Consider the following 57,671-nt stretch of genomic DNA (forward strand, 5'->3'; position numbering starts at 1 on the left):
CACGATCTGCTTTTCTGATTCCATCCCTTTAGCTTGTGCAAATTTTTTAAAAACGTCACAAAGATGCGAAATGGGGAGCCGTGAGATTTCAGCAATATCTTTCCCGTCAAAACGGACAGTTAAGGATTCTTTTCGGAGCCGCTTTCCATTGCATTCGGGGCATTTACTGCTGACCATAAACCGGCTTACCCTTTTTTTCATCAGTTCGGACTGAGTTGAACTGAATGTTTTGAGTACATAAGGTTTGGCTCCGATGAAAGTTCCCATGTAATCAGGACTCTTCTTGTTTTTTATGGCTTTTGCGGTTTCTTCGGGAGAATATCCAGGATAAACCGGAACAGTTGGGGTTTCGTTCGTGAAAAGGATCCAGTCCCGCTGATCTTTGGGTAAATCCCTCCAGGGAATATCTACGTTGATACCCATTGAAACCAATATGTCCCGTTGGTTCTGCCCCTGCCAGGCCAGGGGCCAGGAAGCTACTGCCCGTTCCCGGATGGTCAGACGGTCATCGGGGACCATTGTTTTTTCTGTAACTTCAAATACGCTTCCCAAACCGTGGCATTCCGGACATGCACCTTGTGGGGTATTGGGCGAAAAGCCCTCAGCATAAATAATGGGCTGTCCTTTGGGGTAGTCCCCAGCCCTGGAATAGAGCATGCGCAATAGGTTGGACAGCGTGGTCACACTTCCCACCGATGAACGGGTGCTGCTTCCGCCTCTCTGCTGTTGCAGGGCGATGGCTGGTGGCAGGCCTTCTATAGATTCCACTTCAGGAACACTCATCTGATGGAAAAGTCTACGGGCGTATGGGGAAACTGATTCCAAATAACGCCGTTGGGCTTCGGCGTATAAAGTTCCGAATGCAAGTGAGGATTTACCGGATCCGGAGACACCGGTAAATACCACAAGTTTATCCCTTGGGATATCGATGTCAATATCTTTAAGATTGTGCTCACGCGCACCTCTGACCCTGATCATATCCTTGTTTTCCTGCATATTATTTTTCTTGTCCCCTTATTGTAACTGAAATGGCCAACTTCTTTTGATATTTATAACCGGCAATCCAAAAAAGGGATAAAAGATGAACTAAAAAAACAGGCCGGATCTTCTGGCCTGTTCTTATTCAAGCTCCGCTTTACTGTCCGGACTAGCTGTTTTTTTTGATATATTCAGCTATCTTTTCTCTCGACGAGCTGCCCGAAGCTTTTGCCAGTTCTTTGTACTTTGATGGAGTAACCCCTGCCTGTTTCGCAGCATAAGCTACTTCGCTGGCATCATTGAGATCCACTTTGGAATCTTCCCTGCCGTCCTGTTTACTTTTGTTATCGCTCATAGTATCAATGTTTTCTTCATTTAACAATTTCTCTGACCTGATTGTTTAGCTGGCGATAAACTGAATTTCGCCAGTTTCCAGAAGGCATAGACTTTTTCTCTGGGAGCCTGAACGGTTACCTTTTCAATAATGGTAATGGCGTTATTGGATTTATTGCTGGTTGCGCTTTTTCCAGCTGATGCGTACGGTTTCATTCCCCATTATAAAGGCTTCCAGATCCTGGTTTCTGTCCTTGGATGGTGTTAATCTGACTGACGGCGATTTGTAAGTTTAAATAACCGGAGCAGTGCTCCGGCAGCAAACGCAGTATTGTTGGCCTGGTACATGATCTTGTAGCCAACGTCCCCCAGTTTTTTTGCGGCGGTCTCCGCTTCCTTCAGGTATTTTTTATCCCCAGTAAATTCAAAGGCCCGCAGCAAAAGTTCAATTTCTGCATCCCTGTCTTTTGTTTTCCTATAAGAATTAGCAGTCTGGAAACCGCATCGATATGGATGGGATTGCGCTTTCATATCTTTCTCCTTCCTGGATCCTGGCTGGCATGGTAATTTTTTTCACGGACTGAAATTTTTTAGAGAGTTCTGTCGATCAGTTTGGACAGCTCCGGCCAAATGTTTTCTGCTGCAATCTGATATCCTGCCGCAAGTGGGTGCACTCCGTCATGCATGTTTAGCCCAGGTTTCCCTGCTACTCCTTTTAAAAAGGATGGCACAAGTGAAATTTTGTTTTCTGCCGCCATGTCTTTGTAGATGTTCTGGTAGGCCTGACTTTGCGTACCATGCACTCCATGGGCCCATTCCGGCAATGCCAATCCCAAAAGCAGGATGGCTGCCTGCGGATAATAAGTTATTACCTTTGATATTATGGCCTGTAGGTTATGGGATACGTCAAGTGGGCTTATTCCCCGTAAAAAGTCGTTGGCACCGAGTTCGATAACAAAAATGTCGATATTTCCGCTTAAATGCCTGTCGAGCCTATCAAGGGCAGAAGCGGTTGTGTCCCCACTGATTCCTGTATTGATGACCCCGTAATCCAGGTTGGCAGATCTAAGTTTTCCGGCAATCAGGGCTGGTATGGATTCAACTGAAGGATTATTTAATCCATATCCTGCGATAAGGCTATTGCCAAAAAAAACAATTCTTTTCATATACCTTAAAGTTTTTTTCTGATCAAGAGTGCGGAAATAAATACAAGTGCACCAATTGCAATGTATTTTCTATGCGCTTTTGGCCGCCCAGGTATTCCCCATCCGCCATATACAGAATTTCCAAAATCTACCGGATTGAATAAATTTCCACTCGTCGGTTCTATCGACTTTGCCTGTTTTAGATAGGTAGTGATGATGCTCCCCGAAATCCTGTCTGTGAGCTCAGGAAAAATTACCCGCGAAATCCGCAACAGTGATGAAAAGCTGCCTACCATTTTCTCTTTTTTGGGATTTAGGGAAAGTTTAATGATCTCCTGTGCCAAACGGTTGGGGTCATATACTATTGGACCTGGTTTAAGCACTTTTCCGGTATAATTTGCGGCATGCTGCATCCCCGGCGTATCCAAAAAACCGGGAAATACATCGCAGACGAATATTTTCGGATATTTTACAAGTTCTGATTTTAGTGCTGATGAAAATCCCCTCAGTCCGAATTTGGCAGCCGAATAGCTTGCTCCAAATGGAACCGGAAGAAATCCTCCGATTGAAATGTTGTTGATCAGTATGCCGTTTCCCTGAGCTTTAAAATAGGGAAGGGCGGCGTGCGCCCCATGCATATAGCCCAGTAGATTTGTCCGTATGACCTGCTCGCTTACCTCCATTGGTGTAATGTCGAATTCGCCAATGGCCAGCACACCAGCATTATTTACCCAAACGTCTATAGATCCATAGGTTTCTGAAGCAGTAGCGGCCAAATTGATAACTGAATGGTAATCGGCCACATCGGTTTCGACGCATTTCACGCTAACTCCATGCAGGGAACATTCCTCGGCCAGTTCTTTTAGGGCAGAAAGATTTCTGGAACCAATGGTTAGATTGTCACCATTACTGGCGAATGCTAGTGCAATTGCCCTTCCTGCACCGCTTGACGCTCCGGTAACGACGATATTTCTTTTTTTATTTTCAATTTTATTGATCTGTCCCATTATCTACTAACCCGATAACAAATGCGAATGTTTTTGATCAGTTCTTATTATTTTGATCTTAAAGTATGATCTCATTTCCACTTGCAGTTCCTATCTTCGTTGTTTATTTATTATATGGGCGAGCGTATTGGGGAAATTTACGGGAATATTGACATCTATTTATTGGACCAACTGTTAAAAAATACCTATTCGGATTGTAAGGTGGTCCTCGATGCAGGATGTGGCACAGGAAGGAACCTTACCTACTTTTTAAGTCAAGGGCTTGATGTCTATGGTGTCGATAGAGATTCTAATGCAATTTCCCAGATTCAGGATTTAGCTGCTCGTCTTTCAAAAAAAAGCTCCAAGGATAATTTTTCAACATTGCCTATAGAGGAACTACCCTTTGAGGATGGAAAATTTGATCTGGTGATCAGTAGCGCAGTTCTGCATTTTGCAGAAAATCTTGAGCATTTTGAAGTGATGCTGAATTCAATATGGAGGGTTCTTAAACCAGGAGGGTACTTTTTTTGCCGTCTGGCATCAGATATTGGTATCGAGTCGTTGGTAAGGTTTATTGGAAACGGCAGATACATACTTCCCGATGAATCAGAACGCTTTCTGGTAAATCAGGAGATGCTGCTTAGATTGACTAAAAAGCTTTCCGGGAAACTTCACGAACCGATCAAAACTACAAATGTCCAAAATATGCGTAGCATGACAACCTGGTGCGTGAGGAAAAACTTTTTATAACTTCATCATTTGAAATGCCCCTAAATACTATAGGTTTTAATTGCTAATAATTGCGAGCTCCAGGCTTTGTTTGGAGGAGCACTTCTAATTTCCACTTCTTGATTGCAATTTTTCTGGGGCGCCTTTTTTTGCGAATCATTGTTTTTTATCGTGGATCATGGTGTTGCCTTTAAGTATTTATCCTGTCTTCCATTATCACGCCGCCCCTGTCAAATTCCGGAACCGTAGACGTTAAATATCCAATTCCACGCAAGCCATAAAAGTCGGCAATCCAGTCAAGAATCCCACAACAAGCTTAGAAACACTAAAAATAAGCCAAGTGCACACTTTAAGGCCTAACCAGGCCATAATTTAATGCGGAATAAGTGACTACTCTGTCCATAAAGTAGTGGCACTTTTGCAAAAATCCCCAGTATAAGAATTTGAAACGGTCGCAGGATGACCTGAAGTTGAAATTTGGCTTTTCTTTAATGCAAGTTCTTAAAGATTGTAGATCGGGATTGAGCAATGAAGTATCGCTGGAATAATATTTAATCAGCACATTTGTATTTAAGTTAGCAAAAATCAGATATACCATGGTATTGGACAAATTTTCAGAAGTACTCAACGATGCAATAAATTATTTTATTTTAGGCGATATTCAGCTCTTGAGTGCATATAAAACTGATCTTGGTCTGCCTGATGATCTGGCCAGGGAGTTGACAACGAGTAGTACCGGTGATGATATTGTGGAGAACGGGATTATTATTCCCATGGTAGGGATTGAAAACTGTCCTTACACGATCATTTTTCATTCACAGCGCAGTTCGGTAGAACTGTTGAAAGATGACAGCCAGTTGCAAGTGCGCCAGGACGGTTATGTTCTGAAAGTTGAAAATGGAACAGTCTTTTTATTTACCTGGCGGATTCTGGAAAATTTTACTGATGCCAGCGTTGCCGGATTGATCGAGCGTTACCGGCTTCAGCATAGGCCTTTGGTTGCGCTGGAAAACGGTTGGTACACGGTGGAGATTTTCGGCGGGCTTACCATGCAGGAAGTCGAAACCAGGATGGATAACGGAAAGATCATCAGCGATAAGGAATTTGAGCCGACGCTGGAATTTGTTTTTACTGCGGTTGCAGAGCAGAGGGAATTTACCGCGGACATCAACTATGCTTTCAAGCTTACAGACACGGGCTATTGATCAAAAATTAAAAAGGGGAAAAGGGGATTGGCTATCCGGAAGATGAATGTGAAGGGCAGGAAGGATAAACAGAGAGGGAATGTGCTGAAGAAATTTTAAATTGGTCTGGGTATTCGATAAAACAATTTATGCTTTGATTGAGTTATTTATAAAAGTAGACATTGGAAAGAATCGGTTTTGGTGGGAGCTGCCATTGGTGTACAGAAGCCATATTTCAATCGCTGATTGGGGTTGAAAAGGTTGAGCAAGGCTGGATCTCGTCTGCTGATGAGCACCTTGAGTTTTCAGAAGCCGTAGTTGTCAGTTATGAACCTATTGCGGTCAGTTTGGAAACATTGATTGAAGTTCACCTGTATACACACAGCTGTACTTCCAGGCACAGTATGCGTACCAAATATCGCTCTGCTGTGTATTTTACCTCAGATGGGCAAGGGCGTGAATCGGCTGCTGTGATAGGGGATCTACAGATCCACTTTTCCGATACGATCATTACACAGGTACTGCCACTCATCGCATTTAAGCTTAACAGTAACGAATATTTGAATTACTATTATGATAATCCTCAAAAACCCTTTTGTAAGAATATTGTGCATCCTAAATTAAAAGTGTTACTCGCAAAGTTTTCCAGTTTTGTCGATAGAAACAAGCTGCAGGATTAACTAAGGTGGCGAAGTTTTAATTTAGGCATCAGCTAATCTTCATTAATGAAAGTGCCAGTCTACTTGGATTTTTAACATGTTATTATTTACCTGTGAGCTGTCTTAAAATGGTTCATTTTGCTTGCTTAGGTGCAATATAAACGTTGAAGCAGTGCCAATTAAGCTGATAAACACAAAACCATGAGATGGTACGAAAGATTTTCATTTCCGCGTGAGTAATGCTGAGTTCACAGGGTTAATGCCATTGCTGCCAACAATAGGATCAAAAGGGGAAGAATGACAAAAAGCATACTCAACAGGACCAGTTTTTTTATTATCCGCCTGCATTTTATTTCGTCTCTGACCATCTTTTCCCGCCATTTATCAAAGCTGTTATCATGCGGTTGGGCTGAGGAAACTGTTGATGCTCCGATAAGAAAATCAGGCGATTTTTTTTCTGGGGCTTCATTCCGGCCCTTTCCGGTTTTAGGGGCATTGAAGAACCCCGGGCGGGTCTGCCTCCGGTGATGAATGTGGGTTTTTGTCTGATAAAGGGTGGTTTTACAGCTGCTCTTTTTTCTGGTTAGATTTTCTTTCATATCTGTAAAACTTATGGTTGACTTAATGCTGAGCTATACCTGCGTATAGCATAAATGCCTGTTATGGCAGTGAGAAAGAATAGGAATAGGGAATTTTCATCTAAGGGGCATGCGATATTGGTGAAATCATATAAGTAGTTATTTGCGGCGCAGTCTGTTCCTATACAGCATAATGTTGTTGGGTTGTGTATTGCCGCGCTGGTGAAACGGGGACATACGGACGTGTTTGAAGTTAACGTTGAAAATGCCCCTTCGTACTTTGGCTTAAGAAAATTGAGGCCGCTTCCGAAGCCATTTTGCTGATAATAAATCGTTACAGTCCCCGCTTTACCACATCCGGTCAGTGGTTGGGCCAGGACACTGGCTGAAAATAATCCCCATACCAGTAAAGTCAATGTTGGATATTTCTTTTTCATGAGCAATTTCTTTAAGCAGTTACCGATCTTATTCTGTTCAATTGATGTTGGATTCGGTGCCTCTTTTGGGCGCTTGATCAAACTAAAGTCTGATCCCATCAGAAACTGTTCCTTCATCACGCGATTTGCGGTAATGAATGAAACGAACACCTTAATCTGCTTCTGAGCTGCTTAGATCAATGAAAAGGTCATGACCCCGGTTTTAGTTGTATGTGGGTTCCAACTGCAATGAACAGCGCTAGCTGGATATTGTGTAGCCGATTATTCAATGATGGAGACATTGTTTCTTTCTGACCGAAAACTTTATCAGGATCTTGTTCGCGGTAGGAACCGGTTTTATGAGCTCTTTGCTGAATACCACTCCGCTTAAAACCTTTTGAATTTTACACATGTTCTGAGCTAGGGCGGATTTAATTTAGGCCTTTTTTATTTATGGACGCATTCAGAACTTTTGATTTTCACAGGATATTTTTTGGTGATCTTCCTTATGGTTTTTTACTGGAGATCGTTTTCCGTACGGCAGTGATGTACGGCTATACGATCATTTTGCTCCGGCTGCTGGGTAAACGGAGCATGGGGCAGTTGAGTACGCTTGAGCTTGCCATCATTATCTGTTTCGGTTCAGCGGTCGGTGATCCGATGATGGGCAAGGATATTCCCATTGTGCACGGGATGGTAGTGATCACCACGGTGGCTATCCTGCAGAGCGCTGCTGAATGGATCATCAACCGCAATAAGAAACTGGAGGCTTTTATGGAAGGGCGGCCGGACTGTCTGGTCAAGGATGGGATGATCATTAATACCTCACTGAACAAAAACAGCCTGAGCCATGAGGATCTTTACCGGTTTCTGCGCAGTAAGGATATTGAGCATTTGGGCCAGGTAAAAAATGCTTTTTTTGAAACTTCGGGGCTGGTGTCGGTATGGTGCTTTCCAAAATCAGAAATGGTTCCCGGACTGGGCATAATCCCCGAGGAACATGTCGCTGAAGAACGGATCAGGAGTGCTGGCACATCAGTTTCCTCCGCAGGACATTTTAGCTGTACCCACTGTGGTTATACTCGGTATATTACCTCAGGCAGGGATTTTCCGGTCTGCCCGAAATGCAGTGGAGAGGAGTGGGTCAGCGCGGTTGAATCCTAACTGTTGAGGCAGTTATTTATAAGAATTGCTTTTGATGTTTTTTATTGTAGATTTTGTATGGCTTGTCAAATTCGCGGTATGCTTTCAGCAGATTGTGCACAAATAAAATAACTCTCTTTTTCAAACGGTTAGCTTCATCCCGTTTGTAGATGGCGGTGAGATGGTAATTTTGTCTGATGAAGATTTGTGTAGCCGCTGTTTTGGAGACAGAATTTCTTCGGGAGCCAGCACTGGCAAAGATCATGGACAATAGACTGCTCAGGGCGGCTAGGGAACCTCAGGATTTCCACCTGATCACTCTTTTGGGAAAAAGATCTGCAGTTGACGTGCTAAAGGTTCAGCTGAGTTATAACCAGAAGTATAAGATCCGTTACCGGATTGTAAACAATATGCCGATGGATATTGAGCTGCTGGTAGGGGAAAGATGTGGTAGGCTGGGCTATATACCCTATAAGCATGCAGCAAGTGAAAAGAAAGGGCGCTATGGTAAATAAGCGGATATTTATACGGTTTTGGTTTTCAGGGATATATTTGGGTGCTAAAGGTTTACTGTTCTTGCAGCTGAAACACCCAGCTCAAAATTTCTTTTTGGAGTTCTGCCCCTGATCTTTCATGTTTTTTGTTTTGGAGGCGGCCTTTTCCGGCCCCGGTCTGTTTGCCGCTGAGCTTTTGGCGGCATTTGTTATTAACCGTTTTTCCAGCGCGGCGAGACGGCGTTTCCATTTTTGCAGGATTTCATGCGCATAAAAGGGGAGCTCGTCCGGACCGAGCATGCCTAGCATTTTTGCCAGTGGACGGGAGTCCTCGGCGATTTTTTTATGCTCACTGATCCATTCGCGCTGCGATTCGGCGTTATGGTTTTCATGGGCGCTGAGGGAATCTTTTAAAAGGGTGATTTCCGCCTGGATATTTTTTTCCTTTCGGTATAAGATCAGCAGTCTCGAGGTAGTGGCAGTATGCAAGGGATTTTTTTTAAGTACCAGATGGTAGGCTTTAATGGCCTGAAGGTTTTCTCCGGCAGCTTCAAGGCTTCTTGCGCTTTCAAACTTTTCAGCTTCCAGGATCCTGCTTTTTCTGCTCATATCATCTGTCCGTTTATTGGTGATCGCTAACGGCACTTGCCTTTATTAAAGCGCATATCTCCGGCCAAATGTTTCTGAGGCGATCTGATATCCAGGGGCAAGGGGATGAACACCATCAGGCATGTTCAGTGCACGCTTACCGGACACGTTTTTTAGAAATGAAGGTACGATGGCAGTATTGTTCTCTCTTGCCAGCTTTTCATATATCCCGCCATATCCCCTGCCGTGGGACATGTGTGCCCATTGTGGCAGCGCAATGCCCGGGATGAGTATTGATGCCCTGGGGCATTCCGATTTTACGCGGGATATGATGGACTGCAGATTATCATAGATGAGACTGGGGGCTATGCCCCTTAAGAAGTCATTGGCCCCCAGTTCAATGATAAAAATGGCGATGCCGCCTTGAAGCGAGCGCGCTATCCATGATAACGCGGAAGCAGTCGTATCTCCGCTGATCCCGGCATTGACCACCTGGAAATTCATCCCGTGCTGTTTTAGTTTCTGATCGATCAATGCCGGGAGCGATTCGCTTGCAGGATCTTTCAAACCGTAACCAGCTACCAGACTGTTGCCAAAAAAGACAATTTTCTCCATTTCTTATGCGCTCTTTTTATCCGCTAAAATCTATTTGGACTTTTATCGGTAAATCCGCTCTCCATTATAATTTATTTCTGATCCGGGTCGATAAAAGCCGCCCCAAATTCAGGATCCAGTTTTTTGTACAGGGCGGTCGGTTCTGTGGTAACGGTGAGTTCCAGGGTAGGGCCGATGATCAGCTCCAGCAGGTGGCCGCCATGCACAATGCCATCAGCGGTTGCTGCGCTGAAATGGGTGTGTGCAACTGGCTTTCCGTTGTATATTGCGATATCTCCTATGAAGGAGGTCACCTCTGCGGTGTCGATTGGGATAATTTTAAATTCTTTTCTTTTGTAATCGTACCATCCTGCTTTGGCGGATAGCGCATCACCGATAGCAGTATAGTGGGCGCTTTTAACCTGATACTGTTTCGCAAAATCGGTCAGGCCGGATACCACCTCGTCGCCTTTTGAAAATACGATGAGATAGGTGGAGCTTTTGCCGTTAACACTTAAAAGTTTGACTTTCATTTTTGGGGCTTTCCCGGATTCGACTGCTTTCGTTGGCGATACGTATTGCTGGGCGGTTAGCTGCCGGGTGGACATACACATCATCACACCCAGACAGATTTTAAAAAGGTTCATTTTCATATCTTGTCTTTTCATTAAAAACCGCAAATCCTAACCGATTGTTTGAATCTTCAGGTTTAACGCTTTCCGTTTCTGACGATCATGGGATTGAGCATATCCGGTAATTTGACTGCTATGCAGCTATGATCTTTATATCAGTTCATCGAAATGGATGGGCAAACTGTTGATGCGTTTCCCCGTTGCATGGAAGATCGCATTGGAAATGGCAGCGGGCATGCCTACCAGCCCGATTTCCCCGACGCCCTTAACGCCCAGTTCATTGATAAGTTCATCTTTTTCATCGGCAAAAATGACTTCCATTTCTTTGATATCTGCGTGCACCGGAATATGGTATTCGCCAAGGTTTGCATTGATATATTTTCCAAGGTTTTTATCCATAATGGTTTCTTCATGTAGCGCTTTGCTGATGCCCCAGACCATAGAGCCATAGATCTGGCTCTTGGCTGTTTTCGGGTTAATGATCTTTCCGGCTGCTACGGCGGTAACCACCCTGGTGACTGTCACTGTACCCAGCTCCCTGTCTACCTCAACCTCTACGAAAGATGCACTATGAGTGGCTTTGCCGTATTTCCTGAGTTTTAGCATATGGGGTTTTCCCATATTGGTGGTCTTGATAGTCCTACCTTTATTGAAAGCAATAATCTCGCTAAAGGATACAGCTGTTGTTTGATCAGCTTTTAACTGTATAGTCCCTGCATTAAAGGTAATTTCCCTGTCCCCAGTTTTGGCAAATGGGGAGTTATCCATTTTTCTGGCTACTTTGAGTATTTTCTTCTTGAGTTCTTTTGCCGCCACTACGATCGCAACCCCGGTGGAAGAGGTCATCGCCGAACCGCCCTGGAACATGGAGAACGGTTTTTTGCTGTCCCCGTACCGGAAATCCACATCCTGGATAGCTAAACCAAGTTCATCAGCTGCAATCTGGGTCATTACGGTGAACGTGCCGGTGCCGATATCGGTTACAGCATTATTGAGTATCATTTTTCCTTCTGCGGTAATCATAGCTTCTACGCGTGAGGGAAACTGGAAAGCATCCCAGATCCCCGTAGCCATGCCGTAGCCGATGAGTTTATTTCCACGGCTCATACTCCCTGGCTCCGGGTTACGGTCTTTCCATCCGAAGCGCTCAGCGGCCTGCAGGTAACATTCCCTTAACGCTTTACTGGTATATGGCTTTTTGCTCGAGGGATCCACATCCGAATAATTCAGCAGCCTGAGATCCAGCGGATCGATTTTGAGCTTATAGGCCAGTTCATCCATCGTACATTCGATCGCATGCAGGGATGTGCTGCCGCCTGGTGCCCGCATGTCCATAGGGGTACAGACATCCAACGGGACAACCTTTTGTTCAAAAAGTGTGTTGGGTGCCGGGTAAAGGCGGTGGCTCCATGAGGCAACAGGTTCGGTGTAATCCTCATAAGACGAGGTTTCACTCACCGAACTGTGGCTCATAGCGGTAAGCCTGCCATTGATGTCGGTGGCGAACCTGAGCTTTTGCGAGGTCTGCGGCCTATGGCTGAAAGAAAACATCTGTTTACGGTCGAGTACAACCCGCACATTGCGTTTGAGATGGAGGGCTGCCATGGCGCATAAAAGCAGCTGGTATTGCGGCCTCAGGCCGGAACCGAATGCGCCGCCCACAAAAGGTGCGAGCACCCTCACGTCTTTATATTTGAGGCCGAATACATTGGCAACGAAAAGCTGGTTATTGATCGTGCCCTGTGTTTTATCATAAATGGTAAGCTTGCCTTCACCTTCATATTTAGTGGTGGTAGCAAAAAGCTCCATTGGGTTGTGGTGCTCGGTGCCATGGCTGAAATCACTTTCGACCTTGACAGCGGCGTTTTCAAAGGCTTCTTCAAAATCACCTGTCGGCGGGGGAGGAGGAGGTTTGAGCGCGGTTGCAAGCCCGGTTTTAGGCGCTCTTGCCTGCCCTTTTTGATCATCCAGACAAGCCTCGAAAGGTTTTTCTTCAAAGTCGAATTCTACCAGTGTGGCTGCATAACGGGCAGTTTCAAAATCTTCGGCCACAACCAGCGCGATGGGCTGGCCGTTATATAGGATCTGCTCATCAAAAAACGGTTTGAACACGGTTCCCGGTGGGGCATCCATATCGGCATACTGGAGATCAAACCAGGCCAGTTTGGGCCTGTTCTGGTGCGAAAGGACCGATATTACGCCTGGAATGGTCATTGCCTTTCTGGCATTTATGCTGACAATGCTGCCCTTTGTAATGGAACTGTTCACCACATAGCCGTGGAGCAGGTTTTCTACATCATATTCCGCCGCATATTTAGCCGCTCCGGTTACTTTAAGTCTGCCTTCTAATCGGCTGATGGGTTTCCCAACGGTTTTATCTGTATGCATTTTTCCCTAGTTGATGGTATGGTTTATACTGAAGGTTGCGCCCCGGGCTGCTGAGAAGATGGATCCAGCGCCATCAGGCAGTTTCTGATGATGGCCTTTTTGGCCAGGGGGATTTTGAAATCATTATTGCCGGAGCCTTTTGCTCCCTTTAGTATCAGTCCGGCCGCTGCTGAAAAGTTTTCGCGGGTAGCCGCTTTGTTCACTAAGAAGTCTTCCGCCTCCTTCACCCGCCATGGTTTGTGGGCAACGCCGCCCAGGGCAATGCGTGCTTCCCTGATGATGTTTTCTTCGAGGGTCATGACGGTCGCGACCGATACCAGGGCAAAGGCATAGGAATGCCGGTCGCGGAGTTTTAAGTATGAATAATTTTCCTTAAAGCCTTTTTCGGGAAGGTCTATTGAGGTGATAAGTTCCCCGGCTTTTAAGTTGTTGTCCAGTTCGGGCCTGTCGCCGGGAAGCCGGTGGAAACCGGTAAAATCGATGCTCCGTTCTCCTTCAGGGCCTGACAGGTTAACCCTGGCGTCTAGCGCAGCGAGCGCGACGCACATGTCTGAGGGAAACACGGCAATACAGGAGTCACTTGTGCCCAAAATTGCGTGCATCCTGTTGTAACCTGTTTTTGCCGGGCAGCCTGATCCCGGAATGCGTTTATTGCAGGGGACCTGATGGTCATAAAAATAATAGCAGCGTGTTCGCTGCAAAAGATTTCCCCCGTTACTGGCCATGTTCCTGATCTGCGCCGATGCCCCTGCGAGAATGGCTTTGGAGAGCAGCGGATATCTTTCTTCAACCAGCGGATGATAGGCTGTGTCTGCATTCCGTGCCGCTGCGCCTAGCCTGATGCCTCCATCCAGGTTTATTGTTATTTTCTGGTTTGTACTGATATGGTTGATATCAATCAGTGTGGAAGGGTTTGATACATTGTATTTCCAAAGGTCAATCAAATTGGTCCCGCCAGCGATGAAAAAGGCGTTTTCTTCTTTTTGCTGCAGATCGATTGCGGTTACAGTATCCTTGGCCTGGAGGTATTCAAAATTATTCATTCCACCCTCCCTGCTTTACCTGCATGATCGCATCAATGATTCCCTTATTTGCCCCGCATCTGCAAAGATTGCCACTCATCAGTTCGGCAACTTCTTCGCGGGTTGAGGCGCGGTTCTCTTTGAGCATCCCCACTGCACTGCAGATCTGACCGGGGGTGCAATAACCGCACTGAAAGGCGTCATGCTCAATAAAGGCCTCTTGCAGGGGATGGAGGTCATCACCGCTTGAAAGGCCTTCGATCGTCGTGATTGCTGAGCCGTCTTTCATCACCGCCAGGCTCAAACAGCTCAATATCCTTTTGTCATCACAGATGACCGTACATGCCCCGCACTGTCCATGGTCACAGCCTTTTTTTGTGCCGGTAAGTTTGATGCGGTCCCGCAGCGCGTCGAGCAGGGAAACCCATGGCCTTAAGTTCAGCTCATGCCGGATCCCGTTGACTGTAAGTATTGTTTTGCCCATCTGATTATGTTTTGAGTTGTATGCCTGTTTCTAAAACTGGCCAGTGGGCAAAAAAGTTTTAAACCTCGAAGATAAATGCCGCCTACCTGCAATAAAGTTGAGGAGGGTTTGACCGAAGTAGGATTTAGAAACTCGCCTTCCTGACGTGATTTTAGGGGTTGTCAGGTGAGGATGTCATCTATTTTCAGAGGTTTCCGGCAACCGGAATGATCCTGCTGTGTATGCCTGCGAAAAGGCTTTGGATGTAGGCAGCTAGCGATATTGCGGAACAGTGGCCTGAAATTTGATTAATTTTTGAAATGTCAACTAGCCTTTCCCAATTATTACCTTCATACTCCTGTGTGATTATAGATGATGATGCAACAGCCTTAGAGGTGCTTAAAAATTACATCAACCGGCTGCCGGAACTTCAGCTTTTTGGTTCCTATCAGGACGCGTCGGTAGCGCTTGATGAAATGTCTGATATAAGAATGGATTTTCTTTTTCTGGATATCCGCATGCCTGTTTCGGGGATTGATTTTGCCAGAAAAATCCGTGATAAAGTAGACTATATTATCTTTATCACCGCTTATACAGATTATGCTCTTGACGCATTCAGCGTCCACGCCGATCATTATATGATCAAGCCTTTGTATTTCGATGATTTTCTGACCGCTATAAACCGCGTGCTATCTAAAGACGGGCATTATCAGATCGCAGCCCGCGGATGATCTGGTGTTTCCTCTATAGCTGATGATCTGTATGTCTGAAGTTTAGGGTTTATACCGAGAATTTTTTAAAGCTTAAGCCAACAGGGAAAAACAGATGTCAAATCAGCAGGATCCACCAAAATTGAAAATTTACTCTTTAAAAAGAAATCGGTTTTAGTTTTGATCTGTTGATGTCATTTGAGTTTTTGAAGAGGAGTGGGCGGTAATTTTAAGTTTGTAATATTGTTTGGAGCGCTGATTTGAAGTAGAGATCATTTGAGGTTGTTAGCTTGATTTTGTCATTGAGCGCGACAGGCAGCAGTGAATAATATCCTACTTTTGGCCATTTGCTCCTTTTTGTTTTATCGAAATTAAAGTTGGCTGCCGGGTTGGCTGGAGATGTAACTTTTTTATTGAATTTGATGAAAAATCGTCTGCCAGTGCTTGATTGCTGTTTTCATAATTCCTGATTCTGATATTTTTCTTATATTTCCCTGTAAAGGTTTCACCTGCCCGGATCAAATGTTACTGGACTCCTAGCGGAAAAAGCTGTCTTATGAAAATTCTTATTGTTGAAAACGAACCCACAAATCTTGAAGTAATGGCCTTGGCCATGGAAATGGAAGGAATGGAAGTCTTTCCGTTAATCAGTGCAAAGGGGTTTATCCCTAAGGTAACTGCAATCAGGCCGGATCTGGTCCTGCTGGATATTGAACTTGATGGCTTTGATGGAAGGGAACTCTGCAGATTACTAAAACGGACTGATGGAATAAACCATATCCCTGTAATAATCGTTTCTGCCTGTATCGGTGCCAAAACGCAATCATCCTTTGGATATGGTGCGGATAGGGTGATAACCAAGCCTTTCGACCTGGTGGAGCTGATAAGAGAGGTAAAAAGCCTGGTCAGAAAATAATTGATCGCTCCGGGTGAACTGGTTGGTGTAATCATTTGATTCCTTTGTTACCGCCTAAAAAAAAAGCCGGTCATACGGGACCGGCAGTACATTTCAAATAATTGTTTAATGTGAGCTGATTTTCTAGCGGTATAATTTTAATTTTTTCTTTAGTTCTAACCTCGCCTGGTGGATATGGGTTTTAACTGTTCCAAGAGGGATTTCAAGCTCATCAGCAATTTCATGGTATTTGTATCCTTCCACATAGCGCACAAATGGCATCCGGTGAGCCTCAGGTAGTCCGTTCAATGCGTTCTGGATATCCTGCATCGCAAATTTGTGTTCTGCACTGTTTTTTGATGCACTTCCGGTGAGGTGCGCACTGCTGATTTCTTCCTCTGTGGTAACGACTGCATTTTTCCTTGCATTTTTACGGTAATCGTTGATAAAGGTGTTCCGCATGATCACAAATAACCACCCTTTAAAATTGGAGCCTTCCTGAAAGCCTTCCTTGAACCTTAGGGCTTTGATCAGGGTATCCTGAACCAGGTCGTTTGCATCCTCAGTATCCCTTGTGAAATTTAGGGCATGGGCATGAAGTTGATCTGCATGGGCTGTAACCATATTACTGAATGTTGCTGTTTTCATAGACATTAGGATTTTAGGTTTCTATATAACCATACTTTTTCCAAAATGGTTTGTCTTTATTTCCATTTGATGAATCTTTTTGATTTCACCCTACAAATTGCTATGGCCGCAGTCGTGTTCGTTTTTCTTCTGAAATCCAATTGTTCCCCAAGGGATTTCCGGGAGCTTTTTTTATATCTGGTAGCGGGGAACAGGCGATATAAGCCAGACTGGTTTTTGTTTTTTTGTTGATAGACTTGCCGATAATGAAGTTAAGGCATGTTTTGACCGTTATCGGTCAACTTCTGAATACTGACGGTTAGATCGGATAGTCAATATCGGTAACAGGCCTGTATTTATGGTTCTTTTCATACATTCTATTGTTTGTTACACAGGAATATACCCTCGCAGCGATTTTGAACCGGATTGCATTGAGTACCGACATCTTGTGTTTTCCCTCTATATCCAGTTTACGGTGATAGTAAGCCTTGATATCCGGGACGAACCTTTTGGCCAGAACGGCAGAGCTGTGTAAAAGCGCTTTCATTTTTTTATTCGCAATCTTTGACACCCGGGTTTTCTTACTCACTGTGGTCCCCGACTTATAGGGAAAGGGCGCTACGCCGGCATAAGAGGCAAACTGTTTGATGGTCCTTATACTTCTAAATTCATTGGTGCAGATCAGGATCTGCATGGCAATCACCGGCCCCACGCAAGGCACCGACTGGATCAGCGTCATCAGCCGGTTGGTTTCCCCATCAGATTTCCACGTCGCCTCTATTGAATCCTCAACATCCTGTATGTCCAGTCTGAGTGCATCGATACTCCTGGAGCAGAGCCTGTTGCTCTGTTCGATCAGCCCTTTTTTGACAAAACCTGCGTTCTCTTTCAAAGGGACCCTCATGGCGATATGCAGGGACTGCAGCCGCTTTCTCAAAGTGGAAAGCATGGCCAGCTGTTCGATGATCGGCCGTTTTGGTACCCGTAACCTTAATACATCCCTGGATTTGTAGAGGTATAGGGCGATTCTTTCCGCATCTTTTTTATCAGTTTTGCCCCTTGTGGTGCCCAGGGAATTTTTAATATGGAGCGGCGGGTCAACGACGGTATCAATTTTAAGCGACTTGAGTTTGTTGATCAGGTGGTTGCCATAAATGCCGGTACTTTCCATCCCGGCAACAGCATTCCTGGTGGTAAATTTTAATGATGCTTTCAGCTGCGCCATATGGTCGCCGATCGGTTTTGGTTCATTGGGGATGGTGTTGTGGATCAGGATAGATCCACGGACCATGACGGCGATATCCAGGGTTTCTTTTGATATGTCAATCCCGATGAAATAGACATACTTTTTTGTTTTGTTTAATGCATCCATAATAGATGTTTTTATAACCCCATCTCAAACGGTCAGGCGTTTACTTGAATTTAGGTCTTACCTGAGCAATGACATGACTCACCTGACCGTCCTTTTAATTTCATTGATCGTTTTCTTGCCGGGCCTCTTACTTAAGCATTGGTCTTGCCTATAGTTGATCTTAAGTCTGCTCCCAATAATCATAAGATCAATCAGTTAAAAGTTTGATGGGGATTAATTCATATGAGGATTGTTTAATATTGAGTTTTCCGTTCGCTTTAAACAAATTTATACATCGTAGGTGATTTTATCAATAGTTTTCCTTCCGGTGCTGCGTTTTGATAAGCGGTCAGTAGGAAGCATAGCGGGAAGGCTAACGGTCTACTGAGGTGCTATTCGGGGTGTTTTAGCCGACCCCTGCGGGCCGGGCCATTTGCTGTATCTTTTGTTCCAAAAGGATGCCGCGTCTGTCCCTGGCGGAAGAAAAACACACTTGTAACAGTTTGTTTATGAGCGGTTCAGTTTGCTAATGGGGGGCATTAAAAGCCGTTTTGTACAACAAAAGTTGGCAAAAGGGGGGTATCCATTCAATTCGGGTACAAATTTAGGTTTGATGCCCGGCACGCAAAAAGAAATTCCGGCATAAACCCACCTGTGGCATTTTCGCACTTTGCCATTTATTCCGTTGCTTCTTTTGCTTTGGCGGCCATAAAACCACCTGGGGCACCATAATTAAATTAAATGTTATGGAAAACGTAAATTATCAGGTTGCAGAAATTGAACTTAGCTACCGTCCAAAATTCAAACCCGCAGAAAGGCCACAGATTGATTGCTCGGCCAAAGCTTACCAGGTGCTCATGGGCAGTTGGAGCCTGGATAAAATAGAACTGGTGGAAGAGTTCAAAATCATTCTGCTTAACAGGGGGAACAGGGTACTGGGGATTGTCAATATCTCTCAGGGCGGGATGTCCGGAACGGTAGCCGATCCAAAAATTATCTTCGCCATCGCTTTAAAAGCCTGTGCCAACGGGATTATTCTTTCCCATAACCATCCCTCAGGGGAATCCAGGCCGAGTGATGCCGATATCAAGCTGACCCAAAAGCTATCGGAAGCAGGTAAGCTGCTTGATATAAAGGTCTTCGATCACATCATTGTATGCACCGATAGATACTTCAGTTTTTTAGATGGGGAGATGTTATAAGATCCGAGCTCCTATGATCCTTTCATAGGAGCTTATTTTTTGTTCATTTCGCTTAAGAAAACTTGTTGTGCATTCGGGTTTTTCACTCTAATTCTGAACCACATAGTTCCTACGAGGGTTTCCCGACCCGGATTTCCATTTTTTTGATTGAAATAAAGCGCATAAAGTACCTGTAGGCATTTTGAGTAGCAAATTTCTGAACAATCCGTCTGCCGGAAAGACCAGGCCCTAAAGGGTTTGCTGAAAAAAAATCTTCCTCCTGCGGAGCGTATTTTTTGTTCGCAAAGTCTTGCCTCGCAGGCCGCATTGTATCAAGGTGAGGTGGCTTAACAAAAAGCCGGGAGGCTCCCGCCGACTGACTTTGAACAAAAAATAATTAAGCCATGAACCCATTAACAGGAAGAAGCCCGCCGATCCCGTATCTCCGCAAAGCGGAGCATGTCGGAAACATTGCCCCAATTGGGCAGATTATCAAACAGTTTTTTATCAATCATTTAAAATCAAAAATCATGAAAAATCAAAGTATCAGTACAGCAAACGGAAAAGCAGACTTTTTAGACATCAAAGGCGCTAAAAACCCTATCTATCAGCCAATGGCAGGAAAGGTAATAAATGCTGAAAATAAAACATCGAGGAAGGATGAACCTCAAAAACAGGAAACCCCATTGGCCCTAAAAACCGAAACCATCGGGGAAAATGCAGAGGCACCAAAATCGCTTGGTGCGGTTGTTCAGCCTGAAGAATTTAAAGCGGAAAAATCCGAAGCTCAAAAAGTGGAAAGCAAAACCGAAAAACCCACCATGAATTTGGAAGGTACCCTGAAACTTGTGGAAGAACTACACCGCCGGATGGTACAAAGAGGAAGACTGGTCTATACCATTGATAACCTTGACAGGTTCGAGGTCGAGCAGAAAGAAGAGGCAGAGGACACAACCTCCAATTATTACCAGGGCTGTGAACTGGAGATCACAGACGATAAACGCAATAAGTTTTCTACCAAAAACCCTGTAATTATCAAGGCCGTAGCCATGTTCGTACGTGATCTATGTATCAGCCGTTTAGCTGAAATTGAGGCAGAAATTACCATTCCTGCTTAAAGCCCATCTTTTATCCTGCCCCTTTGGGGCGGGATTAACCTAAATCTAATCCCCATGAAAACAGAAGAAATATTTTTTATAGTCCGCATACAGGTAAAGACCTCCCACGGAAATATCAACGAAACACTGCAGGAAATGGAAAAGTCCTCCCGGTTCTTCATTACCAATACCCCAAAAGTAAAAGTGATAAACTCTGAAATCCTAAGTACCCACACCCGTAACCTAAAAAATAGAAACCATGGCGCATAACTTATATTATAATCAGAAGAGCAAAGAACACAGTTTTTTTACCGTCAGGGAAAAAGCATGGCATGGACTGGGTAAGGTTGTTGAAGATTACCCCACCAGTGCCGGGGCCATCAAACATACAGGCTTGGACTATACCGTCGAAAAGAGGCCATTGTTCACCCTTGACAACACAAATTTTGATCTGCTGAATGCCCTCGCAGATGGAATTGAACCGCAGGTATCGGTGCCGAATTATTTTGCGACGCTCCGAACAGATACCGAAGAGATATTGGGTGTGGTCGGCAAGGATTACCAGATCGTACAGAATACCGATGCATTTTCATTTTTCGATAGCATCGTAGGCAATGATACGGATATACGCTATGAAACCGCGGGTGCATTAGGGAAAGGGGAGCGCATTTTTATTACCGCAAAACTTCCCGATTATATTAGAGTGGGGAAGGATGACCTGATCGAAAAATATGTTTTTCTGACGACCTCACATGATGGGTATGGAAGTATCACAGCAGGTTTTACGCCAATTAGGATAATTTGCCAGAATACCTTAAACGCCGCCATCCCGTCCGGACAGAACAGCATTAAAATACGACATACCGCAAGTGCTGTTGAAAGATTAAAGCAGGCGCACCAGTTGATGGGAATCTCCAATAGCCTCGCCAGTGAAATGGAACAACTTTTTAATCATTGGTCAAAGGTGCGTATTACCGATAAGGAGCTTAAAAAACTGATAAGAATTGCAATGGCACCCAGCAAAGAAGTGCTCAACAGTTTACAGGAAGAAAAATTCCATCACCTTTCCAGCCATTATCTAAATATTGCCGACAGCGTTTTTGATTATGCCCTTGCCGCACCTTCGCAACAGGAGATTACCGCAAAAGGAACTTTGTTCGGCGCTTACAATGCCGTTACAGGCTATTTTCAGAATGTGAGAAACTTTGGGAGTGAAGAGCATAAACTCAAAAGCATCATGTGGGGCACTGGTCTCCAGCGTGCACAGACAACATTTAACCTATGCGAAATGTTTTCCCATAGTGGTAGCCTTCAGCTAAATTGATGATGTGGCCGTAAGGCCATTTCATTTCTGAAATTCCCGGGGCGCGCTACGCGCACCAAGCTCCGCAGGGTCACTGAAACTCTTTCTCGATCTGAAGCGATTTCTACATGAAATGATAACGATTCCCTTAATCATGGTGCAAAAATGGTTCCTTGGTTTTATGGGGTTAGTAATTTTAAAAAGGTGAAACAAATCAAGTATACCCCGCATCAAAAGAAAAGTATTTAATTACGAGCACTGTTGGCAATCTGTCAAAGCTAAATAAGTTAATAATAAAAGACTATTTTAAAAAACATACCTGGTATGAAGGCTGGTTGAAGGCAAGCTCCCACAAAGACCGAAAAACTTCAGCAGAGATCATATCGCCTTTGACGGTATGATCAATATTAAAATTGCAACAAGATTATTTTTTGAATTCCTGATCCAAGACTCCGTAGGTAGCGCCTTCACTCTGGTTTTTATAAATATTGATGACCACCAATTGGGTTCCGTACAATACAAAAAGCCGATGTGAAAGCAACGATTTAACGCCACTTGGCCCATACCACCTGTAACCTGCCATGTTGCCAAATAAGGTATAATCATTAAAAGTAACAGCTTTCCTATTCTCATCAGATACACCGAATTTATCAGCGATAAAATGGTATGTAGTACGGATTGTTTCTTTTGATTTAAGGTTATACAAAATGCCGGTGTAACGGTTACCTTTTAGTAAATTGCCGTTAACTTTTTTTACAAGCAGGGCAGAAGTGTTTTTACCACGGGCAATAACCCGATCACCTCTAATCTGATAATTTTCTTCCCCGCCACCAAAGTCAAACCTGATGCTTCCCTTTGCAACGGTATACTTTCCCTGCCTTATTTTCCCTTCCACATCTAAATGTTCGAAAGTATTGTTTTCTCCAAAGCTGTATATAAAAGGGGTTTTAAAGTTTGTATTCGCCGGGTTGGCATAAGCAACAATACAATAATCCTTTAGGTTGGTTTCCTGACTGTTTGCTTTGAAGGAAGCAATCAAGATCAATAAGAACAAAGCGCCAGATTTTAAATCAATGATTAATTTTTTCATAGAGTAATAAGCTAATAAGGAATAGTTAAAAAGTATACTTTACACCGATACCGCCGTTCTCAGCAGAAAAACCGCTGCCGGGACTAATAATATAGGCGGGTTGCCAATCGGCACTCAGGGCTAACGGAAGCTTCGCGAATTTGTATTCTAAACCTAAAACACCCACTACGCCATAGCTCGCTACCCCATCTATATCGCTATCATCCCAACTGAAATAATTTACATGGCCACCACCACCCACGTACCAACGTAGGCCACTAACCCCCTTTATTGGCAAATGGTATTCGTACAATGCGCTAAAGGCAATATTACTGCCCAGGCCACCCGCACCATTATATCTCAAAATACCTTCCAGTGCTGAATTTTCGCTGATAAAAAATTTACCGGTAAGCGAAATGCCATAGATAAATTTTAGACCGATCGCAGCTTTGTAACTGGTATTGGCATCATTTACTCTAGCCTGCTTAACCAGTTGCACGGACGGTTTAACAACAGCTTTTTCTTCTGGCTCTACTGTTTCTTTCGTCGGTGCTACGGTTTTTGTAGATGCAGTCTTAGTTGCTGTGGTCTTAGTGGTGGCAGTTTTCTTTTTTACCGGTTTTTTGGTTTGGGCCTTTGCCATGAAACCAATGCTTAAAAAGCACAGGGTGATCATAATTAATTTTTTCATGATGGATTGGTTTTTAGTCTGATTGAATATTTACGGTTAAAATCTTTTGCCTACTGAAATACCTATTCTCGGGTATAGATTAAGGCTTTTGTGCCTGAGGTTTTCGTTAACGTTGAGCTGCTTGCCCAGGCCGGCATAGCCTTCAGCCAGATAGCCTTTTTTATTAAATACTTTTATGCCGATAGCTGCTCCCAAACCAAAATATGGCTTAAATTTTTCCTGCGTTTTTGCATCATCTGCAAGGTCCTTTTTAGCGGAGATTATTGAGGCATGCCCTTCAAGGAAAAATCCACCGGCATGTTTATGCCCAAAATAATACCTGTAATACGGAAAAAGCACATAACGGTAATGGTCCTGGTAATGACTTCTGTTTTTTAAACCCATTCCTAATGAAAGGCCAAGGCCCGTTTTATCATTTAAAATGCGTTCATAACTCATATCAGGTAAACCGGTAAGCAGACCAAGCAAATTCACTTTAACTTCATTTTCAGTTTCCTGGGCAGTTGCCGGTACAAAACTGGCCGCAAACAGCAAACCGGATAACAGGAGCTTTTTCATAGGTTCTGTAGGTTTATTGGCAGGTCCGCTTTGCGGTATTTTTGATCGAGTTTGCATCATCTACTGCTATAGCCTTACCAGAGCCCGCTAGCCCGCTATATAGGCCATTATTGGTCATGCTTAACTGATTATTGGCTCCAGGATTATTGTTAAAACCCCACCACCAGGCTATGTAACCAAATTCATTTTCTTTGCACAATTTCATCAGTAACCGGTAATTGATGTTATAAGCAAGTCCGTTCTGGATATCGGCAATAGCCAGTTCACCAATTACGATAGGTAAGTTTTCTTGTTTCATGGCGGCGAAATCTGCCGTAATTTTAGCATCCGAATAATTACCGAACGGCCCATTGGTGGGCCAGTAAGCATGCACGCTGAACAATAAATTATGTAAAGGGTCGGCATCCATTAACGCCTGCCCTTTATACAGGAAAAATACATGGTCTTTACCCCAATTGGGAGCATCAATCATTATTGGACAAGTGTAGCCCGCATCTCTTAATACTTTAAGTGCATTAGTGTTTGCATCTGCATAGCTTGCATCGGAAGCTGCACCATTATCTGGCTCGTTGGCGATATTGATAATAATTGATTTCTGATATTTTTGAAGCATAGACTTTATTCCGGCACCCGTCCACCATTGTGTAGCTTTAGGCAGGTCTGCAGCTACGTTCGCACTTCCTGTAAAATCATGCAATTCTAAAACGGGGATCATCCCTTTGGCCAGACAAGAAGTGATTACAGGCTCTATTTTAGCTTCAGTTAAGGGGGTGAGCGCACCACCATTGCTCCAATCTTTGTAATGTCGCTCAAGCACGATCCTAACCGTATTGGCACCGGTTTTTTCAATTTCTTCAAGCTCTTTTAAACCGAAATTTACCGCATAAACGCTGCCTATGTTTACCCCACGCAATACCACTTTATTGCCGCATTTATCGGCCAGGTATTTACCATCCTGAACATGCAGTCCTGTTGTAATATCGCCATCTGGATCAGTATTTGTCTTTTTACAACTTACCAATGCCAATGAAACGAGCATCAGTATGAATAGAAATTTAGAATTTTTCATGATGTAAGGGTTTTAGTGATGTTTTGATGTTTCTCCAAAAGAACAGCTATTAAACAGGAGATTTTCTGACAATGAGCAAGATGACAGTTTTAATGAGTGGGAAAGGGTATGGATTAGCGAAGCTGTTTTTAGGTTTATTATTTTTCTGCTTTTTTAGCTTTTCGATAGGTTTACCTGAGTATGGTTCGTTAGAGAACACAGAAATACCGTGCAAATTAGGTTTGCCCGGCGTTTACCTCTACAGCGATTAAGGTGATTTACTTTTAATTCCAATTGCTTTTTTACCTGTATATGGTGGAATAGGTTGTGGATTGAGTATAATTTTATCTATTATCTGTATTTTCTCTGGAGCTGGTTTTTGGTCAGGCACCTGTTGAATGGTCAAGTTACTTCTTTTGATTTCCGCGTTCCAGGAGTTAGAGCGCTCCCCGTTGTATTGCTGATAAATAAATAGGCTATAGAAAGTTTTACCAGGAACCATTTTTTTGCCTGGTATACGATATGGCGGCGCCTCGATACTCATATTCGGCATTCTCCAACTGCCACCAGTTCTGATATTAACAGACATTTTCCTTGAAGCGCTGTACTTCGTTGCATCTCCTTCCATGTAGTAAGACATATATAATTCTGCCATAACATGGGCATTGGGGTTCCAAACGCTACCGGGAATTTGAGAAAATGGTACACCTGTAATATCGAACGGAAAACTTACGTTCATCCTTGTGCCTGTCTGTGTGCCGGCAACTTCTGGTGTACTTGGTTTTTGGGCCATTCCTGAATGGCTAAGAACGATCAATAAAATTGTGGTTAAAACTTTTAAATTTTTCATGGTATAGTTTTTATAAAAATGGATTCATAAACATTTTACTCCCTCATAAAAGTGCCCCAGAAGGTATTTGGACTTTTATAACGGCCTCCTTCCAGTTTATCATTCATCAGTATAAAAACGGTTAGGTTATTGCCCTCCGTTTTTTTTACCGCAAGGTTATTGATCAGTGTATAATCTACTATCGATTGCTGGTTATTGGTAGTTTCTATGTACTCTGCACCGGTAAATTTTAATTGGGTTAAAGAACCTGAATTGTTCCATGTGCCTTTAAAGTTTTTACCTGCCAACTGATTGGTTGATGGTATTTTTACCAGATCGTAGGTATTTAGAATTACCGGGCCTTTGTATGATTTGATCCCTCCATTTTCTACAACGAAAGCACAAATCACTTCATCGTTAAAATTTAAGTTTAGAACGCCGTCTGTGAAGCTGTATTTCCCAGAGGTAGCACTATAATGTGTTAAAACCGCTTTGTCACTTTCTATGGTAATGATGTAAGGATATCCATTAGACAGCTTCCCTACAATACTATATTTGGTAATGTTAAAGCCCTCTGGCTTAAGTTCTTTCTTTTTACAGCTCACCAATACCATTAACAACAGTATGGGTAGCATTTTTAATATTCTTTTCATGATAATCAGTTAAAATTATTGCCTGGTAAATGTGCCGGTCATCCTGCTATTGCTATTGTAATACTTTCTATAACCCTCAAGTTTTCCATCCGATAATACCCAAAGGCTCGTTACTCTATCCGTAGCATTGTATTTAAAAGCTGCTATATTTTTAAATAACGCATATGTTTTATTGGGTACGGGTAAATTAATGGAGGCCTCGCTGTAATGGGTGTCCGTAAATTTTACGCTGGCAATGGTAGTCAACAAACTTCCTTCAGATTTCCACCCACCAGAATAGGTATTTTCTTTTAAGGGATTCTCGGCAGGTATCTTAATCAACTTAAATGATCTCCCTGCTACACTTGCCGTAGCCAGGGCAATGGTTTTATTTTCGATCTTCAATTCATTTTGAAGTTGTGCGCCATAAAATAATTTCAGGATACCATTATCATAACTATAAGTAAAGCCATTGTCGGGAATATCACCACCTTCATTAAAAATAATACACTTGCCCTGTGCTTCGAAACTCCTCAACTGGATATTTCTTACCCAGCCGCCAGGGTTTGTCTCTCTTGTCACCAGAACATATTGTTTCACATCAAAAGGTTCTTCAATTGGTTCAGTTGGCTCTGGTGTAACGGCACTATTTTTTTTACATGCCATAAAGCTTAAAAGCAATAAGAGCATGGATATTATTTTTAGGGTTTTCATGGTAGTCAGTTTTACATTTAATAATTGGTTTGCTAAACAAACATATGCCCTGGCTTCACAATATTTTATGGTAATGATTGAGGCAGGTATCTTAATGAGCAAAAGGCAATTTGAGATGAGCAAACAGATGAGTCTTAGCTTATGGCACTTTAGTAAATATACCGTAGGTGAAAATTTCTGAACCGGCACCTATGAGATTTTTCTTATGGCAGGTAACTTCTAATTTCCCGTCAATCAGTACGGCATCATATTCTGCGTAATTGTTGGCCGAGGCATCTGGCGTATTACTTCTAGCCGCAATATTTGCAATCAAAGTATACTTTCCAGAAAACGGATAAATCGCACCGGTTTTTTCATCATAAGTATCCGGGCGAAAAGTGAATGCGGAAAATGTTTTGGCTATATTGGACCAGTTACCCTGATACGAATTACCGTTCAGTTGATTGCTTGCCGGCTTTTTTTGCAAGCTATAAGTGGTAAATGGATAGCGTTTCATCACATCTTGATAGGCAGTAATGGTATTGTTCTCTACCGTAAAAACCATCAATCCATCTATTTTAATTTTGCCGTCTTTAAAAATAAACGGCATGGCGCTTTCTCTTAACAACGCTGCTTTTCCGTACCCATCGAAGTTGATGATATAAGGAATCTGTACGGTTTTACCATTGGAAAGCTGTGCGGGCTTTCGGCCTACGATGTAATATTCGCTTAAGTTAATTTCTACTTCATCTCCGTTTTCAACTTCAATCTGATCCTTCTTACAGGAAGGCATGATGGCTATAAAGCATATCAGCAAATATTTTAGGGCATTTTTAAAGTTTTTCATGATATGGTTGGAAATTTTTAGATGCTCTGTTTGTAGCAGGCATATTTATTGTACTGTCCAGTTGGGATTTGATGAAATAGCTGATGAAATGTAAAATGCTAATTGGCTTTCCATAATATCTTTAGGGTGTTTTTTTTGAGAAAATCAATGCTCGTATAGCCGTTTTCGCCTTTTATGCCCGCTATACCACCAACCCTAAACGTTACCTCAGGTCTGCCGTGATCGTTATAATAAACTATAGATATCGAACAGTCTTTACAATTGGCCAGTTTGGGATCTAGCTGATGCTCGAAACCATACAGTATTTTCTCTTTGATGCGGACCTGCGATATCCGGCTTACATTCGCTTGCTTTAATGAATCTATGTTGCTAATGGCTTTGACTATACAATCCGGTATGGTGTTTTTTTTACTCCCGAACCTGATATTAGGATAGCCGGCTTTGCCAAATTCTGCCGCAGTGTACCCATCTTCCACAAAAGCGCTAGCTCCCCTGCCCATTATGAAGTAAGCAACTACATTACAATTGGGATCATAAAAAATAGACCCATTGTTACAATCAATACACTGGGCTAAACTTTTAACAGAGAATTGATAAACCCTTCTGTTCCGTTTAAGTTCTATTGCCCGTTCAAACCTGGTGGTGGTAAGGCTCGTTTTTTTGTTCAGCTTTTCAATACAAACAGGTATATCCTGCGCAATGCTTTCGCAGTACATTAAGGATAAAAACAGACTAAAAATGAGATGATATTTCATAAGGTTATTTTTTTAGATACCCGGGGAACAATTTTCTGATTTGTTAACCAAAGTATGTACTTGAGCCATAGTATTTTTGGCTGATGATTGAAACAGGCAATATAATGAGTGAGTTGATCTTTGGCATTAGGGAAGAAGAAGAGTTATTATAGCAAATAAAATAAGCAGGATTAATTATTTTGAGCACTGAATGAGGTCACCTGAACAGCAATTCAGTTTTGGGATGATTAGATGGTTAAATTCCGCTATTGAGCGAAATGCTAATTTAAACGCGTAAAAGCACCATTCGAATTAGTTTAGCTTAATCCTTCTTAATGCAATAATGTGCAACTTTGAAGTGATGATAAAATAACCTGATGAATTCTTCTACTTAAGAGATATTATATTTATTACGGTATTTTATCTAATTGAATTCATTGTTTATGGTGAAAATTGCGCTACCAGAAACATAAATTATCAATTTGAAAAACTATGAAATCGATAGCTACCTTTTTTTTCTTCACAGCCTTAACCATCACTTGTTCAATTCCCGTCTTTGCCCAAAAACAGGGAATGAAGGCTATCGATTCCATGAAAAGCCTGTTGAAAGCACTTCCCAAGGTCGATTCAAATCAGGTGCGGATGATTTATCGGATATCCGAAGCCTATCTGAAGATCGATCCGGATTCTGCACTGCACTATGGTCAATTATGCCTCGAAAGAGCTGAAAAATCGAAATGGCAAAAAGGGATAGCGGGCGCATATGCCAACCTGGGAACGATAAGCAGTAATCATGGTGATTATGCTAAGGCCATGCAATATTACAACCAATCATTAGCGATTCAAAAACGCATTAAAAACCGCAAAGGAGAGATTGCAAGTTTAATTAATATAGGGGTTGTTTACCGCAGGCAGGATAAAAATGCAAAAGCCCTTGAATATGCATTCGGCGCTTTAAAAATCGCATCCGAAATTAAAGATGAAGGTTATGCAGCCTTAATCTATCAAAATATAGCGGATCTGTATCATGTGAACAAAGATTACAAAAAATCGCTTAATTATGGTCTGAAAGCGCATCAACAATATGAAAAACTGGGTGATTTGCAAGGTATAGCTTCTTCCGCCAACCAGGTAGGCACGGTTTATTATTCGTTGAATGATTTTAAAAATGCCGGCCAATATTTTAAAAAAAGTTTAAAAACCTATGAAGAACTTGGCGACAAAATGGGGCAAGCTGGGCTATTTGGCCATATCGCATTACTGCATGAAGACAATAAGGATGAGAAACTGGAATTCCTATTTAAGGCACAACAGTTATATGATGAATTATATCCACTGTTTTCACCTTCCATCACTAACCTGGGGAACATAGGGGGCACCTACGCGGAAATTTTTATCTCCCGGCTAAAAGACAAATATCCAACACGGAATTTTATCCCCAACAACTATAAAGCAATCTCGCAAAAAGCAGAATTTTATTTAACAAAGGCTGTTAACGCAAGCAAGGAGGTTGGCGATCTATATAACCTGAGCTACTATTCTGATAACCTGGCACAGCTACAGGAGGAGAATGGCCAATACAAAGAGGCGCTTAAAAATTACAAAATAGCGAAGCAGATTACCGATTCGATCTATTCTCAGGAAAATAAAAACCAGATCGCTACGCTTGAAGCCCAATATGCGTTTCAGAAAAAAGAAGACGGCTATAAACAGCAACAAACGTTGGCCAAGGTTAAAAACCAACAGACTTACCTTTATACCGGCTTAGCTATTTTGCTGATCACCTCCGTACTGATTTATTTTTTAAATAGATCGCGTATCCATCAGCTGCGGCTAAAAAACCGGTTACAGCAGCAAAAGTCGGAACAAAGGTCGAAAGAATTATTGCACCAATACCAATTATCAGAAAGTGAGTTAAAGGCGATCCGATCGCAAATGAACCCCCACTTTATCTTCAATGTGCTCAATTCTATCGAGGCCTATGTAATGGACAACGAGAAAAGGAAAGCCTCCCGCCTTATTCAGAAATTTGCCTCCTTAACCAGGTTGATCCTTGAAAACTCTACAAAAAGTTTAGTAACCGCTGATAAAGAATGGAAAGCCTTAATGTTATATACGGAATTGGAGGCCATACGTTACGATGGAATGTTTACTTATACTTTTACCGTAGGGGAGAATATCCAGCTAAAAACCTTATGCCTTCCCCCCATGCTGATCCAACCGTTAATTGAAAATGCCATTTTACATGGACTGATCACAGAATCAAAGGCCGGAGCACATCTTTCTGTTATCATTCACATGAAGGGAAATAGCATCTGCATTACCGTAGCAGATAATGGTGTGGGCATAACAAACAAAAGCGCTCCAGCAATAAAAAATCCGGTGAAAGAACAATCCCTAGGTCTGGCTTCGATCAAAGAAAGGATTGATATGATCAACAAACAGCAATCGGGGATTCAGGCTAGTTTTAGAATAAGCGCTGGTGAAAATCAGAAAGGGACCGTTGCCATTATATGTCTGCCCATTTTTGAAAGAGAACCTGAGCTTATAAATAAAATGGAGTAGAAATGAAAAAAAAATAATTGGTCAGATCATTATCCGAGCAGATCAGTCATCCAGAAATTTGTTTTATTTTAACTATTTCCGAAAAAACCACAGTCATTTGAGAAAGGGGGGTGTTTAATTTTGATTTTACAGTTTGCCTGGAAAACTATCTATGTGAATGTAAATGTTTATACAACTAAATTTTTCACATCTTATTTCTGTTTGATGATTGACCATATAAATATCTAAAAAAATTAAGAACAGTTTTTGTAAATAGAATTGATTTCTTGAAGCTTGTCATTATAAATAATAGGGATTTACTTGACTAACAACAAATATAATACCAATATAAATAAATATTAAAATTGATCACGATAGTAATAGATTTTTGCAGAGGACACTGAAGATGATCCTTGTTATCGAAGATGAGTCTCCGATTTTTGAGCGACTTGATGCGTACCTGGGAGAATCGGGAAATTTAATTAATTTCCAAACGGCAGTTCAATTGTAAATGTTGTACCCTTACCTTCACCGCTCTCCACCCTGATCACTCCGCCGTGCATTTCAACGATTTCCCGGCACAGATAATTTCCGGTCCCAAAGCCCGCAATAGATCCAATATGGGGGTGCTGTACCCTGTGTGTAGCATTCAAAAATCTTTTGGCGGTCTTCTTTTGCGGTTTTTATGCCTTATCGGACCAAAACTGTTCTTTGTCTGGTCCCGAACGCTGAACGTGATTTTTTGGATCTGTTACTGAAGCGATTTTCCTAGGTAGGGTTTTTCCCTTGAGTTCGGATATCTGCACAGAATAATCTGCTTAAATAAGGAAATCAAACAGCTGGCCACATTCAATGATTCCCAACCCAAAAATTGAAGGATCGCATTCATTTCAATCCCAATTGCTTAACTGATATTGACAATTCAGCCGTTAAATTCTGTTTCGATCGGAAGTGATCGCAGTAATGGTCAGCTCTTTTTATTGTCGTCTGATACTACAGACTGTAGAAACAAAGGATCGGTAATATTGATTCTTTTGCCGTTTGCGCTAAGCTTTCCTGCTTTGGTGAATTCTGTAAAAACCTTGAAAAGGGTTTCATAGGTCGTACCTGAATAGGACGCTATGTCCTGACGGGAAATATCAAGATCTATTGATCCATTGGCATCCCGTCCAAATTGTGACTGTAGGGAAAGCAGCGCAGTGGCGATCCTTGCCTTGACCGACATATGTGCAAGATTGCGCATCCGTTCGTGGGACTCCTGTAGCTCAGAGGCAAAAAAATCCATCATCTGATAAGTTAGATCTGTATTTACCTTTAAGCTTGATCTGAAAAACTCAAGATCGATAAAGCAGACGCTTGCCTGTTCAAGTGCTGTGGCCGAAACAGGGTAGGTAGGGTTTTTTCCCAATCCGAGGTGCCCTATCACATCGCCCGGTTTTGCAAACCTTATAATAAGTTCCTTTTCATTGTCCCACTTTTTATGGACTTTGATTGTTCCCGAAAAAACGAAAAAAATGCCACTTACAGCCTCTGTTTCCATAAATAACTGGTCGCCTTTTTTTAACTGGAAATTCTTTTTCCTTTGGGAAACGGCGGGAAGCCAATCCGGTATCACACGACTACATAGAAAACAGCTTTTTACATCGCACAGGTTATTACATTCTTTCATTAAACAGATATTTCACACGCAAAAATACAACTTATATTTATTTGTAAGGATTAGATCATTAATATTGTTTAAAACATATTATAATTAATAAATTTAAGTTATTTAAGCTATTTTATATTGTTTAAAATATATTTTAATTTGTATTTGAGTTTTTTTATTATACTTTTGTTGCATTCTAAGAGGAAAATGAACAGTCGAAAAAATATAATACCGATATCGCCATCTCTTGGCGTTTTCGGTAGGTTTAAAATGGGCAGGAACAAAGAGAAAAGTTCTAAGGAGCGTCTTTTGTTTATTTCTATGTTGTCTGTAGGGGTTGCTGCAGGGATTTCCCTAATAGCAAAGCTTCTGGTGTCCCTGATCAACCTGGTTACAAACATATCTTTCTATCAGCGGTTTGGATTTGATTTCCAAAGCCCGGCGGACAATCATCTGGGGCTATGGGTGATTGTTGTGCCTGTACTGGGCGGCGTTATAGTTGGGCTGATGGCTCTTTATGGTTCCAAAGCGATCAGGGGACATGGGATCCCTGAGGCAATGGAGCAGGTTTTGACCAATCAGAGCCGGATAAAGCCTGCGATAGCGATATTAAAACCTGTTTCTTCTGCCATTGCGATAGGTACAGGTGGCCCTTTTGGCGCTGAAGGCCCAATTATTGCAACGGGGGGTGCCTTGGGCTCAACGCTGGGACAGCTATTTACGGTGAGTCCGAATGAGCGTAAAATTATCCTTGCGGCGGGGGCTACGGCTGGGATGGCCGCTATATTCGGGACTCCCTTGGCAGCGGTATTTCTCGCAATAGAACTGTTGTTGTTCGAGTTTTCAGCCAGATCTATTATTCCCGTAGCCCTCGCCTGCATCACCGGCGCAGCCGGACACCATCTTCTTTTTGAAGCAGGGCCGGTATTTCCCATGCCGGCACTTTTGCCGCCCTCGAATGCTGCATTGGGTTTATATAGTTTTATTGGGATCCTTGTCGGTTTTGCATCACTCGGGCTGACCAAGATCGTATACTTTATAGAGGATGCTTTTGAAAAAATCCCGCTCCACTGGATGTGGTGGCCAGCTATCGGGGGACTCGCAGTTGGTATCGTTGGTTACTTTGCACCGCGTACACTGGGAGTAGGATATGATAATATCATCTCGCTTTTAAGTGGACAGCTTTCCATTTCGGTTATCCTTTCACTGTGCCTGTTTAAATTTATTTCCTGGGCAATTGCCCTTGGCAGTGGGACTTCGGGCGGAACGCTTGCGCCTTTGATGACCATTGGTGGGGCAAGCGGGGCTGCTTTGGGCTATCTGCTGCATAACTTCTTTCCCGCTCTTGATCTCAGTATACCCATGTCGGCACTGGTTGGTATGTCGGCGATGTTTGCAGGTGCCTCCAGGGCATATCTGACGAGCATTCTTTTTGCGCTGGAGTCTACCCATCAGATCAACGGGCTTCTTCCGCTTTTGGGAGCCTGTTCTGGGGCCTATCTTATTTCGGTTTTTTTTATGAAAAACACCATTATGACCGAAAAGATTGCGCGCAGGGGTGTGCATACACCCGATAGTTATGAACCTGATCTATTGCTTAAACTCCGTGTTTGGGAAGTTATGGACAGAAATCCTGTGTTTATAAGTCCGTATAATACCATTGCGGAGGTGAGAAGGTATTTTGGGGAAAATCCTCCTGTGGAAAATCAGTATGCCGTGAAGGAGCCGACCGGGGACTGCCTGGGTGCGGTCTCCATACTGGATCTTTTTCAGCCTTTGGCAGATACCGAAAAAGAGATACTGTCAATAACAAAACCTGTGAATGCGCGGGTCAAAGATAACGACACGTTGAAAAACACGTTGGCAGTTATGTCGCTAAATCAGGTTGAATCTCTGATGGTGTTCAGTAGCAGGGATGAAGGGGCTTTTGAAGGTCTGTTAAGTTATAGGGATGTTGTCAGGGCATATCATATTAATCACGAAAGTGAGAGCAGGACCGGGAGAAACCTCTCACTGGACAGGCAGGCAAAGAAAATTATTGTCAGGGGCAAAAGGATGATGGCCGATAGGAGGCCTTAATACGTTTTTGGTTTTTTAAAATTTAATATCATGAAAAAAGCAAGTTATTGTATGATGACCGCTGGCCTAATTGTGCTGGTTGTCGCTTTGTTTACCACAGGCCATCTCAATTCAGTGAACGCAGTCGACTCACATCCATGGACGATCAATATCAACGGGATCCATTCCTTTGCGTGGCCGGAATTCTGTGGTGGCTTATTGATCGCACTTGGTGGGATTTTCAATATCGCTACCTGGCATCAAAAAAAATACCGCGTGGGATAATTTTTTCCTGTCATTTTTATGATGTGGGAAAGGGTTGTGAAAAAGAATGGGCCTGCTATTGGCTTCCCTGAAATCATATTCCGCCCCGTCATAGTTAAATAGTATCAGCTTATTTTAATGGAAGAGAACGATATCGATGAAGTGATAGAGGGCTTAAAGGCAAAAGGATATACGCTTACCTTTAACCCTGAAGATTCAGATGCTGCTTCATGGGGAATATCAGATCCCTGGCCTTCAGGTTTAGCATTTGATATTGATGAGGTGATCCCGTGCAGGGGGGCAGATGGCATACCTCTTCGGGTATTTGCAGTAACCACCAAGCCTTTCGCTTTAAAGGGGATCTGGATAATGTCGGATGAGGATCAGAAATACTGGACACTTGAGGAAATTGGCAAAGGATTTGGGAGAGTATTCAAATCGCTTTATCTCTTTATGTTTAAAAAAAAATCTAAGTAATTCTTTTGCTGAGAAGTTCTGGGCATATAGATTATCTCTTCTCCGCTTTTTTCGGTAAAATGGAATCCCCATTGGAAATTCTGCGAACTACATCAGGATTTTGATGGTTTTTTAAATTTATCCAGCAACAGCTCTGGTACTCCATCAGGGGATCCGTTATACGCCTTCAATTAATTACCAACGCAGCATTTCAAAAATTACGTATCAACACTTTTATTCATTGCCAGCGAACTGCTTTTGATCCAGATTTCTCAATGAAGAGATTTAATTATAACTTATGTTGGTGGATATTCCGCCTTGTTCTTATGCCTCCCGCTGGATATACTGCCACCTATCCCTCTGTATAACGTTAATTGAAAGGTTTTAAATACATGTAGTTTTGCATCTGATTTTAAAAGACGGTCAAATTGTTGATTGTTGGCTTAAATATGCCTGAATACGGTAAGAGGTTCCGTTGGTATCAAACTTTGATTGATAATCCTAACCACATGCCATCGTAATTTTCCCGATACGTCAGCCCGTCCAAAAATACGCAGTTGAATCGGTAAGCCGTTAAAAATTGTAGAAACCTCAATAAAGTCGTTTTGTATATCCAGGTGTGATAGTGCAGCTTTAAATCGTTTTAGTATCAGCTTATATAAAAGTTGTGTGTCTTCAGGTACAAAGAGAGTTCGCATACACAAATAAACATAAAATGTAGCCCTAATAATACGGGTTAGGGGTAATTTGACTTTTGTCTAACAAAAACTAATTTATTAGGTATGATGTCTGTAATTTATGATTTAGGTCTGTTGTAAATTAATTTTCTGTAATTGCCTTCTCCTTCAAAGTTGATCTGCGGTTTTGGAATTGAATTTGGTTTATATGGTGCAGCCCGGTAACCTTTGGGTGTTTTTTTTCCGGATTTCCCAGGTGATACTTTAAAAAGTGCTTTTTTATATTTTTCTGCTTTTATCTTTCTGTCCTCTTCAATTACCTCTTTTGGGATTAAGATAGCAAGGTCTGAAAGTGAATTCATTCTTATTGGTTTTCCCTTCTTCCAGTCTGGTTGATAATCTTTCATTAATTTAATTTTTATTACTAAGATAATGATTTTCCTTTTCGGCCGATGGCCTGATAAAATATTGACAGGTAATAGCGGCTTAGTGCATTAATGTTTCTCCTTTGGAACCGATGATCTTTTTCTTTTCTAAATATTTCATCAAACACCTCATTTCGTAAAGCTATCTATGGGGATAAACATTAACAAAGATGAAAGGCGTGGCCATCTATAGTCGTTTTTTGTATTGTCCAATTTAGCAATTATACCGTACGTGTCAGTTACCCAATATTATAATTTAAGATTAAGTATGCAAGGTTTGAAAGAGCCTAACAGTATATAGTATTAATGAATGGTTTCATTTATCGATACCGCAGGCAATGTTTAATTTGATCATCAAGGTGGAATAATTGTCTTCAAAATGCTCTTGTTCTAAAATTTCATTCACTGACCAGATCTGCAGCAAATGGTTTTTTACTGCATCGTTGTTTGGCAAAACGGCAGATTAACTTACCACATAAAAATTCCGGGCGCAAACCCGCAAGATATAAAACACCTGTATTTATGCGCACAATTTTTTATTCTTCAGTAATATAAGGCCAAACATTCCTGTGGCAGAAAACAGGACCCAAATGTGATCATCAATAGGTATGGCAGTACAATTTCCAGTACCACTTTCATTGTAGGCTGTTCCTGCAGGCGTGCTCGTTAAAGGTTGTGCATATAGATAATGACGACCTCATAACAGTAAAAATATCAGTATGTATCTCATATTATAAATGAGAACGGTTGAATATTTGTATGTTATTTAAAGCCTTATCTTTTAAAACGATTTTTTTAACCTGCCGTATACCTTCATGCTTTGAATAGCATCCACGGGCGGTAATTATATTGGTGTTAACACCTCCGATTGTTACTCCCCGGATTGTAGATTCACCAAGGAGCGAGTATTTTTAAAAAGAACCGGACGCTTTAAGTGAATGGGTTCTAATAAACTGCCTCGACAGAACGGCTATGATATCACAATCTTGTAACAAGCTTTCCCTTCATTATCGTATATCAGTCATATGCCGAAAATGGGCTGTAATTCATATGGTCAGACTTGCCGAAATTAACGGCTTTTGGCCAGAAGCGACCAATTGATTATGGTAAAAAGTGCTTCCGGATTTCCGGCGGTCAGTCTATGTTTCAATTTTGCGCTGTTGACAACTGATTAGGGGAAAATGTTCTTTATCAACTTAGCGGTAGGATAACGATTAGTTCTCCCACTGTAAAACCAGCAGATGGAGCCGGGGGGCGGGCGTGCCGTTTATAAATCTATAATAACCACAGTCCGTCCCAAAACCGGACTGTGGAATTATAACCTAAGGTGGGCTTCGCTGTTTAAAGTCCGGTAACTTTGATATTGTCCACCGTCATTAGCGCGTTATATGCTCTCAATCCGATGCTGCCTTCGCTATAATCACCATCCTGGGCGATTAATACCGGCTCTTTGTTCCCATCTATCAGAACCTCAAATGTATTACCTACCGCTTTGATCTCCAGTTTATAGTTTTTCTTCAGCTCCAAAGGGTATCTGGCAGCTGCGATTACCGTCCATACCTTTCCGTTTGCCTTTCCAAACTCTATGGTCTCTGTGGACGGGTTCAGCCCCAGGTAGTATCCCTTGTAAGCATTGGCGCCAATTGCCGGATCCTTGATCCGGAACAACAGCCCACCGTTCCCCGGCGTGTTCACAGCAATATCGGCTGAAAACATAAGGTCAGCAAATTTGGTTCCTGTTGCGATAATTTTGGTTCCCTCACCGGAACGGCCATCTTCATTCGAAGAACTGTGCACTGCCCCGTTCCTGTAAAACCAACCGCCCCCATAAATGACCAGACCTTTTGCATTATTGGCCCCGAAAGTTTCCTGATAGTTTTTGTCTATAAATTTTGGATTTCCGATCACCGGGAGGATGCTTAGGCGCAGGCTCTCTGAACCGTATGGGACTAAGGTTACCTCTTCGGCCGGCTGATCTGAAAACGCCGGGCTGAACGGCACATCAAAAGCGGCAGTATTATTATAGTCCAGCCCCCATGTAGAAATCTTCTTTGCTTTCACTTTCAGCTCCACCGGGGTGAGCTGCTGTACAAATGGATTGACGGGCATCGGACGTTTGATAACAGAAATCTGCTTATCCAGGGGAGTTCCGTCCAGCAGCAATCCATAATTCCACGCCGAAGCAGCAGAAATCTCTGTCTCGAAAAATCCTTTAACAGGAAATTCCTTAACTCTTTTTTCGGACTGATCAATTTTTAATGCATATACCAAAGGGCCCCGCTGGATGCTTACCGCATTGTTGACCTGCTTTTCGGTTGAGAGATGCATCGGGAAGTCGAGCACAACTTTATCCCCGTTTGACCATTTCCTGTTTAAAGTAAGCAGTTTTCCAGCGCTTACCCCTGTGATAAGCTTATTGTTGATCCTCACCTGTGGGTTTATGCACCAGGAAGGGATCCGCAGGGTCAGTGGAAAGGAAGTAGGACTGTCAACAAAAACCGTTAAGCGGATCTGCTCCTCAAACGGGTAGCCGGTATCTTCGTCGATCTTTATTTTTTTATTATCTCCGACCACCGTACTGACTTCCATCGGGCCATACGCAATTACAGCCAATCCCCCCTCAGGGGTAGCGGACCAACTGTTTTTGACAAAATAGGGCCAGCCCATATGCATATTATATCTGCAGCACGGAAAGCCGGAGTATGGCCCGGGAATGATGCCGTTATGATAATCCTGGTTGAAGCCATGAGGCCCCGGTAGGCTTTGGACCTGATTGGGCAGGGTATAGTAGGTGTGGGATTTAAGGTCCTTGCTGAACTGGGCAGGCAGGGCATTAAAGGCGATTTTTTCCAGCTGGTCCCCGATCTCTGCATCATGGATTATCCGTGAAGCAGTTTCCAGGCTCTGCATCCATTCCACTACCGTGCAGGTTTCTACGCCCTGCACTGAGCTTTTGCCCGATATCCGTTCCGTGCCCGCAGCAATCCCTGTTGGCTGGCCATGATCCTGCAACAGGTGTTTTATTCCATTCTGCATCGCTCTGGTGTATTGCATTGAGGAATCGACCTGAGCGTAGATCGCAGGGAACTTTAATGCCTGCGCGACATTGACCATATGTTTTGGCTGGTAATCGTTCCCGAAATAATCAAACTGGTTTTCGTTGAAAATTTCTGCCCATGGATAACTTTGTTCTTTCAGCTTATGGGCCAGCTCGAGCAGAAATTTGTCCCCGGTCTTGTTATAAACCCATATTGCGATTTCGATATTGTCCCCCGCCCTTGATTTTCCCCATTCTTTTAACGGATCACCGTCCAGATTGGCCAGTTGGTATTTTAGGTATCTGGACAGGAACGGAATTACCCTTTTGTCCCCCGTTGCTTCATAGTAACTTTGCAAGGCATACATGAAAGGCATTCTCGGCCACCAGTCTTTCATTTTCGCAGGGCCGAATAGGCCGCTCTCCTGCTGGTGGTCAAGTGTATATTCTATCCATTTCTGCGCCTTTTGTTTCAAGCCCGGATCGTCCAGCGTATAGGCGAGGGCTACCAGGCCCTTAAGATAGTACGGAGCCTTTTCCCAACTGTTGCCTGTACCGCCAAGCCAGTCTGCCGCTGGCCCCAGATCATTCCTGTCTGGATAAAGCTCTTCTGCATGTCCCGTAAAACCGTCTTTTTGAAGCTCCAATTGTTTAAGCAGCCATCCTTTTGCTTTTATGCTGCCCAAGGGCAATTGTGCATAGACCTCTTTCTGTAATGGCAAACGGTTGAAGCTGTAAGGTTCAGGCTGTTGGTTTTGCGCATGAAGGGGCAAAGTGAGCGGTAGCAGGCATGCGGTAAGGAACGTTCTGGAAATTTGTTTCATATGTATTATTGTTTGTGCGTATTATTTTTTCCTATCAGATGTGTGGGCTTGTAATCATTCTTAATGCCCGGTCAGCGACATGGTCTGTTACTTTAGCTTTGGGTTGGAATTGATGGCCGTCTGGGGTATCATAAAAACACTTCTGTCTGTTCCCTGTGGTTTCTTTGATAACCAGCTCTTGGTGGTGAAAACCCCAAACCTTACGTCATCCCTGCGCCGGTGTCCTTCCCAAGCAAACTCCCAGCCAAGTTCGTCCAATAACCTGCCCAGTTTTACAGGAGCCGTGTTGTCCCGGTCAACAATTTTATAATTTTCAACAAAACCATATTGATAACGGCTGTCTGCCAATAATCCGGAGCCTGTAACTGTAGCCTGTGAGGGGTCATCAAAATTCCGTGCTCTAACCGAGGTTACGATCTGTGCGGCGCCGGCGGCATCACCCTTACGTGCCAGGCACTCGGCTTTCATCAGCAGGACCTGCGCATAACGGAAGAAAGGAAAATCATTGCTAAGGTCAAATCTGGCACCGCTTCTCACCTCGAACTTGTTCATGCGGTAGCCTTCCGCTTCCCCTGTAAACAGGCCATTGGGCAGTTCCCTGGTAAAAACCAGGTTCTTTCCGGCCATGTCGTATGACCCTTTCAACGGCGTAACACCGTCGGCAGCAAACTGAGCCCCCATCATCCAGGTATATCCAAGACGTTTGTCCCCAGCATCATAGGTATCTATAAACTGAGGAACACCCATTGCCGATCCTGCGCCCCAGGGTGTTGACTGCATTGCAAATTTATCGCGGAGTGCCGCATGCCATGAAAACATGTCAGGAAAGAAACCACCGCCCCGGTTTTCGTCAAATGGCACGGCAAAAACGGTTTCTGGTGAATTTTCATTCTGTGTTTTAAAGCTATTGCGGTAATCACCTTCCAGTTGATATTTACCTGAGATGATGATCTCCTCACACTGTGCCTGGCACTCCGACCACTTTTCCTCGCCGGTGTAAACCTGGGCATTTAAATAAACGTTTGCCAACAGGGCTTTTGCCGCCCATTTATTAAACCGTCCGTGCATGGCCTTACCGGTCACATCGCTTAAATCCGGAATTGCAGCCTGAAGGTCGCCTACAATAAAATTGTATATATCCCTACGGCTGGCTTTCCCGGGCAGATCTGTTGAAGTAGTGGTTATCAGAGGCGCCGCCCCAAAGTTATCGCATATCAGCCAGTAAAAGAACGCGCGTGCTGACCTCATTTCTGCCAGTAATGCTGTTTTAGTCGTGCCCGGTGGCACCGGCACCCTGTTGTTCTGGATCTGTTCAATGATCCTGTTCGAATTGATCACCCCCTGGTACATGCTGTTCCACATATTGATAAGCTGTGGGTTCTCTGAGTTCCAGGTGTGCTGATGCATCCTCTTAAAAATCCCGCCATCATCCCACCCCGAAGGGTTGGCGGGCATAACCAGTTCATCTGAAGTTGTTTCCTGGACCATGTAATAATTTGTGTGCCCAAAGAGGTTCCGCATATTGGCGTAAACAATTCCCATAGCGGCATTTGCATTTTCATAAGTATAGGTCTGTTCGGTAACATCCGAATATACGACCTCATTGAGGTCTTTATTGCACCCGGCGGAAGTTGTGGCTAAAATTGCCAGTACCACAATATTTTTTATTGTCGATTTCATATTTCAGGTTTTTAAAATGTCAGCGAAGCGCCCAAAGTGAATGTTGCAGTTGCGGGATAGCGGTTGCGGTCATCAACGCCCGGAGTCAGGCCCGCTACCGATACCTCAGGGTCTACACCTGAATACCCGGTAAAGGTTTTCAGGTTCGAGCCGGATGCATAGATCCGCAGGTTTTTGATAACCTGTTTTTTTAAGTTGAACCTGTAGCCCAAGGTAATGTTGTCCACCTTCCAATAGTCGCCGTTTTCTATATAGTAGCTGAGGTAGTTCAGCGACTGGTCATTAGCCAGTGGCCGCTTGTCATAAATATTATCATAGGTCGAGCGGAGTACATTTCCCCTGGTCAGCATAACCGGTGCAGAATAAAACATACGGGGCATATTGAGTATCTGGAATCCAAAGGCACCCCGCATAGTGATCGTCAGGTCAAAGCTCTTGTACAAAAAGGTATTGTTGAAATTCAGGTAATGCCTGGGCAGCCCGTTACCGATTATCTGTTTGTCGTCAGCCTGTTGCTGGGCGATGGGTTTTGGTCCTCCGTCTTTCCCCTGTATGATCCAGTAACCGTTCTGATCAATATCCAGCGACCTGAAGCCATAAAAATTCCCGATCGGCTGGCCGAGCTGCACTCTGCCGATACTCTGCTGTATAGGCTCGTCCGTATTGCCCACATCGAAATATCCTGATGCCAGCTGGAAATTCTGGTCAGATAATGAAAGGAGTTTATTCCTGTTGGCCGAATAGTTGACAGAAGTATTCCACTTAAAATCCTTATGGTCAATTGCACTTACGTTGATCTGCATCTCCAGCCCCTTATTTTCCATTGAAGCGGCATTGGCCCGGATGGTATTAAAAAGATAAGGCGGGGTAGGTACACTGTAATCCAGTAACAGGTCTTTTGTTGTCCTTCTATAAAGGTCGATCGAACCGCTGATCCTGTTTTTCAGTAAGGCAAAGTCCAGCCCGATATTCACTTCCTGCTTTCTTTCCCACCGGAGGTCAGGATTGGCATTTGTAGAAGGGCTGATTGCCTGGATCCATTTTCCATCTACCAGCGTATATGTGTCAAAATTCAAACGGTTAAGGGACATGTAAGGATCATTTGGTTCGGTACCCGTTATCCCAAAACCTCCACGGAGTTTCAGTACATCAAATATAGCTGCACCGCTCATAAAATCTTCATTTCTGATGTTCCAGCCGATTGATACAGCGGGAAAGTTGCCGTACTTGTTGTTTAAACCAAACTTTGATGAGCCTTCACGGCGTATACTTGCCATCAACAGATACCTGTTCTGATAACTATAGTTTACACGGAAAAAATACCCTATAAGTTTATTCTGGCTCTGGTAAGACCTTTCCGGTGCTTCTCCACGTGCGAGGGCCAGACCGGATCCTATATTGTTGTATGTAAACGCGTCAGTAGGGAAGTCCCAGTTCTGCATCCAGTAATCCTGGTAATTCGTTTCCCTCCAGCTGTACCCGGCCAGTCCGCTGAACTCATGGTTCCCGATTTTTTTGTTATAGTTCACCGTGGCTTCAAGAAGGTTTTCCTCAGACCGTGTTGTGCCACGTGAGGCAAAGCCGTTACGGCCATCCCTGAGTGTTGAATAATGTTTTTTGGTCTCGTAATAGCCCCGTACACCATTGTTTAAATCCCGTGATCCCATTAAAGATAACTCCAGCCCCTGGACCGGGGTATAGCTCACGGTTCCTACGGTCCGGAAATTGGTGTTCTGGTTTTTGCCCTGTGTCTCCATTAAAAGCGAAACAGGGTTTGCATAGGCAGTTTTATCGGTATGTTCTGTCCAGTTGCCATACACATCTTTGACCGGATCGGTAGGATTGTAGGTAATCCCGTTCCGGTATACATCCCCACGGTAGGAGCCACCGTCCGTGCCCGCATTAAAGGTCTGCTGGCTGCCGCTGAGTGCGGCATTTATTTTAAGCCTGCCCTCAAACATCCGGTGGTTTACCTCAAGCCGTGGGTAAATCACCTTGTTGTCACTGCGAAGGATGATCCCTTCCAAACTGCGGTAGTTTAAGTTGGCAATATAACTGGTGTTTTTCGAGCCCCCCCTTAGACTGATATTGTGCACCTGGGAGAACGGCGTTCGGGTAATTTCCCTTAGCCAATCTGTTGTTGCCCCGTAATCAGCTGCACCCGGACGTTTTTCTGCCACCAGCTTCCGGTACTCATCGGCGCTCATGAAATCCAGCCGTTTGGTTATTTGTTGCGTGGTTACATAACTGTTTATATCAACCGTTGGAGGTGTTTCGCCATGGACTTTTTTTGTAGTGATCAGAATTACCCCATTGGTGCCCCTGGTGCCATAAATTGCAGCGGCCGAACCGTCTTTAAGCACGTCAATGGATTCAATATCCTCTGGTGCGACGGTAGTCAGGCTGCCGGGTACGTTATCGATCAGTACCAGTGGTGCCGTTCCGGAAGTAATTGTCGCGATACCACGGAGGTTGATCTGGGATGTCCCTGTTGGATTTGCATCCTGCGTAATCACGTTAAGCCCTGCTACTTTGCCCCGGATAAGCTGCGCCGCGTCCTGAACTGATCCCTTGACGAAATTTTCCGCTTTAACGCTTGCAACAGCTGTGGTGATCCTTTCTCTTTTTTGTGTCCCGTATCCGACCACCACAACAGAATTGAGCGAGGTTTCGGTGGGGATGAGCCTGATATTAACTGTGGTCCGGTCTCCCACTGCCATTTCCTGTGTGGCAAAGCCGATCATGCTGAAAACCAGCACCGCACCGTTATCTGTAGGGTTAATGTTATACTTGCCGTCTTTGTCTGTGGCAACTCTGATATTTTCTCCTTTAACCTGTACGCTTACGCCCGGTATACCTGTGCCACTTTCGTCGGACACGGTTCCGGAAATATTTTTTTGTGCCTGATGTTTGGGCCCCAGCGCCGCAGTTACCTGTTTAGGTGAAAAAAAAGCGAGCACGGCCATGTGGACTATCATAATCCGGACGAAGTTCTTCCAGCAGGCATCTGCTGGTAATTTTTCTCTCATAATTAAAAGTTTAGAATGAATATTTGGTTCGTAATGCGGAAAGAATTCCGTGCCGGTAAAATTAAATTGATTAAAATCCAGCGCCTTAACCACCAGTATCAAAAACCATCCAATTTGTCTCACCCGCTGTTTATAAGTAATGTTTAATTATTTTTGAAGCACCAAATATTCAGTCGACTCCATGAAATACCTTTTGTGTTGTGCTTTTTTGATCCTGCTGGCAAAATCATTGTCCGGTCAGATGACATATTTTAAGCATTACCAGGTGGAAAATGGCCTGGCCAATAACACGGTGTATGCAGTATTCCAGGATAGCAGGGGATTTATGTGGTTCGGGACCAAGGAAGGCCTTAACCGTTTCGACGGAACAGTTTTTAAAACATTCAGTATTGACCTTCCGCAGAAACTGGACAACAGGGAATTTATTTACACTATTGCCGAAGGTATAGACAGTACAATCTGGGTGGGCACAAGAAACGGTGTCTATGGACTTGATCCCCGGACCGGCAGATTCAGACTGCTTCAGGGCAGTGTCGAAGGGGAAGTCCTAGGAGTCCAGGCAGATAAAAGTGCCAATATCTGGATAAGGACGAACATAGGGGTTTTTAGATACAATGAAACCCGCAAAAAGATTTTTCGTTACCGGTTTTCACCGGCCGGACCTTCCGATATCAGTGCGATTGAGGTTGATGGTACGGGAAGGGTAACGGCTGCCTCGGGAGACGGGCGGCTTTTTGAGTACGATAAAAACAAAGATGAATTCAGGCCCTTGAATAAACAGCCGATCTCCGGTCTGACCGGAAACATCACAAAGGTCCTTCATGGCCCGGGGGATAATCTGATCATCGGCACTACGGAGGGAGTGGGCATTTATGAGATTAAAACAAACAGTTTCCGGAATGTGCTCGGCAGGAAGGTGGACCACAGACGTGTTTATGTCCGGGACCTTCTGGCGGTCAGCAAAGATGAAATCTGGATCGCATCGGAATCCGGAATATACAGGTTAAGCCTTTCCCGCGGAATGCTTCCGCCGCTTCGGCAGGACGAACTGAATCCGTACTCCTTGTCAGATAATGCGGTTTATACACTGTTCAAAGACACCGAATCCGGAATCTGGTGCGGAACCTATTTCGGCGGGGTAAATTACCATCATAGCCAGCTGGGGTATTTTCAGAAATATTTCAGGAGCGGAAGCCTGGGGTTTAGCGGAAATGCCATTAGGGAACTGTTTCCGGACGGAAACGGAAACTTATGGGTGGGAACAGAAGATGCGGGCCTTAACAGGCTCAATATCCATACGGGAAAAACGGAGCGCTTTGAAGGCCCTTCAAAAAATGATGCCCATAATGTTCATAGTTTAATGATCGACAAAGATGAACTGTGGATAGGTAGTTTTCAGCGCGGCCTTGACGTCATGAATCTGAATACGCTCAAATATGTGCGCCATTATGATGCTCAGCCGGATAAAAACGGGCTTAAATCCAACTTTATTATTTCTTCTTTGAAAAGCCGTTCCGGCGAACTTTATTTTGGTACTGCCCATGGGGTTTATATTTATAACAGGAGGTCGGACAGGTTCTTAACCTGTGGCGGATTTCCGGACAACAGTTATGTCTTTAGCCTTTTGGAAGACAGCCGTGGCAAGATCTGGGCAGGGACAATCGGGAAGGGACTATATTCCTTCGACCCCGTTTCAAAAGCCACAGAGAATTACAGGTATAGCGCCAAGGATAAAAACAGTTTGAGCAGTAACAGTATCTGTGGGATTTTTGAAGATCAAAAAGGGAAGCTGTGGCTCTCGACAGAAGGGGGAGGGCTCTGCAAATTCAATGGGGAAGCCGGGGCGTTTACAAGGTACAGCACGCTAAATGGACTGCCCAGTAATATGGTATATAAAGTGCTCGAGGATGGCAGGGGCAATCTGTGGGTGAGCACTTCACGAGGCCTAGCCGCTTATAGCCCTCAAACCGGCGCATGGAAAGTCTTTACTAAGGCGGACGGCCTTCTTACGGACCAGTTCAATTATAGTTCCGCCTACCGTGCACCTGATGGGGAAATGTTTTTCGGGAGCGTTAAAGGCCTCATCGGATTTAATCCTGAACTGTCCGCATTGGACAAAAAGACCCCAAAAATTTACATCACAAGTTTCAAGACCGAAAACCATGAACTTCAATTAACGGCATCCGACGGTAAAGCGTCCATTGACTTTGCGCGGTCGGTGTCTGTTGCCTATGATCAATTTCCATTTTCGATCAGCTTCTCTGCCCTTACGTATATTGCAGGCCCGACCATATCTTATGTGTACCGCATGGATGGGCTGGATAAAAAATGGGTGTCATTATCAACTGACCAAAGGGTCAGTTATACGCGCCTTCCCCCCGGGAGATACCGGTTCAGGGTCAGGACAATTGACAGTGAGGGGAAATTGCAACAGAACGAAAGGGGCATTGATATCATAATACTTCCGCCATGGTGGCGCAGCAGCCCTGCATATCTTGTTTATATTGCGCTGTTATTTTTAACCCTGTACCTCGCTGTAAATGAATATTACCGGCGCAGACGTCAAAGGCACAAACGGAGGATGCTGATATTCAACCAGCAAAAGGAAAAAGAAATTTACAGGGCAAAGATTGAATTTTTCACCAATGTGGCCCACGAGATCCGTACACCCCTTACCCTGATCAAGGGGCCACTGGAAATGGTCATCGATGCTGTGGGAGAACTTGAATCGGTTAGAGAGGATCTGATCAGTATTGAGAAAAATACAGACCGGCTTGTGGTACTCACCACCCAACTGCTGGATTTTCGGAGTACAGAACATAATGGATACGCATTGAACTTCGTAAAAACTGACATAATAGCCCTGCTTCAGGAAAATATCGATATTTTCCGCCCTCTGCTTAAAAAGAGAATGTTGGGCTTAGAGACTGAATTTTTACAACAGGGCCTTTTTGCATTTGTCGACCTGGAGGCGCTCCGTAAAATCATAAGTAACCTGATGGATAATGCGGCCAAGTATGCTGAAACTTTTATCGCGGTGAGGATATCGCTGGACGGTGCTGCGGGAAACTTCACCATTGAGTTCTCGAATGATGGACACGTGGTTCCGGGACATTTGGCTGAAAGAATATTTGAACCCTTTTACCGTATAGACCCGGAGATCAAACAGGGCTCAGGCATCGGTCTTCCCCTGGCCCGAGCCCTCGCCGATATGCATAATGGAACCCTTGAATTTATGTCCCCAAGAGGTAACCTTAATATTTTTGTGCTGACCTTACCGGTTCATCAGCAGATAGAGTTTAAACTGAAATCCGATCCGGAGATTTAAAACAGCGATCTATGACCGATTCAATTATAGTTATCGACGATAACCAGGAAATTCTTGATTTTGTTAAAAGAATTTTTATGAACAATTTCAATGTGTTACAGTTCACTAATGCAATCGCAGCCTTGGAGTGCCTCGAAAGGATTCCCGTCCGGCTGATCATCAGTGATATCATGATGCCCGGAATGGATGGCTTCGAATTGTGCTCCAAAATAAAGGGCAGCAGCGAATACGCCCACATCCCTGTCATTTTATTGACGGCCAAGAACACGATGATGTCGAGGATCGAAGGACTTGAGCTTGGAGCGGATGCTTATATCGACAAACCTTTTTCGCCGAAACACCTGATCGCGCAAGCAACGAATCTGATCAACAACAGGAACACGCTTAAGGCTTTTTTCGCTAGCACCCCGCTTTCACTTGTTCAGCATACCGGCACATCCAGGACACATGAAATCTTTTTGGAGAAAATCAATAACTTAATTATGCTGAATCTGTCCAACCCACATCTGGATGCGGCACTGCTCGCGGGTGAAATGAATATGAGCCGCCCAACATTTTACCGTAAAGTCAGATCATTGTCCCCAGAGAGCCTGAACGAACTGATCAATCTGGCTAGGCTGAAAAATGCGGCAGGGCTGTTATTGCTTGATAATTACCGGATATCCGAGGTTTCCAATGCATCAGGGTTCAGTTCACCAAATCATTTTACCCGAATCTTCCAAAAACATTACGGTATGTCCCCCAGGGATTTCATCAAAACCCATCGTCCTGAATCCACGACGGAATAGTTGACCACGATCTCCGGCCAAATGACGAATAAAGAAAACAAATATCGCCCATGTTAAGATTTACTCTTTTAAACGTTTACACTCAAGATCCATGCTTGTTCACGTTAGCAAATATGGATAACCGTTTTGTTTTCATATAATAACTGCAAAGTACTCGGAAACAATTCTTATTATTTTTAAAAGAAGCGAATGTCAGCAAAAATAAAATGATACAATAAAATAAGATTTAGCCGTTTGGGTGGGCTGGTGTCGAAATGGAATCTGACAATCAAACACTCATAATCGACTATTCTGTATACTTCTCCACTTGCACCGCTTAGGACACCCAACAAGTCCTTCCAGTCCTCTTCACAGCCAGAATTTATGTTATTTATCGGAATAATTATCTATGTTATGTTGGTATCAACTTATTCTGATCAACCCACGGCTGTTATAATCATGGGTTTGATCTGGTTCGGTAAGCGCATCAAAGACAGCAGAAATCATATTGTAGTCCCTTGGATAGATAAAATTCCACTGTGGGCATGACTTTGCAGAAATATTCCCGCAATCTTAGTGAGTTTAATAACAATTAATTTCTCGCTCCACCGTGTACAAGTAGGTGCTGGCATTTTTAAAGGAAGAAAGATATGGGTAGAATTCTGTCACATTCGTTACATCTCCTACATTTGACAACCTCCACCTAGGCAACTCTCAGAGTTGCTTCCTTAGATTGGGACGGTTATATTAGCTGATTTTTTGTTTTTGCGTGCAATATTCTCATTTTATCCCCACTGATAAAGTGAGAATTTCCAAAATTGATTTTTTATAAATTTACCACCCCGTCTAAATTGTACCCATCTGTATTAACAATTACAACAGTCTTTAATTCATCCTCAGTTGGAGATTCAAATTCATTTTCCATATAGTGAAACATAGTAGGGGTAACCTCAAAAGAATATGTTTTATTTCTATCTGAATTTCGTTTCATAACCCGTTTATAACGGGTAGATAATTCTGCGGTGATGTAATGCCGTTCTATTTGTATCCCACTTTCTTGCGCTAAGGCGATGTATAAACTTCGATTTTCAGTTTTCATAAAACCGAGATCCAAAATTACATTTCCGCCAGATCGGACAATCTGTAAGGCTGTCGACCAAATCTTTTTTTCACATCTTTTGACTCTTGCCCTAATCCAGCCAATATCCATGGGAATGGGCAAATCATGGCTGAATAAATCTTGCATCCAATCATCAATCGATAAGTGGACCCCATTTACCTTACTGGCAAGTTTTATTGCATAAGTAGACTTTCCAGCGCCCTGCTCGCCAAATATTAGATGTATCATCCCTTCAATTTTAGCTTGCAAAGCTAAGCCTTAATCGTAGATTAAGGGAAGCCAAATGCTTTTAAATTTTTGATGCAGTTATTGTCGTTGTCTAAACAATAGTTGTCCAAGTCGCTAATTTAGGATGCTTAAATAAATGCTTGTGATGAATGAAGGCATTTTCAGATGGAGTATCTAAAGAATGCTTTGAGGCTTAATCCTCAGTTTTTGTTAGGGATTAGTGATTTAACGTCTGTCAGACAACGCTTTACAAAGTCCTCAGGTGAGAAATAGTTTTTTATGTATTTTTCATTTAGCTTGAATGCATTGATACATGGACAGTTCGCTTGTACTCATGGCATTTAATCTGTTCCCAGTTGGAGGCTCTTATTAACTGTTTAATAAAGCTGTTTATTTATTAAAATAAATTTGCTTTTATAACATTAAGCATTACTTTTGTACTGTAATTAAAATTAATACAGTTGAACAACATCGAATTTGCTACCGCACTTCATATACTAACATTGCTGGCTATATTCAAGGAGAATTTATCATCTGCATATATTGCCGGTAGTATAAACATAAATCCCGCGATGGTGCGCAAATCATTGGGAGTGCTACGCATGCATGGCTTAATAGAAACTAAGGAAGGAAATGGGGGCGGATCCTCACTTGCAAAACCAGCAGATAAAGTGCTGCTTTCGGACGTCTATCGGGCGGTCAACGAGGCTCTTCTTCTTGGCAAACTGAACAAACCTAATCCTGAATGCAAAGTGGGTAAACAGATCAATCAACACCTGACCAAACTATATCATCGGGCAGACCATGCGTTGATCAAAGAATTGAGTTCGATCACGCTGGCTGATTTTAGTAAGAAATTCAAATAAATTTTTTTTAACCCATACTGTAACATGTATGCTTACAGTACAACTTATAAAATTAAATATCTCAAATATGAAAGTAGCACTAATTGGAGCATCAGGCTTCGTAGGAAAAGCAGTTTTAAATGAATTACTGCAAAAAGGGCATCAAGTAACCGCTGTCGTCCGTAATGTCGAAAATTTGGCGTCAGAAAATGGTTTAAACATTGTTAAGGCAGACGCTACGGATATCGAGGTACTCACGGACTTAGTAAAGGACAGCGACGTTGTGATCAGTGCTTTTAATGCCGGATGGGGAAATCCTGACATGTACAGAGACTTTCTGATCGGCTCAAAAGCCATACAGGAAGGTGTAAAACGCTCTGGTGTAAAACGCTATGTTGTGATTGGTGGGGCGGGCAGTTTATTTATCGACGGGAAGCAGCTGGTAGATTCACCTGAATTTCCTGCTGAATACAAAGATGGTGCGATGGCGGCACGTGAATATTTAAATTACTTAATGAGCGAGACAGAATTGGATTGGGTATTCTTAAGCCCTGCGATTGAAATGCACCCCGGCACCTCGGGAATCCGAAAAGGCAGTTACCGTATAGGTACAGACACTCCGGTATTTGATACTAACGGAAGAAGTATTATTTCAGTTGAAGATACTGCCTTAGCAGTTGTTGATGAAATTGAAAATTCGCACCATAGCCGTCAGCGTTTTACAGTCGCCTATTAATGCCATAAAAAATGTTCACTAAAGCGCTTTAGTAACAAATGGCGTAAACAGTATCAAGTTATAAAATATGAAAAAGGACATAATAAGATTCAGGCGATTAGGCTGGGCAGGAGTAGAATTACAATACAATGATCAAACGCTTCTGATCGATTACATTCGTGACACCTCACCCCTTATGCCACTTAGGGGCCCAGATGAACCGTTTCCGCCATCTTCCCAGCCTCGCTCAGCAGTGGGCGCTCTGTTAACACATCTTCATGCAGATCATGCAGATCCTGGAGCGGTTGCCGCGGCTATCCAGGATGGCTCGCCGGTATACAGGCCAGCAAAAGCAGAAGGCGTTCCGGCGGACCTGGAGTTGACGCTGCATGCAGAAAAACAATTCGAAAAATATAAGCTCGCGACCGAGATTGTTGGCGAATGGGAAGAGCGCAGTGTTGGACCGTTCCGGTTATTTTCGGCACCTGCAGTGGATGGATTCGGCGACCGGCAGATCAGTTGGATTGTAGAATTTGGTGACCGCCGGATCATTCATGCGGGAGATACGATGTTTCATGGTTACTGGTGGCGGATCGCAAACAAATACGGGCCATTTGACATCGCGTTTCTGCCAATTAACGGTCCGATCGTAGAATTTCCGTTCCTGCAGCCATCAAGTTCTCTTGCAGCAGTTATGACTCCTGAACAGGCAGCAGTCGCCGCTAACCTACTCAGTGCCAAAGCGGTTGTGCCGATTCATTACCAGGCTTTGCATAAACCACCGATGTACACGGAGACACCCAATCCTACAATGCGTTTAACTGAAAAACTTATAAGCCTTAATATTCAAGCAATTGTGATCGAGCCGGGCGTGTGGGTTGATCTAATATAGAGCAACCGGATTTTTTTGCGATTAAATTTATGTTGAGGAACAATTTGGAATATTAATAAATGTTTTTTTTAGTACAATCAGACTATCCATATATTGAAAGACCTAGAAATCCTGCAGGACAAGTTTTGATGTAGAAAAATGACTATTGTGAGTATCGCTACTGTAGGCGGGGTCGATGGCATTTGGATGCTTCCTATAAATATACGGGAAAAATTCTGGTACAGAAAAAAATCAAAAATAGGCGGGTGCTTTATCCGCCTATTTTACTGTGCCTAAAATGATGATTATGCTATTGCTATTTTTCGGTCGATAATGAATACGGGAAGCTTTTCGCACTTATTCCACGCTCTTTGTTAGGTTTTTGCGACATTTTGAAGCTTATGACGCCTCCTTTTAGCAGATCCTCATGCGCAAAGAAATTCTTGTTATACTTTTGTCCATTTAGGGAGATTGAACTGATATACCTGCTTTCTTTACTGTTATTGCTCGCTTTTAATTCCAACTGCTTGCCATTGGCAAACTTGATCTTAACTGATTTAAACAATGGAGAGCCTATTACATACTCATTCGCTCCGGGGCAGACAGAATAAAAGCCGAGTGCCGAAAATACATACCATGCTGAGGTCTGTCCATTGTCCTCATCGCCACAATAGCCATCAGGTGTAGCATGATATAGACGGTCCATTGCTTCACGGACCCAATATTGTGTTTTCCATGGTTCACCTGCATAATTATATAGGTAAATCATATGCTGTATAGGCTGGTTACCATGAGCATATTGACCCATTCCCACCGCCTGCATTTCTCGCATTTCATGGACCAAATCTCCAGGCTTCTCCGCACTACCGAAGGTAGGAGGAAGAACAAATACAGAATCCAGCATTTTCACAAATGTTTTTTGCCCACCCATCAGGCCGATCAGTCCGTTCACATCATGAAAGACAGACCAGGTGTAATGCCAGCTGTTTCCCTCAGTAAAGGCATCCCACCAGCTGATGGGCTTAAAGTTTGCAGGGAAAGATCCATCTTCATTCCTTCCGCTCATCATATTGAACTGTTTGTTAAATGTTTTTTTATAGTTCAGGCTACGGTTCCGGTATAGTTCAAGTTCGGAAGCAGGGCGTTTTAATTTTTTTCCCATCTGATAGATGCACCAGTCGTCGTATGCATATTCAAGGGTCCGGGAAGCATTATCTCTTATTTTAACATCATATGGTACATAACCTAACCTGTTATAATATTCAAAGCCAAGTCTTCCTGATGAGGGTACGTTAGGATGCACATTATTGGCCCCGTGCAGCATACCTTCGTACATTTCGACCGCATCAGTTCTGATGAGCCCTTTCATAAAAGCATCATTCACCACCGAAGCTGATGCGTTGCCCACCATGCTTTCCCGGTGGCCCGGGCTTGCCCACTCAGGGAAAAAGCCGCTTTCCCGGTATGAATTCAACAGTCCTGCCTGTATCTTTTCACCCATTTCCGGATAGATGAGATTTACATAAGGGATAAGTGCCCGAAAGGTATCCCAAAATCCCATGTCTGTAAACAGATAACCAGGGAGAACCTTGCCGTTGAAAGGACTGTAATGCACAATCTGACCTTTTGCATTCACCTCGTAAAATTTACGTGGAAAGAGCAAGGTCCGGTACTGGCAGGAATAAAACGTTCTCAGGTTATCCAGATTATCATCCTGTACCTCAATTCTACCCAAGGTTTCATTCCATATTTTTTTGCTCGCGGACTTGTTTTCCTCAAATGTTGGCTTTAACTCCTTTAGATTGAGCTCCGCTTGTTCAGCGCTGATGAAAGAAGAGGCTATTCTCGCATGTACCTGTTCGCCCTTTTTTGTTGAGAAACCGATTATTGCGCCCGAGTGATTTGACTTTGATTCCAGTTGATCCGTTTTGATAACCTTATTATCGACAGCCGCGGTGTATTTAAACGGTTTGTCAAAGATAATGACAAAGTAGTTTTTAAAGTTTTCGGGCACCCCGCCGCTGTTTTTGGTCGTGTATCCGATGATTTTGTTTTCGCCTGGAACAACTTTAACATAAGACCCCTTGTCAAAGGCGTCTACTACAATAAAGGCATTTTTTTCTTCCCCAAAGGTAAACTGGAACATGGCTGCTCTATCAGTCGAAGTAATCTCGGTGTAAACGTCATAATCGGAAAGATAAACCTTATAGAAATAGGGCTTTGCAACTTCTGTTTTGTGGCTGAACCAGCTGGACCTTTTATCCTCATCAAATTCAGGTTTCCCCGTTATGGGTAAGATTGAGAACTGTCCATAATCATTAATCCACGGACTTGGCTGGTGGGTCTGTTTAAATCCCCTGATTCGATCGGCATTGTAGGTGTAAGCCCATCCGTCACCCATTTTTCCCGTCTGTGGCATCCAGAAATTCATCCCCCAGGGCATTGCGACAGCAGGGTAGGTGTTGCCATTCGAAACCAGAGGTTTGGAGTCAGTACCCATGAGGGTGTTTACATAATCAACATAACTCGTTTGGGCCCACAGCCCTGTAGTACTGAATAAACAGTAAATTAAAATCAATAATTTTTTTCTCATCAGTGTATTAAAGATGGGTTTTTATCAGGTAAGAGAAGAATAACCGGTGTGTTCAATTTTTATCAGCTAAAACTAACCATAGTGACTTAGCTTTTTAATTGTAGTTGTAAACCCGGTAAATATCAATCAGGTTTCTATTTATGGCTTTGGAGCCAATCAAGCCTACGCTGATCCGGCAGATGTTTAACCGAAAAGCTGTCAAATCTGGCTTCAAAACCATCACCGTCAGGTGATGCAGCCATAAGCCCTACCAGAACCGGTGCATTGTCCTGTAACGGTGCATTACGGGTCATGATATATGTTTTATCGTCCAGTGAATAAAATATTTCAACTGCATCGAGCCTTCGGATTATTTTTATCCAGATAAATGGGGGAGTTTTATCCAAAGTGGTTACGCTCCAGTCACTTTTGTCATGCGTAACAACGGTACTTACATTGAATTTCCCGTCAACATATTCCACACCGGTCTTGATGTAATTTTTATGATCGGTACGGACCATCAGTCCCATCTGGTCGAACCTCGCTTTATAAGCCCCGGTCAATTTTACCTTGGCTTCAAATTCCCCGCCGTAGGTACTATAATAAAATGGGGCATCATCGACGGTGAAACCATAATGAGAAATGCGCCAATAGTCACTTTTAGGTGTTACCTGCATAATCAGGCCCTTGTTTTTTATTTCCCATTTTTCGGGTTCGTTGAACCATTGCATTTTTTCCAGGCTCTGTGCGTGGGCTTTACCTATCAGAAACAGGAGGGCGATTGCTGTAAAGATTTTTGTCATTTCTTTCATATACTTATTTGTAATTAATATTTGCTTTTTAGCTCCGCAAATTAATAAGTATGAATTTACGCTTCAATGGTTATATTTAACCATTTAAATTACATGAAAGATAGCCGCAACCTGCTTAACGTAAAATTGTTAAGCCAAAAATTTAATGATCCGGAAAAGCTGGAATTGGAGTTGGAAGAGGGGATGATGATCGCTCAGATATATGCAAGGATGGAAAACTGTATCAGTGTGCTCAGTGATCTTCAGAGACGCAGAAGCTACATATATTATGGAACTATCGCAGATCAGTTAGGTTTGGGGCAAATGGATCCAGAGCTGAATTCCATTTGGGAAGACGATCTGTTACAACATATACATCCAGAGGACATGGAAAAAAAAATCAGGCTGGAGCTGCAGTTTTTTCAATTGCTCAATGCTGTCCTTCCACAGGAACGTAGATATTTCGAAGCTTTAACCAAACTTAGGTTGACTGTGCCGGACGGGAACATAGTTTTTTTAAAACACAGGCTGATCTACTTAAGCAGCACAGCTGAAGGGGGGATCCGGCTGGCGCTCTGTTTGTACCATAGGATTTTTGAACACCCGGATCTTGGAGGCCCGGACGCGCTGATCATAAATAGCCAAACTGGAGTCGTTGCGGATCTCAACCGGGAAAAGTTCAGTGGTATTTTATCCGAAAGGGAAAAGGAAGTACTCCAATTAATCGGCTATGGCCTTAAGGGTAAAGAAATATCAGGCAGATTGGATATCAGCATCAATACCGTAAACAGACACCGGCAAAACATTTTTCAAAAGCTGAACGCAACAAATGCGATAGAGGCATGCAGAATTGCCGAAGCGGCCGGTTTATTGAAATAACATCTAATGTTCTTGTTACCTTTGCGTTGTCCCAGAGCATTAATCCTTACCCTATGTATGAAATTCTGATAGAAAAAATGAAAGCGGTTGACAACTTTACCGAAGAAGAAATTGAATTTTTTACCAGTTTACTAGTACCCCAATTCCTGCCTAGAGGAGATCATTTTTTAAGGGAGGGGCAGATATGCCGGTACCTGGGATATGTAGAGTCCGGTCTGCTGATGTATTACCGCTTGCACAATGGGATTGAGATTCCAACCGATTTTGCAAATGAAGGTGAATGGGCCAGCTATCTTGACAGTTTTACCAACAG

54 protein-coding genes and 1 pseudogene (1 of these 55 running past the window's edge) are annotated in these 57,671 nt (G+C 43.2%); 22 read left to right on the forward strand and 33 right to left on the reverse strand.

The window, feature by feature from the left end:
- The 6 genes and pseudogenes from R2S57_RS20305 to R2S57_RS20330 all read right to left on the reverse strand — a co-directional run.
- Positions 1-978 (reverse strand): annotated as a pseudogene (locus tag R2S57_RS20305) (excinuclease ABC subunit A); the annotation flags it as partial.
- 169 nt (positions 979-1,147) lie between these two features.
- Positions 1,148-1,333 carry a DUF3606 domain-containing protein gene (locus R2S57_RS20310; RefSeq protein WP_316846767.1) on the reverse strand — a complete coding sequence of 62 codons (186 nt, stop codon included), beginning with the start codon at positions 1,331-1,333 and terminating at the stop codon, positions 1,148-1,150.
- Between the two features lie 20 nt (positions 1,334-1,353).
- A complete protein-coding gene (locus tag R2S57_RS20315) occupies positions 1,354-1,527 on the reverse strand; it encodes a hypothetical protein (protein WP_316846768.1) in 174 nt (57 codons plus the stop codon).
- A gap of 48 nt (positions 1,528-1,575) precedes the next feature.
- The gene (locus R2S57_RS20320) at positions 1,576-1,842 is read right to left on the reverse strand and encodes a hypothetical protein (protein ID WP_316846769.1); all 267 of its coding nucleotides are present in this window, start codon (positions 1,840-1,842) and stop codon (positions 1,576-1,578) included.
- A gap of 59 nt (positions 1,843-1,901) precedes the next feature.
- On the reverse strand, positions 1,902-2,477 hold the full coding sequence (locus R2S57_RS20325) for a GDSL-type esterase/lipase family protein (RefSeq protein ID WP_316846770.1): 576 nt from the start codon (positions 2,475-2,477) through the stop codon (positions 1,902-1,904).
- A gap of 5 nt (positions 2,478-2,482) precedes the next feature.
- Positions 2,483-3,463 (reverse strand): SDR family oxidoreductase, encoded by a 981-nt coding sequence (locus tag R2S57_RS20330; RefSeq protein ID WP_316846771.1) that lies wholly within the window; start codon positions 3,461-3,463, stop codon positions 2,483-2,485.
- A gap of 114 nt (positions 3,464-3,577) precedes the next feature.
- Between R2S57_RS20330 and R2S57_RS20335 the strand changes: the two genes are divergently transcribed.
- The 3 genes from R2S57_RS20335 (at position 3,578) to R2S57_RS20345 (ending at position 6,038) form a co-directional block, all read left to right on the forward strand.
- Positions 3,578-4,195, forward strand: a complete 618-nt coding sequence (locus R2S57_RS20335) for a class I SAM-dependent methyltransferase (protein WP_316846772.1) — start codon at positions 3,578-3,580, stop codon at positions 4,193-4,195.
- A 575-nt stretch (positions 4,196-4,770) separates the two neighbouring features.
- Positions 4,771-5,379, forward strand: coding sequence for a hypothetical protein (locus R2S57_RS20340; RefSeq protein ID WP_316846773.1), 609 nt, complete (start codon positions 4,771-4,773; stop codon positions 5,377-5,379).
- Between the two features lie 161 nt (positions 5,380-5,540).
- Entirely contained in the window at positions 5,541-6,038 is a 498-nt protein-coding gene (locus tag R2S57_RS20345; protein WP_316846774.1) for a peptide-methionine (S)-S-oxide reductase, read from the forward strand.
- A gap of 589 nt (positions 6,039-6,627) precedes the next feature.
- Here R2S57_RS20345 and R2S57_RS20350 read toward each other — a convergent pair.
- Positions 6,628-7,149, reverse strand: coding sequence for a hypothetical protein (locus tag R2S57_RS20350; protein WP_316846775.1), 522 nt, complete (start codon positions 7,147-7,149; stop codon positions 6,628-6,630).
- 315 nt (positions 7,150-7,464) lie between these two features.
- Between R2S57_RS20350 and R2S57_RS20355 the strand changes: the two genes are divergently transcribed.
- Together R2S57_RS20355 and R2S57_RS20360 are read left to right on the forward strand one after the other, a co-directional pair.
- Positions 7,465-8,175: a YetF domain-containing protein gene (locus R2S57_RS20355; RefSeq protein ID WP_316846776.1), complete on the forward strand. Its 711-nt coding sequence runs from the start codon at positions 7,465-7,467 to the stop codon at positions 8,173-8,175.
- Between the two features lie 176 nt (positions 8,176-8,351).
- On the forward strand, positions 8,352-8,669 hold the full coding sequence (locus R2S57_RS20360) for a hypothetical protein (protein ID WP_316846777.1): 318 nt from the start codon (positions 8,352-8,354) through the stop codon (positions 8,667-8,669).
- Between the two features lie 81 nt (positions 8,670-8,750).
- Here R2S57_RS20360 and R2S57_RS20365 read toward each other — a convergent pair whose 3' ends face one another.
- The 6 genes from R2S57_RS20365 to R2S57_RS20390 form a co-directional block, all read right to left on the reverse strand.
- Entirely contained in the window at positions 8,751-9,257 is a 507-nt protein-coding gene (locus R2S57_RS20365) for a hypothetical protein (RefSeq protein ID WP_316846778.1), read from the reverse strand.
- 45 nt (positions 9,258-9,302) lie between these two features.
- Positions 9,303-9,851, reverse strand: coding sequence for a GDSL-type esterase/lipase family protein (locus tag R2S57_RS20370; protein ID WP_316846779.1), 549 nt, complete (start codon positions 9,849-9,851; stop codon positions 9,303-9,305).
- A gap of 71 nt (positions 9,852-9,922) precedes the next feature.
- Positions 9,923-10,498 (reverse strand): PPC domain-containing DNA-binding protein, encoded by a 576-nt coding sequence (locus tag R2S57_RS20375; RefSeq protein ID WP_316846780.1) that lies wholly within the window; start codon positions 10,496-10,498, stop codon positions 9,923-9,925.
- Between the two features lie 114 nt (positions 10,499-10,612).
- A complete protein-coding gene (locus tag R2S57_RS20380; protein ID WP_316846781.1) occupies positions 10,613-12,850 on the reverse strand; it encodes a xanthine dehydrogenase family protein molybdopterin-binding subunit in 2,238 nt (745 codons plus the stop codon).
- 23 nt (positions 12,851-12,873) lie between these two features.
- Positions 12,874-13,893 carry a xanthine dehydrogenase family protein subunit M gene (locus R2S57_RS20385; RefSeq protein WP_316846782.1) on the reverse strand — a complete coding sequence of 340 codons (1,020 nt, stop codon included), beginning with the start codon at positions 13,891-13,893 and terminating at the stop codon, positions 12,874-12,876.
- On the reverse strand, positions 13,886-14,356 hold the full coding sequence (locus R2S57_RS20390; RefSeq protein WP_316846783.1) for a (2Fe-2S)-binding protein: 471 nt from the start codon (positions 14,354-14,356) through the stop codon (positions 13,886-13,888). The genes R2S57_RS20385 and R2S57_RS20390 overlap by 8 nt, the downstream gene beginning before the upstream one ends.
- Before the next feature lie 299 nt (positions 14,357-14,655).
- On the opposite strand from R2S57_RS20390, the gene R2S57_RS20395 reads away from it, so the two are divergent.
- Both R2S57_RS20395 and R2S57_RS20400 read left to right on the forward strand, forming a co-directional pair.
- Positions 14,656-15,066: a LytR/AlgR family response regulator transcription factor gene (locus R2S57_RS20395; protein ID WP_316846784.1), complete on the forward strand. Its 411-nt coding sequence runs from the start codon at positions 14,656-14,658 to the stop codon at positions 15,064-15,066.
- Positions 15,067-15,601: 535 nt separating this feature from the next.
- A complete protein-coding gene (locus tag R2S57_RS20400) occupies positions 15,602-15,961 on the forward strand; it encodes a PleD family two-component system response regulator (RefSeq protein ID WP_316846785.1) in 360 nt (119 codons plus the stop codon).
- A 123-nt stretch (positions 15,962-16,084) separates the two neighbouring features.
- Here R2S57_RS20400 and R2S57_RS20405 read toward each other — a convergent pair whose 3' ends face one another.
- Both R2S57_RS20405 and R2S57_RS20410 read right to left on the reverse strand, forming a co-directional pair.
- A complete protein-coding gene (locus R2S57_RS20405) occupies positions 16,085-16,588 on the reverse strand; it encodes an RNA polymerase sigma factor (RefSeq protein WP_316846786.1) in 504 nt (167 codons plus the stop codon).
- A gap of 298 nt (positions 16,589-16,886) precedes the next feature.
- Positions 16,887-17,939: an IS110 family transposase gene (locus tag R2S57_RS20410; RefSeq protein WP_316846787.1), complete on the reverse strand. Its 1,053-nt coding sequence runs from the start codon at positions 17,937-17,939 to the stop codon at positions 16,887-16,889.
- 725 nt (positions 17,940-18,664) lie between these two features.
- Between R2S57_RS20410 and R2S57_RS20415 the strand changes: the two genes are divergently transcribed.
- The 4 genes from R2S57_RS20415 (at position 18,665) to R2S57_RS20430 (ending at position 21,520) form a co-directional block, all read left to right on the forward strand.
- Positions 18,665-19,120: a JAB domain-containing protein gene (locus tag R2S57_RS20415; protein ID WP_316846788.1), complete on the forward strand. Its 456-nt coding sequence runs from the start codon at positions 18,665-18,667 to the stop codon at positions 19,118-19,120.
- Between the two features lie 383 nt (positions 19,121-19,503).
- Positions 19,504-20,217: a hypothetical protein gene (locus R2S57_RS20420; RefSeq protein WP_316846789.1), complete on the forward strand. Its 714-nt coding sequence runs from the start codon at positions 19,504-19,506 to the stop codon at positions 20,215-20,217.
- Positions 20,218-20,271: 54 nt separating this feature from the next.
- Positions 20,272-20,466, forward strand: a complete 195-nt coding sequence (locus R2S57_RS20425) for a hypothetical protein (RefSeq protein ID WP_316846790.1) — start codon at positions 20,272-20,274, stop codon at positions 20,464-20,466.
- Positions 20,456-21,520: a DUF932 domain-containing protein gene (locus tag R2S57_RS20430; protein WP_316846791.1), complete on the forward strand. Its 1,065-nt coding sequence runs from the start codon at positions 20,456-20,458 to the stop codon at positions 21,518-21,520. Before R2S57_RS20425 ends, R2S57_RS20430 begins: the two co-directional genes overlap by 11 nt.
- 403 nt (positions 21,521-21,923) lie before the next feature.
- Here the strand turns inward: R2S57_RS20430 and R2S57_RS20435 are convergent, their stop codons facing one another.
- The 9 genes from R2S57_RS20435 to R2S57_RS20475 all read right to left on the reverse strand — a co-directional run bounded on the left by R2S57_RS20435 (position 21,924) and on the right by R2S57_RS20475 (position 28,621).
- Complete coding sequence (locus R2S57_RS20435; protein ID WP_316846792.1) at positions 21,924-22,589, reverse strand: hypothetical protein; 666 nt, start codon at positions 22,587-22,589, stop codon at positions 21,924-21,926.
- 25 nt (positions 22,590-22,614) lie between these two features.
- Complete coding sequence (locus R2S57_RS20440) at positions 22,615-23,259, reverse strand: hypothetical protein (RefSeq protein ID WP_316846793.1); 645 nt, start codon at positions 23,257-23,259, stop codon at positions 22,615-22,617.
- Positions 23,260-23,295: 36 nt separating this feature from the next.
- Complete coding sequence (locus tag R2S57_RS20445) at positions 23,296-23,817, reverse strand: DUF3575 domain-containing protein (RefSeq protein ID WP_316846794.1); 522 nt, start codon at positions 23,815-23,817, stop codon at positions 23,296-23,298.
- A 13-nt stretch (positions 23,818-23,830) separates the two neighbouring features.
- On the reverse strand, positions 23,831-24,886 hold the full coding sequence (locus R2S57_RS20450) for a cellulase family glycosylhydrolase (RefSeq protein WP_316846795.1): 1,056 nt from the start codon (positions 24,884-24,886) through the stop codon (positions 23,831-23,833).
- Between the two features lie 247 nt (positions 24,887-25,133).
- Complete coding sequence (locus R2S57_RS20455; RefSeq protein WP_316846796.1) at positions 25,134-25,715, reverse strand: hypothetical protein; 582 nt, start codon at positions 25,713-25,715, stop codon at positions 25,134-25,136.
- A 35-nt stretch (positions 25,716-25,750) separates the two neighbouring features.
- Positions 25,751-26,347, reverse strand: coding sequence for a hypothetical protein (locus R2S57_RS20460; protein WP_316846797.1), 597 nt, complete (start codon positions 26,345-26,347; stop codon positions 25,751-25,753).
- Between the two features lie 15 nt (positions 26,348-26,362).
- Positions 26,363-27,040, reverse strand: coding sequence for a hypothetical protein (locus R2S57_RS20465; protein WP_316846798.1), 678 nt, complete (start codon positions 27,038-27,040; stop codon positions 26,363-26,365).
- Positions 27,041-27,179: 139 nt separating this feature from the next.
- On the reverse strand, positions 27,180-27,866 hold the full coding sequence (locus R2S57_RS20470) for a hypothetical protein (protein WP_316846799.1): 687 nt from the start codon (positions 27,864-27,866) through the stop codon (positions 27,180-27,182).
- A 98-nt stretch (positions 27,867-27,964) separates the two neighbouring features.
- A complete protein-coding gene (locus R2S57_RS20475; RefSeq protein WP_316846800.1) occupies positions 27,965-28,621 on the reverse strand; it encodes a hypothetical protein in 657 nt (218 codons plus the stop codon).
- Between the two features lie 471 nt (positions 28,622-29,092).
- On the opposite strand from R2S57_RS20475, the gene R2S57_RS20480 reads away from it, so the two are divergent.
- Positions 29,093-31,165 (forward strand): tetratricopeptide repeat protein, encoded by a 2,073-nt coding sequence (locus R2S57_RS20480; protein ID WP_316846801.1) that lies wholly within the window; start codon positions 29,093-29,095, stop codon positions 31,163-31,165.
- A 461-nt stretch (positions 31,166-31,626) separates the two neighbouring features.
- Here the strand turns inward: R2S57_RS20480 and R2S57_RS30560 are convergent, their stop codons facing one another.
- Together R2S57_RS30560 and R2S57_RS20485 are read right to left on the reverse strand one after the other, a co-directional pair.
- Positions 31,627-31,797 carry an ATP-binding protein gene (locus R2S57_RS30560; protein WP_410479090.1) on the reverse strand — a complete coding sequence of 57 codons (171 nt, stop codon included), beginning with the start codon at positions 31,795-31,797 and terminating at the stop codon, positions 31,627-31,629.
- A gap of 314 nt (positions 31,798-32,111) precedes the next feature.
- Positions 32,112-32,813, reverse strand: a complete 702-nt coding sequence (locus R2S57_RS20485) for a Crp/Fnr family transcriptional regulator (RefSeq protein ID WP_316846802.1) — start codon at positions 32,811-32,813, stop codon at positions 32,112-32,114.
- A 186-nt stretch (positions 32,814-32,999) separates the two neighbouring features.
- Between R2S57_RS20485 and R2S57_RS20490 the strand changes: the two genes are divergently transcribed.
- From R2S57_RS20490 to R2S57_RS20500, 3 genes are all read left to right on the forward strand, one after another.
- A complete protein-coding gene (locus tag R2S57_RS20490; protein WP_316846803.1) occupies positions 33,000-34,871 on the forward strand; it encodes a chloride channel protein in 1,872 nt (623 codons plus the stop codon).
- Positions 34,872-34,901: 30 nt separating this feature from the next.
- Entirely contained in the window at positions 34,902-35,135 is a 234-nt protein-coding gene (locus tag R2S57_RS20495) for a hypothetical protein (protein WP_316846804.1), read from the forward strand.
- 117 nt (positions 35,136-35,252) lie between these two features.
- Complete coding sequence (locus R2S57_RS20500; protein ID WP_316846805.1) at positions 35,253-35,591, forward strand: hypothetical protein; 339 nt, start codon at positions 35,253-35,255, stop codon at positions 35,589-35,591.
- Positions 35,592-36,366: 775 nt separating this feature from the next.
- Here the strand turns inward: R2S57_RS20500 and R2S57_RS20505 are convergent.
- The 4 genes from R2S57_RS20505 to R2S57_RS20520 form a co-directional block, all read right to left on the reverse strand.
- On the reverse strand, positions 36,367-36,654 hold the full coding sequence (locus R2S57_RS20505) for a hypothetical protein (RefSeq protein ID WP_316846806.1): 288 nt from the start codon (positions 36,652-36,654) through the stop codon (positions 36,367-36,369).
- A 1,359-nt stretch (positions 36,655-38,013) separates the two neighbouring features.
- Entirely contained in the window at positions 38,014-40,533 is a 2,520-nt protein-coding gene (locus tag R2S57_RS20510; RefSeq protein WP_316846807.1) for a beta-L-arabinofuranosidase domain-containing protein, read from the reverse strand.
- An 87-nt stretch (positions 40,534-40,620) separates the two neighbouring features.
- A complete protein-coding gene (locus R2S57_RS20515) occupies positions 40,621-42,213 on the reverse strand; it encodes a RagB/SusD family nutrient uptake outer membrane protein (RefSeq protein WP_316846808.1) in 1,593 nt (530 codons plus the stop codon).
- Positions 42,214-42,224: 11 nt separating this feature from the next.
- Complete coding sequence (locus tag R2S57_RS20520) at positions 42,225-45,242, reverse strand: SusC/RagA family TonB-linked outer membrane protein (RefSeq protein WP_316846809.1); 3,018 nt, start codon at positions 45,240-45,242, stop codon at positions 42,225-42,227.
- Between the two features lie 241 nt (positions 45,243-45,483).
- Here R2S57_RS20520 and R2S57_RS20525 point away from each other — a divergent pair, with 241 nt between their 5' ends.
- Together R2S57_RS20525 and R2S57_RS20530 are read left to right on the forward strand one after the other, a co-directional pair.
- Positions 45,484-48,570 (forward strand): two-component regulator propeller domain-containing protein, encoded by a 3,087-nt coding sequence (locus R2S57_RS20525; RefSeq protein WP_316846810.1) that lies wholly within the window; start codon positions 45,484-45,486, stop codon positions 48,568-48,570.
- An 11-nt stretch (positions 48,571-48,581) separates the two neighbouring features.
- Positions 48,582-49,358 carry a response regulator gene (locus R2S57_RS20530; RefSeq protein WP_316846811.1) on the forward strand — a complete coding sequence of 259 codons (777 nt, stop codon included), beginning with the start codon at positions 48,582-48,584 and terminating at the stop codon, positions 49,356-49,358.
- A gap of 805 nt (positions 49,359-50,163) precedes the next feature.
- On the opposite strand, the gene R2S57_RS20535 is transcribed toward R2S57_RS20530, so the two are convergent.
- Positions 50,164-50,706, reverse strand: coding sequence for an AAA family ATPase (locus R2S57_RS20535; RefSeq protein WP_316846812.1), 543 nt, complete (start codon positions 50,704-50,706; stop codon positions 50,164-50,166).
- Between the two features lie 440 nt (positions 50,707-51,146).
- Between R2S57_RS20535 and R2S57_RS20540 the strand changes: the two genes are divergently transcribed.
- The 3 genes from R2S57_RS20540 (at position 51,147) to R2S57_RS20550 (ending at position 53,137) form a co-directional block, all read left to right on the forward strand.
- Complete coding sequence (locus tag R2S57_RS20540; RefSeq protein WP_316846813.1) at positions 51,147-51,551, forward strand: Rrf2 family transcriptional regulator; 405 nt, start codon at positions 51,147-51,149, stop codon at positions 51,549-51,551.
- Between the two features lie 67 nt (positions 51,552-51,618).
- The gene (locus R2S57_RS20545) at positions 51,619-52,266 is read left to right on the forward strand and encodes an NAD(P)-dependent oxidoreductase (RefSeq protein WP_316846814.1); all 648 of its coding nucleotides are present in this window, start codon (positions 51,619-51,621) and stop codon (positions 52,264-52,266) included.
- A 67-nt stretch (positions 52,267-52,333) separates the two neighbouring features.
- The gene (locus R2S57_RS20550) at positions 52,334-53,137 is read left to right on the forward strand and encodes an MBL fold metallo-hydrolase (RefSeq protein ID WP_316846815.1); all 804 of its coding nucleotides are present in this window, start codon (positions 52,334-52,336) and stop codon (positions 53,135-53,137) included.
- Between the two features lie 295 nt (positions 53,138-53,432).
- On the opposite strand, the gene R2S57_RS20555 is transcribed toward R2S57_RS20550, so the two are convergent.
- Together R2S57_RS20555 and R2S57_RS20560 are read right to left on the reverse strand one after the other, a co-directional pair.
- Positions 53,433-55,709: a GH92 family glycosyl hydrolase gene (locus R2S57_RS20555; RefSeq protein ID WP_316846816.1), complete on the reverse strand. Its 2,277-nt coding sequence runs from the start codon at positions 55,707-55,709 to the stop codon at positions 53,433-53,435.
- A gap of 134 nt (positions 55,710-55,843) precedes the next feature.
- On the reverse strand, positions 55,844-56,500 hold the full coding sequence (locus R2S57_RS20560) for a DUF1349 domain-containing protein (protein ID WP_316846817.1): 657 nt from the start codon (positions 56,498-56,500) through the stop codon (positions 55,844-55,846).
- A gap of 93 nt (positions 56,501-56,593) precedes the next feature.
- Between R2S57_RS20560 and R2S57_RS20565 the strand changes: the two genes are divergently transcribed.
- Both R2S57_RS20565 and R2S57_RS20570 read left to right on the forward strand, forming a co-directional pair.
- Entirely contained in the window at positions 56,594-57,358 is a 765-nt protein-coding gene (locus tag R2S57_RS20565) for a helix-turn-helix transcriptional regulator (RefSeq protein WP_316846818.1), read from the forward strand.
- Positions 57,359-57,411: 53 nt separating this feature from the next.
- Positions 57,412-57,671, forward strand: the 5' end (the start) of a protein-coding gene (locus tag R2S57_RS20570) for a Crp/Fnr family transcriptional regulator (protein ID WP_316846819.1). It continues 319 nt past the right edge of the window; 260 of the gene's 579 nt are visible here — the first part of the coding sequence; its start codon is at positions 57,412-57,414; its stop codon lies beyond the right edge, outside the window.

The organism is Pedobacter psychrodurus (genome assembly GCF_032678585.1).
In the GTDB taxonomy this organism is placed as follows: domain Bacteria; phylum Bacteroidota; class Bacteroidia; order Sphingobacteriales; family Sphingobacteriaceae; genus Pedobacter; species Pedobacter psychrodurus_A.

Bases quoted from the DNA above. Each gene is read 5' to 3' on its own strand.
- R2S57_RS20310 (WP_316846767.1), bottom strand. From the start codon at position 1,333: ATGAGCGATAACAAAAGTAAACAGGACGGCAGGGAAGATTCCAAAGTG.
- R2S57_RS20315 (WP_316846768.1), bottom strand. From the start codon at position 1,527: ATGAAACCGTACGCATCAGCTGGAAAAAGCGCAACCAGCAATAAATCC.
- R2S57_RS20320 (WP_316846769.1), bottom strand. From the start codon at position 1,842: ATGAAAGCGCAATCCCATCCATATCGATGCGGTTTCCAGACTGCTAAT.
- R2S57_RS20325 (WP_316846770.1), bottom strand. From the start codon at position 2,477: ATGAAAAGAATTGTTTTTTTTGGCAATAGCCTTATCGCAGGATATGGA.
- R2S57_RS20330 (WP_316846771.1), bottom strand. From the start codon at position 3,463: ATGGGACAGATCAATAAAATTGAAAATAAAAAAAGAAATATCGTCGTT.
- R2S57_RS20335 (WP_316846772.1), top strand. From the start codon at position 3,578: ATGGGCGAGCGTATTGGGGAAATTTACGGGAATATTGACATCTATTTA.
- R2S57_RS20340 (WP_316846773.1), top strand. From the start codon at position 4,771: ATGGTATTGGACAAATTTTCAGAAGTACTCAACGATGCAATAAATTAT.
- R2S57_RS20350 (WP_316846775.1), bottom strand. From the start codon at position 7,149: ATGAAGGAACAGTTTCTGATGGGATCAGACTTTAGTTTGATCAAGCGC.
- R2S57_RS20355 (WP_316846776.1), top strand. From the start codon at position 7,465: ATGGACGCATTCAGAACTTTTGATTTTCACAGGATATTTTTTGGTGAT.
- R2S57_RS20360 (WP_316846777.1), top strand. From the start codon at position 8,352: ATGAAGATTTGTGTAGCCGCTGTTTTGGAGACAGAATTTCTTCGGGAG.
- R2S57_RS20365 (WP_316846778.1), bottom strand. From the start codon at position 9,257: ATGAGCAGAAAAAGCAGGATCCTGGAAGCTGAAAAGTTTGAAAGCGCA.
- R2S57_RS20370 (WP_316846779.1), bottom strand. From the start codon at position 9,851: ATGGAGAAAATTGTCTTTTTTGGCAACAGTCTGGTAGCTGGTTACGGT.
- R2S57_RS20375 (WP_316846780.1), bottom strand. From the start codon at position 10,498: ATGAAAAGACAAGATATGAAAATGAACCTTTTTAAAATCTGTCTGGGT.
- R2S57_RS20380 (WP_316846781.1), bottom strand. From the start codon at position 12,850: ATGCATACAGATAAAACCGTTGGGAAACCCATCAGCCGATTAGAAGGC.
- R2S57_RS20385 (WP_316846782.1), bottom strand. From the start codon at position 13,893: ATGAATAATTTTGAATACCTCCAGGCCAAGGATACTGTAACCGCAATC.
- R2S57_RS20390 (WP_316846783.1), bottom strand. From the start codon at position 14,356: ATGGGCAAAACAATACTTACAGTCAACGGGATCCGGCATGAGCTGAAC.
- R2S57_RS20395 (WP_316846784.1), top strand. From the start codon at position 14,656: ATGTCAACTAGCCTTTCCCAATTATTACCTTCATACTCCTGTGTGATT.
- R2S57_RS20400 (WP_316846785.1), top strand. From the start codon at position 15,602: ATGAAAATTCTTATTGTTGAAAACGAACCCACAAATCTTGAAGTAATG.
- R2S57_RS20405 (WP_316846786.1), bottom strand. From the start codon at position 16,588: ATGAAAACAGCAACATTCAGTAATATGGTTACAGCCCATGCAGATCAA.
- R2S57_RS20410 (WP_316846787.1), bottom strand. From the start codon at position 17,939: ATGGATGCATTAAACAAAACAAAAAAGTATGTCTATTTCATCGGGATT.
- R2S57_RS20415 (WP_316846788.1), top strand. From the start codon at position 18,665: ATGGAAAACGTAAATTATCAGGTTGCAGAAATTGAACTTAGCTACCGT.
- R2S57_RS20420 (WP_316846789.1), top strand. From the start codon at position 19,504: ATGAACCCATTAACAGGAAGAAGCCCGCCGATCCCGTATCTCCGCAAA.
- R2S57_RS20425 (WP_316846790.1), top strand. From the start codon at position 20,272: ATGAAAACAGAAGAAATATTTTTTATAGTCCGCATACAGGTAAAGACC.
- R2S57_RS20430 (WP_316846791.1), top strand. From the start codon at position 20,456: ATGGCGCATAACTTATATTATAATCAGAAGAGCAAAGAACACAGTTTT.
- R2S57_RS20435 (WP_316846792.1), bottom strand. From the start codon at position 22,589: ATGAAAAAATTAATCATTGATTTAAAATCTGGCGCTTTGTTCTTATTG.
- R2S57_RS20440 (WP_316846793.1), bottom strand. From the start codon at position 23,259: ATGAAAAAATTAATTATGATCACCCTGTGCTTTTTAAGCATTGGTTTC.
- R2S57_RS20445 (WP_316846794.1), bottom strand. From the start codon at position 23,817: ATGAAAAAGCTCCTGTTATCCGGTTTGCTGTTTGCGGCCAGTTTTGTA.
- R2S57_RS20450 (WP_316846795.1), bottom strand. From the start codon at position 24,886: ATGAAAAATTCTAAATTTCTATTCATACTGATGCTCGTTTCATTGGCA.
- R2S57_RS20455 (WP_316846796.1), bottom strand. From the start codon at position 25,715: ATGAAAAATTTAAAAGTTTTAACCACAATTTTATTGATCGTTCTTAGC.
- R2S57_RS20460 (WP_316846797.1), bottom strand. From the start codon at position 26,347: ATGAAAAGAATATTAAAAATGCTACCCATACTGTTGTTAATGGTATTG.
- R2S57_RS20465 (WP_316846798.1), bottom strand. From the start codon at position 27,040: ATGAAAACCCTAAAAATAATATCCATGCTCTTATTGCTTTTAAGCTTT.
- R2S57_RS20470 (WP_316846799.1), bottom strand. From the start codon at position 27,866: ATGAAAAACTTTAAAAATGCCCTAAAATATTTGCTGATATGCTTTATA.
- R2S57_RS20475 (WP_316846800.1), bottom strand. From the start codon at position 28,621: ATGAAATATCATCTCATTTTTAGTCTGTTTTTATCCTTAATGTACTGC.
- R2S57_RS20480 (WP_316846801.1), top strand. From the start codon at position 29,093: ATGAAATCGATAGCTACCTTTTTTTTCTTCACAGCCTTAACCATCACT.
- R2S57_RS20485 (WP_316846802.1), bottom strand. From the start codon at position 32,813: ATGAAAGAATGTAATAACCTGTGCGATGTAAAAAGCTGTTTTCTATGT.
- R2S57_RS20490 (WP_316846803.1), top strand. From the start codon at position 33,000: ATGAACAGTCGAAAAAATATAATACCGATATCGCCATCTCTTGGCGTT.
- R2S57_RS20495 (WP_316846804.1), top strand. From the start codon at position 34,902: ATGAAAAAAGCAAGTTATTGTATGATGACCGCTGGCCTAATTGTGCTG.
- R2S57_RS20500 (WP_316846805.1), top strand. From the start codon at position 35,253: ATGGAAGAGAACGATATCGATGAAGTGATAGAGGGCTTAAAGGCAAAA.
- R2S57_RS20505 (WP_316846806.1), bottom strand. From the start codon at position 36,654: ATGAAAGATTATCAACCAGACTGGAAGAAGGGAAAACCAATAAGAATG.
- R2S57_RS20510 (WP_316846807.1), bottom strand. From the start codon at position 40,533: ATGAAACAAATTTCCAGAACGTTCCTTACCGCATGCCTGCTACCGCTC.
- R2S57_RS20515 (WP_316846808.1), bottom strand. From the start codon at position 42,213: ATGAAATCGACAATAAAAAATATTGTGGTACTGGCAATTTTAGCCACA.
- R2S57_RS20520 (WP_316846809.1), bottom strand. From the start codon at position 45,242: ATGAGAGAAAAATTACCAGCAGATGCCTGCTGGAAGAACTTCGTCCGG.
- R2S57_RS20525 (WP_316846810.1), top strand. From the start codon at position 45,484: ATGACATATTTTAAGCATTACCAGGTGGAAAATGGCCTGGCCAATAAC.
- R2S57_RS20530 (WP_316846811.1), top strand. From the start codon at position 48,582: ATGACCGATTCAATTATAGTTATCGACGATAACCAGGAAATTCTTGAT.
- R2S57_RS20545 (WP_316846814.1), top strand. From the start codon at position 51,619: ATGAAAGTAGCACTAATTGGAGCATCAGGCTTCGTAGGAAAAGCAGTT.
- R2S57_RS20550 (WP_316846815.1), top strand. From the start codon at position 52,334: ATGAAAAAGGACATAATAAGATTCAGGCGATTAGGCTGGGCAGGAGTA.
- R2S57_RS20555 (WP_316846816.1), bottom strand. From the start codon at position 55,709: ATGAGAAAAAAATTATTGATTTTAATTTACTGTTTATTCAGTACTACA.
- R2S57_RS20560 (WP_316846817.1), bottom strand. From the start codon at position 56,500: ATGAAAGAAATGACAAAAATCTTTACAGCAATCGCCCTCCTGTTTCTG.
- R2S57_RS20565 (WP_316846818.1), top strand. From the start codon at position 56,594: ATGAAAGATAGCCGCAACCTGCTTAACGTAAAATTGTTAAGCCAAAAA.